Origin of the sequence: Streptomyces sp. NRRL S-455 (genome assembly GCF_000717875.1) — a bacterium.
Lineage (GTDB): Bacteria > Actinomycetota > Actinomycetes > Streptomycetales > Streptomycetaceae > Streptomyces.
Map to the genome: position 1 here is coordinate 1 of NZ_JOCT01000012.1, position 57365 is coordinate 57365.

Annotated in this window: 50 protein-coding genes and 1 pseudogene (1 of these 51 running past the window's edge); 26 read left to right on the forward strand and 25 right to left on the reverse strand. The window is 72.1% G+C overall.

Annotated elements, in window-relative coordinates; genetic code table 11:
* Nucleotides 1-384, forward strand: a pseudogene (locus IE97_RS0117170) (ATPase); the annotation flags it as partial.
* 80 nt (nt 385-464) lie between these two features.
* A complete protein-coding gene (locus tag IE97_RS0117175; RefSeq protein ID WP_106975377.1) occupies nt 465-2681 on the forward strand; it encodes a glycoside hydrolase family 3 N-terminal domain-containing protein in 2217 nt (738 codons plus the stop codon).
* On the opposite strand, the gene IE97_RS0117180 is transcribed toward IE97_RS0117175, so the two are convergent.
* From IE97_RS0117180 to IE97_RS0117205, 6 genes are all read right to left on the reverse strand, one after another.
* A complete protein-coding gene (locus IE97_RS0117180; RefSeq protein ID WP_030240149.1) occupies nt 2645-3523 on the reverse strand; it encodes a carbohydrate ABC transporter permease in 879 nt (292 codons plus the stop codon). The two genes, IE97_RS0117175 and IE97_RS0117180, sit on opposite strands and share 37 nt — an antisense overlap.
* A 304-nt stretch (nt 3524-3827) precedes the next feature.
* Complete coding sequence (locus IE97_RS0117185; RefSeq protein WP_030240154.1) at nt 3828-4868, reverse strand: carbohydrate ABC transporter permease; 1041 nt, start codon at nt 4866-4868, stop codon at nt 3828-3830.
* A 2-nt stretch (nt 4869-4870) separates the two neighbouring features.
* Nucleotides 4871-6244 (reverse strand): extracellular solute-binding protein, encoded by a 1374-nt coding sequence (locus tag IE97_RS0117190; RefSeq protein WP_030240158.1) that lies wholly within the window; start codon nt 6242-6244, stop codon nt 4871-4873.
* A gap of 128 nt (nt 6245-6372) precedes the next feature.
* Nucleotides 6373-7017 carry a hypothetical protein gene (locus IE97_RS0117195; RefSeq protein WP_030240161.1) on the reverse strand — a complete coding sequence of 215 codons (645 nt, stop codon included), beginning with the start codon at nt 7015-7017 and terminating at the stop codon, nt 6373-6375.
* The gene (locus IE97_RS0117200) at nt 7014-11228 is read right to left on the reverse strand and encodes an NEW3 domain-containing protein (RefSeq protein ID WP_030240164.1); all 4215 of its coding nucleotides are present in this window, start codon (nt 11226-11228) and stop codon (nt 7014-7016) included. The genes IE97_RS0117195 and IE97_RS0117200 overlap by 4 nt, the downstream gene beginning before the upstream one ends.
* A gap of 108 nt (nt 11229-11336) precedes the next feature.
* Nucleotides 11337-12221 (reverse strand): MurR/RpiR family transcriptional regulator, encoded by an 885-nt coding sequence (locus tag IE97_RS0117205; RefSeq protein WP_030240169.1) that lies wholly within the window; start codon nt 12219-12221, stop codon nt 11337-11339.
* 138 nt (nt 12222-12359) lie between these two features.
* Here IE97_RS0117205 and IE97_RS0117210 point away from each other — a divergent pair, with 138 nt between their 5' ends.
* The 3 genes from IE97_RS0117210 to IE97_RS0117220 all read left to right on the forward strand — a co-directional run bounded on the left by IE97_RS0117210 (nt 12360) and on the right by IE97_RS0117220 (nt 14704).
* The gene (locus tag IE97_RS0117210; protein WP_030240172.1) at nt 12360-13124 is read left to right on the forward strand and encodes a sugar isomerase domain-containing protein; all 765 of its coding nucleotides are present in this window, start codon (nt 12360-12362) and stop codon (nt 13122-13124) included.
* 126 nt (nt 13125-13250) lie between these two features.
* On the forward strand, nt 13251-13637 hold the full coding sequence (locus IE97_RS0117215) for a hypothetical protein (protein ID WP_030900373.1): 387 nt from the start codon (nt 13251-13253) through the stop codon (nt 13635-13637).
* Nucleotides 13638-13765: 128 nt separating this feature from the next.
* Nucleotides 13766-14704, forward strand: a complete 939-nt coding sequence (locus tag IE97_RS0117220) for a Dyp-type peroxidase (protein ID WP_030240181.1) — start codon at nt 13766-13768, stop codon at nt 14702-14704.
* Between the two features lie 8 nt (nt 14705-14712).
* On the opposite strand, the gene IE97_RS0117225 is transcribed toward IE97_RS0117220, so the two are convergent.
* Genes IE97_RS0117225 through IE97_RS0117240 form a run of 4 tightly spaced genes read right to left on the reverse strand, consistent with a single transcriptional unit; the run spans nt 14713 to nt 17813 of the window.
* On the reverse strand, nt 14713-15255 hold the full coding sequence (locus tag IE97_RS0117225) for an MOSC domain-containing protein (RefSeq protein ID WP_030240185.1): 543 nt from the start codon (nt 15253-15255) through the stop codon (nt 14713-14715).
* A 42-nt stretch (nt 15256-15297) separates the two neighbouring features.
* Nucleotides 15298-16041 carry an FAD:protein FMN transferase gene (locus IE97_RS0117230; RefSeq protein WP_030240189.1) on the reverse strand — a complete coding sequence of 248 codons (744 nt, stop codon included), beginning with the start codon at nt 16039-16041 and terminating at the stop codon, nt 15298-15300.
* Nucleotides 16042-16045: 4 nt separating this feature from the next.
* Nucleotides 16046-16459, reverse strand: coding sequence for an FMN-binding protein (locus IE97_RS0117235; RefSeq protein WP_030240192.1), 414 nt, complete (start codon nt 16457-16459; stop codon nt 16046-16048).
* 13 nt (nt 16460-16472) lie between these two features.
* On the reverse strand, nt 16473-17813 hold the full coding sequence (locus tag IE97_RS0117240; RefSeq protein WP_030240196.1) for a ferric reductase-like transmembrane domain-containing protein: 1341 nt from the start codon (nt 17811-17813) through the stop codon (nt 16473-16475).
* Between the two features lie 152 nt (nt 17814-17965).
* Here IE97_RS0117240 and IE97_RS0117245 point away from each other — a divergent pair, with 152 nt between their 5' ends.
* From IE97_RS0117245 to IE97_RS0117270, 6 genes are all read left to right on the forward strand, one after another.
* The gene (locus IE97_RS0117245) at nt 17966-18664 is read left to right on the forward strand and encodes a response regulator transcription factor (protein WP_030240200.1); all 699 of its coding nucleotides are present in this window, start codon (nt 17966-17968) and stop codon (nt 18662-18664) included.
* Nucleotides 18661-20145, forward strand: coding sequence for a sensor histidine kinase (locus tag IE97_RS0117250; protein WP_030240203.1), 1485 nt, complete (start codon nt 18661-18663; stop codon nt 20143-20145). Before IE97_RS0117245 ends, IE97_RS0117250 begins: the two co-directional genes overlap by 4 nt.
* Before the next feature lie 67 nt (nt 20146-20212).
* On the forward strand, nt 20213-21334 hold the full coding sequence (locus tag IE97_RS0117255; protein ID WP_030240206.1) for an ABC transporter ATP-binding protein: 1122 nt from the start codon (nt 20213-20215) through the stop codon (nt 21332-21334).
* A complete protein-coding gene (locus tag IE97_RS0117260) occupies nt 21331-22029 on the forward strand; it encodes an ABC transporter permease (protein ID WP_030240207.1) in 699 nt (232 codons plus the stop codon). Before IE97_RS0117255 ends, IE97_RS0117260 begins: the two co-directional genes overlap by 4 nt.
* Complete coding sequence (locus IE97_RS0117265) at nt 22026-22691, forward strand: ABC transporter permease (RefSeq protein ID WP_030240208.1); 666 nt, start codon at nt 22026-22028, stop codon at nt 22689-22691. Before IE97_RS0117260 ends, IE97_RS0117265 begins: the two co-directional genes overlap by 4 nt.
* Before the next feature lie 99 nt (nt 22692-22790).
* Complete coding sequence (locus IE97_RS0117270) at nt 22791-23750, forward strand: ABC transporter substrate-binding protein (RefSeq protein ID WP_030240211.1); 960 nt, start codon at nt 22791-22793, stop codon at nt 23748-23750.
* A 55-nt stretch (nt 23751-23805) separates the two neighbouring features.
* Here the strand turns inward: IE97_RS0117270 and IE97_RS0117275 are convergent, their stop codons facing one another.
* The 8 genes from IE97_RS0117275 to IE97_RS0117310 all read right to left on the reverse strand — a co-directional run bounded on the left by IE97_RS0117275 (nt 23806) and on the right by IE97_RS0117310 (nt 31771).
* Nucleotides 23806-24390: a GTP-binding protein gene (locus IE97_RS0117275; protein ID WP_030240213.1), complete on the reverse strand. Its 585-nt coding sequence runs from the start codon at nt 24388-24390 to the stop codon at nt 23806-23808.
* Nucleotides 24377-24736 carry a DUF742 domain-containing protein gene (locus tag IE97_RS0117280; RefSeq protein ID WP_030240217.1) on the reverse strand — a complete coding sequence of 120 codons (360 nt, stop codon included), beginning with the start codon at nt 24734-24736 and terminating at the stop codon, nt 24377-24379. Before IE97_RS0117280 ends, IE97_RS0117275 begins: the two co-directional genes overlap by 14 nt.
* Before the next feature lies 1 nt (nt 24737).
* Complete coding sequence (locus tag IE97_RS0117285; protein WP_030240220.1) at nt 24738-25169, reverse strand: roadblock/LC7 domain-containing protein; 432 nt, start codon at nt 25167-25169, stop codon at nt 24738-24740.
* A gap of 14 nt (nt 25170-25183) precedes the next feature.
* Nucleotides 25184-27694 carry a nitrate- and nitrite sensing domain-containing protein gene (locus IE97_RS0117290; protein ID WP_030240224.1) on the reverse strand — a complete coding sequence of 837 codons (2511 nt, stop codon included), beginning with the start codon at nt 27692-27694 and terminating at the stop codon, nt 25184-25186.
* Between the two features lie 190 nt (nt 27695-27884).
* Nucleotides 27885-28898 carry a substrate-binding domain-containing protein gene (locus IE97_RS0117295; protein WP_030240227.1) on the reverse strand — a complete coding sequence of 338 codons (1014 nt, stop codon included), beginning with the start codon at nt 28896-28898 and terminating at the stop codon, nt 27885-27887.
* Nucleotides 28899-29258: 360 nt separating this feature from the next.
* Complete coding sequence (locus IE97_RS0117300) at nt 29259-30515, reverse strand: cytochrome P450 family protein (RefSeq protein ID WP_030240232.1); 1257 nt, start codon at nt 30513-30515, stop codon at nt 29259-29261.
* Nucleotides 30516-30641: 126 nt separating this feature from the next.
* The gene (locus tag IE97_RS0117305) at nt 30642-31100 is read right to left on the reverse strand and encodes a DUF6114 domain-containing protein (RefSeq protein WP_037844429.1); all 459 of its coding nucleotides are present in this window, start codon (nt 31098-31100) and stop codon (nt 30642-30644) included.
* Nucleotides 31100-31771 carry a DUF6230 family protein gene (locus tag IE97_RS0117310; RefSeq protein WP_030240239.1) on the reverse strand — a complete coding sequence of 224 codons (672 nt, stop codon included), beginning with the start codon at nt 31769-31771 and terminating at the stop codon, nt 31100-31102. The genes IE97_RS0117305 and IE97_RS0117310 overlap by 1 nt, the downstream gene beginning before the upstream one ends.
* Nucleotides 31772-32418: 647 nt before the next feature.
* Here IE97_RS0117310 and IE97_RS0117315 point away from each other — a divergent pair.
* Nucleotides 32419-33060 carry a hypothetical protein gene (locus IE97_RS0117315; protein ID WP_030240243.1) on the forward strand — a complete coding sequence of 214 codons (642 nt, stop codon included), beginning with the start codon at nt 32419-32421 and terminating at the stop codon, nt 33058-33060.
* 18 nt (nt 33061-33078) lie between these two features.
* On the opposite strand, the gene IE97_RS0117320 is transcribed toward IE97_RS0117315, so the two are convergent.
* Nucleotides 33079-33954, reverse strand: a complete 876-nt coding sequence (locus IE97_RS0117320) for a lytic polysaccharide monooxygenase auxiliary activity family 9 protein (protein ID WP_030240247.1) — start codon at nt 33952-33954, stop codon at nt 33079-33081.
* Between the two features lie 352 nt (nt 33955-34306).
* On the opposite strand from IE97_RS0117320, the gene IE97_RS0117325 reads away from it, so the two are divergent.
* The 7 genes from IE97_RS0117325 to IE97_RS0117355 all read left to right on the forward strand — a co-directional run bounded on the left by IE97_RS0117325 (nt 34307) and on the right by IE97_RS0117355 (nt 43649).
* The gene (locus tag IE97_RS0117325) at nt 34307-36106 is read left to right on the forward strand and encodes a S8 family peptidase (RefSeq protein ID WP_030240250.1); all 1800 of its coding nucleotides are present in this window, start codon (nt 34307-34309) and stop codon (nt 36104-36106) included.
* A gap of 281 nt (nt 36107-36387) precedes the next feature.
* Entirely contained in the window at nt 36388-37035 is a 648-nt protein-coding gene (locus IE97_RS0117330; protein WP_030240254.1) for a ScbR family autoregulator-binding transcription factor, read from the forward strand.
* An 84-nt stretch (nt 37036-37119) separates the two neighbouring features.
* Nucleotides 37120-38310: a damage-control phosphatase ARMT1 family protein gene (locus IE97_RS0117335; RefSeq protein ID WP_030240269.1), complete on the forward strand. Its 1191-nt coding sequence runs from the start codon at nt 37120-37122 to the stop codon at nt 38308-38310.
* Nucleotides 38311-38423: 113 nt separating this feature from the next.
* Nucleotides 38424-40589 (forward strand): germacradienol/geosmin synthase Cyc2, encoded by a 2166-nt coding sequence (gene cyc2 / locus IE97_RS0117340; protein WP_030240273.1) that lies wholly within the window; start codon nt 38424-38426, stop codon nt 40587-40589.
* Between the two features lie 142 nt (nt 40590-40731).
* On the forward strand, nt 40732-41316 hold the full coding sequence (locus IE97_RS0117345) for a PDZ domain-containing protein (protein ID WP_030240277.1): 585 nt from the start codon (nt 40732-40734) through the stop codon (nt 41314-41316).
* Between the two features lie 204 nt (nt 41317-41520).
* Nucleotides 41521-42648 carry an aminopeptidase P family protein gene (locus IE97_RS0117350; RefSeq protein ID WP_030240280.1) on the forward strand — a complete coding sequence of 376 codons (1128 nt, stop codon included), beginning with the start codon at nt 41521-41523 and terminating at the stop codon, nt 42646-42648.
* 47 nt (nt 42649-42695) lie between these two features.
* Nucleotides 42696-43649, forward strand: coding sequence for an aminoglycoside phosphotransferase family protein (locus IE97_RS0117355; protein WP_030240283.1), 954 nt, complete (start codon nt 42696-42698; stop codon nt 43647-43649).
* A 35-nt stretch (nt 43650-43684) separates the two neighbouring features.
* On the opposite strand, the gene treZ is transcribed toward IE97_RS0117355, so the two are convergent.
* Nucleotides 43685-45430: a malto-oligosyltrehalose trehalohydrolase gene (gene treZ / locus IE97_RS0117360; protein ID WP_030240286.1), complete on the reverse strand. Its 1746-nt coding sequence runs from the start codon at nt 45428-45430 to the stop codon at nt 43685-43687.
* Between the two features lie 172 nt (nt 45431-45602).
* On the opposite strand from treZ, the gene IE97_RS0117365 reads away from it, so the two are divergent.
* The gene (locus tag IE97_RS0117365) at nt 45603-46154 is read left to right on the forward strand and encodes a DUF1707 and FHA domain-containing protein (RefSeq protein ID WP_030240288.1); all 552 of its coding nucleotides are present in this window, start codon (nt 45603-45605) and stop codon (nt 46152-46154) included.
* Between the two features lie 176 nt (nt 46155-46330).
* Nucleotides 46331-47671 carry a M14 family zinc carboxypeptidase gene (locus IE97_RS0117370; RefSeq protein ID WP_030240293.1) on the forward strand — a complete coding sequence of 447 codons (1341 nt, stop codon included), beginning with the start codon at nt 46331-46333 and terminating at the stop codon, nt 47669-47671.
* Nucleotides 47672-47688: 17 nt separating this feature from the next.
* Here the strand turns inward: IE97_RS0117370 and IE97_RS0117375 are convergent, their stop codons facing one another.
* Together IE97_RS0117375 and lpdA are read right to left on the reverse strand one after the other, a co-directional pair.
* On the reverse strand, nt 47689-48939 hold the full coding sequence (locus tag IE97_RS0117375) for a M14 family zinc carboxypeptidase (RefSeq protein WP_030240298.1): 1251 nt from the start codon (nt 48937-48939) through the stop codon (nt 47689-47691).
* 171 nt (nt 48940-49110) lie between these two features.
* Complete coding sequence (gene lpdA, locus IE97_RS0117380; RefSeq protein ID WP_030240302.1) at nt 49111-50532, reverse strand: dihydrolipoyl dehydrogenase; 1422 nt, start codon at nt 50530-50532, stop codon at nt 49111-49113.
* Nucleotides 50533-50622: 90 nt separating this feature from the next.
* Here lpdA and IE97_RS0117385 point away from each other — a divergent pair, with 90 nt between their 5' ends.
* Nucleotides 50623-51573: a LysR family transcriptional regulator gene (locus IE97_RS0117385; protein WP_030240305.1), complete on the forward strand. Its 951-nt coding sequence runs from the start codon at nt 50623-50625 to the stop codon at nt 51571-51573.
* Between the two features lie 516 nt (nt 51574-52089).
* Here the strand turns inward: IE97_RS0117385 and IE97_RS0117390 are convergent.
* On the reverse strand, nt 52090-53022 hold the full coding sequence (locus tag IE97_RS0117390) for a helix-turn-helix domain-containing protein (protein WP_030240309.1): 933 nt from the start codon (nt 53020-53022) through the stop codon (nt 52090-52092).
* 220 nt (nt 53023-53242) lie between these two features.
* Here IE97_RS0117390 and IE97_RS39310 point away from each other — a divergent pair, with 220 nt between their 5' ends.
* The 3 genes from IE97_RS39310 to IE97_RS0117405 all read left to right on the forward strand — a co-directional run bounded on the left by IE97_RS39310 (nt 53243) and on the right by IE97_RS0117405 (nt 54359).
* Nucleotides 53243-53638, forward strand: a complete 396-nt coding sequence (locus IE97_RS39310) for a hypothetical protein (RefSeq protein WP_051705018.1) — start codon at nt 53243-53245, stop codon at nt 53636-53638.
* A gap of 58 nt (nt 53639-53696) precedes the next feature.
* Nucleotides 53697-53876, forward strand: coding sequence for a hypothetical protein (locus tag IE97_RS0117400; protein ID WP_030240314.1), 180 nt, complete (start codon nt 53697-53699; stop codon nt 53874-53876).
* A gap of 258 nt (nt 53877-54134) precedes the next feature.
* Nucleotides 54135-54359 (forward strand): hypothetical protein, encoded by a 225-nt coding sequence (locus tag IE97_RS0117405; protein ID WP_030240319.1) that lies wholly within the window; start codon nt 54135-54137, stop codon nt 54357-54359.
* Here the strand turns inward: IE97_RS0117405 and IE97_RS43040 are convergent.
* Both IE97_RS43040 and treY read right to left on the reverse strand, forming a co-directional pair.
* A complete protein-coding gene (locus IE97_RS43040) occupies nt 54277-54624 on the reverse strand; it encodes a DUF6192 family protein (protein WP_234310790.1) in 348 nt (115 codons plus the stop codon). The two genes, IE97_RS0117405 and IE97_RS43040, sit on opposite strands and share 83 nt — an antisense overlap.
* Entirely contained in the window at nt 54527-56935 is a 2409-nt protein-coding gene (gene treY / locus IE97_RS0117410; RefSeq protein WP_030240323.1) for a malto-oligosyltrehalose synthase, read from the reverse strand. Before treY ends, IE97_RS43040 begins: the two co-directional genes overlap by 98 nt.
* Before the next feature lie 155 nt (nt 56936-57090).
* Here treY and IE97_RS0117415 point away from each other — a divergent pair, with 155 nt between their 5' ends.
* On the forward strand, nt 57091-57365 hold the 5' end (the start) of the coding sequence (locus IE97_RS0117415; protein WP_234331828.1) for an RNA-guided endonuclease InsQ/TnpB family protein. Its footprint extends 1003 nt past the window's final position; 275 of the gene's 1278 nt are visible here — the first part of the coding sequence; it begins with the start codon at nt 57091-57093; its stop codon lies off the right edge, out of view.

Consider the following 57365-nt stretch of genomic DNA (forward strand, 5'->3'; position numbering starts at 1 on the left):
CTCCCGCCCCACAAGGCCCCCTGGTCCCGCCACCACCGCGAGGCGTACCGCGGGCACCTGCTGCCCGCCGTCATGGCCGAGCCCCCCGTCCGCCTGGCACGGCTCGCGCCCCTGGTGGCAGCGGCGGCCCGGCACGCCGAGGACCCGGTCGCCCTGGCCATCCTCGACGAGGCCGCGGACCATCTCACCGAGACGGTACGGGCGCTGGACCCCGGCCCCGGCGAACGCCTCGTCGCCACCGGCGGGCTGCTCGGCCCCGACGGCCCCCTCACCACCCGCCTGGAAGCCCGTCTCCACACCCTCGGCCTCACCCTCGACTGGGTCCCCGACGGCCGCCGGGGCGCCGTGGCCCTGGCCCGCCTCGCTCTCGGCGGCCGCACGTGACCACCACCCGGCAGGACACGCCCCTGTACCGCGACCCCGCCGCTGCCGTCGACGCGCGCGTCCGCGACCTGCTCTCCCGGATGACCCTGCGCGAGAAGGCCGGCCAGCTGAACCAGCGGATGTACGGCTGGGACGCCTACCGCCGCACCCCCGGCGGCGGCTTCGAACTCACCGACGCCCTGTACGCCGAGACCGAGCGCTTCGCCGGACTCGGCGCGCTGTACGGGCTGCTGCGCGCCGACGCCTGGTCCGGCGTCGACCACGCCACCGGACCAGGCGCCCGGGACGGCGCCGAACTGGCCCACCTCGTCCAGCGCCACGTCGTCGAACGCAGCCGGCTCGGCATCCCGGCCCTGTTCGTCGAGGAGATGCCGCACGGGCACATGGCCCTCGACGGCACGGTCCTGCCCGTCAACCTGGCCGTCGGCGCCGGCTGGGACCCCGCCCTGTACGAGCGAGCCGCCGCCCACGCGGCAGCGGAACTGCGGGCCCGTGGCGGACACGTCGCCCTGGTCTCCGCCCTGGACATCGCCCGCGATCCGCGCTGGGGCCGGACCGAGGAGTGCTTCGGCGAGGACCCGTACCTGGCCGCCCGGCTCACCGAGGCGCTGGTGCGCGGTATGCAGGGCGAGCAGGAGCCGGGCGGGCTCTTCGCCCCGGACCGGGCCCCCGTCGTCCTCAAGCACTTCGCCGGGCAGGGCGCCACCGTCGGCGGCCGCAACTCCGCCGAGTCCGAACTCGGGCTCCGGGAACTGCACGAGATCCACCTCCCCGCCGCCCACGCCGGAGTCCGCGCCGGGGCCGCCGCCGTCATGGCCGCGTACAACGAAGTCGACGGCATGCCGTGCTGCGGCAACCGGGCCCTGCTCACCGGAGTGCTGCGCGACCGCTGGGGTTTCGACGGACTCGTCATGGCGGACGGGCTGGCCGTGGACCGGCTGGCCCGCGTCACCGGCGACGTCGTCTCGGCCGGTGCGCTCGCCCTGAACGCCGGGGTCGACATCAGCCTGTGGGACGAGGGCTTCACGCGGCTGGAGGAGGCGGTCGAGCGGGGGCTGGTGAGCGAGCGGGTCCTGGACGCGGCCGTCGCCCGGGTGCTGCGGCTCAAGTTCCGCCTCGGCCTGTTCGAACAGCCCTGCGGCGCGGTCCCGCCGCCGTCCCCGGCCGCCGGACGCGGTCTGAGCACCGCCCTGGCCCGGACCGCCGTCACCCTGCTCCACAACGACCACGGTGTGCTGCCCCTGCCGGCCCCGTCCCGGATCGCCGTCCTGGGGCCGCACGCCGGCACCGTCGCCCACCACCTGGGCGACTACACCGCCCCACAGCGCCCCGGCACCGGCACCAGCGTCCTCGACGCGCTGCGACGCACCGGCGTCGACGTACGCCACGTCCGGGGATGCGCCCTCACCGGCGACGACCTGTCCGGCATTCCCGAGGCGATCGCCGAGGCGGCCGCCTGTGACGTCGCCGTGCTGGTGCTCGGCGGCAGCAGCGCCCGCACGCCGGACACGGAGTTCGACGCCAACGGGGCCGCACGCACGGCCGTGTCCGAGATGACCTGCGGAGAGGGAGCCGACCTCGCGGGACTGCGGCTCGGCGGCGCCCAGCACGCCCTGCTCGACGCCGTCACCGCGACCGGCACACCCACGGTCGTCGTCCTGGTCCAGGGGCGTCCGCACGCCGTTCCCGAGGCCGCCGAGCGGGCCGCCGCGCTGCTCACCGCCTGGTACCCCGGCCCATGGGGTGGTGAGGCCATCGCGGACGTGCTGCTCGGCCGGGCCGAGCCGATGGGCCGGCTGCCCGTCTCCGTGCCGCGCTCGGCGGGTCAACTGCCCGTCCACTACAACCACAAGGAGACCGAGTACGGCGGCTATGCCGACGACAGCGCCGAACCGCTGTACTCCTTCGGGCACGGGCTGTCGTACACGAGCTTCGCCTACGGGACGCCACGGCTGTCGGGGCGGACCGTCGAGGCCGACGTCACCAACACCGGGGAGCGGCGTGGGCGTTCCGTCGCGCAGCTGTACATCCGCCGGCTCGTCACCCCCGTCTGGCCCCGCACCCTCGAACTCCGGGGCTTCCAGGCCCTCGACCTGGCCCCCGGAGAGCGCCGCACCGTCGTGTTTCCCCTCGGGGCCGAGCAACTCGCCCAGGTCGGAACGGACTTGGCGACGGCGGTCCTGCCCGGCACGGTCGAGATCCGCGTCGCGGAGTCGGCGCGCCGGGCACTGACCGCCGTACCGGTCGTGCTCCGGGTCGGTCAGAGCTTCACGGCACCGGACGAGACGCCCTTGTAGAACCACCGCTGGGTGATGACGAACAGCACCAGCACGGGAATCACGGAGATCACCGAACCCGCCATCACCATCCGCTGGTCGTAGCCGAAGGACGAGGTCTGCAGCCGCGCCAGACCCAGCGTCAGCGTGAAGTGGTCCTCGGTGCGCAGCACGATCAGCGGCCACAGGAAGTCGTCCCAGGCGCTGATGAAGGTGTTGATGGTGACGACGAGGATCGCACCGTAGGCGGACGGCAGGTACAGGTACCGGAAGCGTTTCCACTCGCCCGCCCCGTCCAGCATCGCAGCGTCCTCGATCTCGCGCGGCACGGCGAGGAACGCGGCCCGCATGATGAGGACGTTGATCGCGGCGACGAAGCCGGGCAGCCAGACGCCGACCAGGTGGTCGACCAGGCCCAGGTCCCGGATGCTGAGGAACAGCGACACCATGATCGACTCGAAGGGGAACATCATGGACGCCAGCAGCACCACCCAGACCAGCTTGCGGCCCTTCCAGCCGGGCTTGGACAGCATGTAGCCGGCGAGGGTGGAGAAGACCAGCTGGCTGGCGATGGACAGCACGGCGACGAACACGCTGTTCCTGATGTACGTCCACACCGGCACCTGGTCGAAGACCTCCCGGTACGCCCGCAGCGACGGGTGACGGGGGATCAGGGAGGCGCCCGCGCCGAAGACGTCCTCGCCCGCGCCCTTGAGGGAGGACAGCAGCTGCCACAGCAGCGGGCCGACGGTGATGAACAGGACGAACAGCAACAGCAGGTAGCGGACGACCAGTTCGCGCGGGCGGCCGTGGTCGCGCCAGCGGGGCATCACACGGCGGCGCTTGTCGACGGCGGTCGTCATCGGGTTCCTCCGTGGATACCCCGGCCTTCAGGCTGGGGAGGAAACGGACTCCTGCGAAGCAGGGCAAAAAACGGAATTCCGCCCTCAGGGCACAGGGCCGTAGGCTCGCTGTGCTGGTTCGGGGCGATAACCAAGTCCTGAACCGGTCTACCGCCGGGCTGGCGGGACGTCAGGTCTGTGGAGCCTGTGCAAGACCGATGGTTGGTACACCAACCCTGGCCGTTGATTCGGGTCGGCAACGGGCTGTGAAGCAGAAAGTTCAACCTGCGAGGGTTGAATCCCCCTGCTTCAGCTGGGGGAGAAGTCAAGCCTCGTCCTCCTTCGTCAGGCGCTGGGCGAGCAGCGTGAGGCCAAGGGTGAGTGCGAACAGGGCGACGCTGACGGCGGCGCCGTAACCGGCGTTGCCGGTGAGCGGGTCGAGACCGACGTCGCGGATGTAGAAGGGGAGCGTGCGGTCGGCGCCGCCGGGGCCGCCGGTGGCGCCGCCCAGCATGTAGATCTCCGTGAACACCCGCAGCGAGCCGATGCCGGTGAGGGTGCCGACCAGCATCATCGAGGTGCGCACGCCGGGCACGGTGACGTGCCAGAAGCGGCGGACGACACCCGCGCCGTCCACGGCCGCCGCCTCGTGCAGTTCCCGGGGGACGTTCCCGAGAGCCGCCAGATAGAAGATCATGTACCAGCCGAGGCCCTTCCACAGCGTCAGGCCCATCGCCGACAGCAGGATCAGCCACGAGTCCGACAGGAACGGGATGGCCTCCCGGATGATGTGGGCCTTCTGGAGCCAGGTGTTGACCAGCCCCTGGTCGCTCAGCAGCCACTGCCAGCTCAGGCCCACGACCACGCTGGAGGCGAGCACCGGCGTGTAGAAGGCGGAGCGGAAGAAGCCGATGCCCGGCAGGTTCTTCTCCACGAGAAGGGCGAGCAGCAGCGGCAGCAGCACCATCAGCGGGACGACGATCAGCGCGTACAGCAGGCTGTTGCGGGTGGCGAGCCAGAAGTCCGGATCGCCCAGCATCCGGCGGTAGTTGTCCAGGCCGACGACGTTGTAGGCCCCGCCGAGCGGCTTGGCGTCGGTGAAGGAGACGACGACCGTGTTGAGGAACGGGAAGACCCCGAACACGGTCGCGCCGATGATCGCGGGCGTCATCCACAGCCAGGGCAGCCACCAGCGGCGGTGGAGCGCGGCGCCCCCCGCGTCGGCGCTCGGACCGGGCGTGACGAAGCGGAGGGCGCGGCGCAGCGGCCCCGGCGGCCGGGAGGCGGGGGAAGCGCCGCCGGGGCGTCGGGCGCCCGCCCCCGGGGGAGCGGGGGCGGGCGCCGGGTGGACGGTCGGCTGGGTCATCCTCAGCTGCCCTGTTCGATCAGCCGGTTGGCCTTGGCCTGAGCGTCCTTCAGAGCGTCCTCGGCGCTCTTCTTGCCCTGCATGGCCAGCTGGATCTGGGCCGAGATGGCGTTGAGCTCACCGGGTGTCAGGGCGATCTCGTCGGCCGTGGCGGTCTTGCGGTCACTGGCGACGATCTTCCGGGCCTCGGCGAAGGGGTCGTCTCCCTTGACCGACTGGAAGAACGGGTCGTTCAGGGAGGCGGTGGTGGAGGGGAAGATGACGACGTTGGGGTCCTTGGCCCAGGCGAGCTGGTTCTCGGCGTTCGTCAGGAACCGCGCGAAGGCCAGCGCGGTGGCGGCGTTCTTGCTGGTGGACGCCACGCCGATGTACTGCGGTGCGCCGACGGTGTGGCCGAGGGCGTCCAGCATGAAGGGGGCGACACCGGTCTTCTTGTAGACGCTCGGGTTGTTCTGCTGGATGAAGCGCAGGAAGTTGGGGTTGGTGGGGCCGTAGACCAGCTTGCCCTGGCCGTAGACGTTGGCGGGGTCCTGAGTGGAGGACAGGGAGTCCCTCGGCATGCCACCGGCCTTGTAGAGCCTGGTCATGGCCTCGACCCACCGGGCCGTCTTCGGGTCGTCGGCGAAGGTGAACTTCTTGCCGTCGGGGGAGAGGATCTTGATGTCCATCTGCTGCCAGTCGGCGGGGATGCGCAGCTGCGGGTTGGCGAGGAACGCGTAGTACTTGCCGCCGGAGGCCTTGGCTATCTTCTCCGCGTCGTCGAAGAGGCCGAGCACGGTCGTCGGAGGTCTGTCCGGGTCCAGGCCCGCCTTCTTCATCAGGTCGGTGTTGAAGGTCTGCACGATGCCGCCGGAGTACCAGGGCAGCACGCTGTGCACCTTCTTTCCGTCCGCGTCGGTGTACACGCTGGACTTCCACATCGCCGGCGTGAACGGTTTGCCCGCGTCGGGCGCCTTGTCGTCCAGGTTGAGCAGATAGCCGTTCTTCGTCAGCGCCACCGCCGTGTTGACGTTGATGTTCACCACGTCGGGCAGCGTGCAGCCCTGCGCGTCGGCGACCAGGCGCTGGGTGAAGGTGGCGTCGCCCGGGTCGTCGATCCAGTTGACCTCGGTGCCCGGGTGGGCCTGCTCGAAGGCGCCGATGACGCCGTTGAAGTACTTCCCGAAGTCCTTCTTCAGGTTGGTCGTCTGGAAGGTGATCTTCCCCTTGACCTCGCCGGAGAGCTTGCCGGATCCGACGTTGCCCTGGTCGACCTTGCAGCCGCCGGCCGTGGCGTCGCCGCCGTCCGAACCGCCGCCGGAGAGGCCGCAGCCGGCGGCCGTCAGGGTCAGGACGACCAGACAGGTCAGGGATCCGGTGAGTCTTCTTGCGCGCATTGCTGCCCTCCTGGGACCAGTCGTCGCTGGATCAAATCACCAAGTTGGACTTCGATTGATGAAAATGTGGACCAGAATTCATCGGAGGTCAATGGTTTGCCGTGTTGCTGTTGGGTTGCGCCCGGCGATCAGTGACGGTGTTCGTGGTCCGGGTGGGAGGGGTCGCCGGGGTGCTCGTGGCCTGTGGCGTACTCGACGTCCTCGCGGGCCTGGTCGAGCCAGTTGAAGAACGCGCGTCGGGTGGCGGCCCGGCGCAGTTGCTGTTCGATGTCGTCGCGGACGTCGTCGTAGGGGGCGACGTCCGACGGTTCCGCTGCGGTGAACGGGTCGACGCCGCGTCGGAGCGCCTCCGGGGTGAGGAAGCGGTCCCGGTTGCGGTCGTAGTAGTCGCGTACGGCCGTTTCCCCGACCTCTTGTTCGCGTTCCAGGTCTTCGAGCAGGGCTCGGGCGGCCGGGGAGTGGGCGAGGGCTGCCGCGACGATGCTGCCCAGGTCGGCGACGTCGGTTTCGGGGATGGTGAGCAGTTGCATCGGCAGGACGTCGCTCGGTGGGGCGAGGCCCCGTTCCGCGCAGGTGCGGTGGGCCAGTTCGTGGATGAGGACGATCTGGGTCGCCCAGCGTCGTTGTTGGCGGTGTCGTCTTGCGGGTGCGGCGTCATGGTGGCTGGTCGCGCAGTTCCCCGCGCCCCTGGGGAGTCCGGTGCTCAGGAACTCGTCCACGTGCCGCTTCGGGATCGTGTTGCCGTGGACGCGCGCCGCGTAGTCCTCGGTCATGGCGTCACCTCCAGCTCCACGGCCCTCGTGTACGCCACGCAGCCGTGCCACGCGGACTTCGCCATCAGCCAGTACGACCCGGGGGGAATCGCGTCGCCGTCCACCTCGATCGCGCACTCCAGTTGCTCCCCGCCGGGGACGGTGAAGCCCTGGCAGCCGGGAACGACTCCTGGCCAGGTGCCCCAGGAGGAGACGGCCCAGAGCGTGCCGTTGACGCGGCCCCGCGTGGTGTTCCGCAGGGTCACGGGGATCCTGGCCCGTTCGCCCCGGCGGACGGTCACTCGCTCGACCGTCAGATCGGTGACCAGGGTCGGGCCCGTATGCCCGTCCGGCACGTCCAGCGCCACCGCGTCCTCGTACGTCTGGCCGCCGTACGACAGCCGTGCGGCGAGCCAGTGCCTGCCGGGGGGCGCGTCCGGGGGTGGTGTCACCGTGACGTCGGTGAGGGTGAAGCCGCCGGGGGCGAGTGCGTAAGGGAGTTCGGCGGGCTCGGTGGTCCAGCCCGGGGGGACCTCGAAGGTCACCGTGCCCGACACGGGCGCGTCGGTCAGCTCCGAGCCGACCCTGACCGTCGCGGTGACCGGGCCGTCGACGGTGAGCGTGGTGGGGGAGACGTACACCGCGACCGGCATGTTGCCGCGTGGGGCGGGGCCGGAGTTGTGCAGCCAGTAGCGGGTGGCGACCGGCTGGGAGGGCTCGTGGGCGTCGGTGCCCGGCCCGGACGCGAGGCCGGGCGCGTCGGCCGGTGTGGCCAGGAGGGTGGCGACCTCGAAGCCGGTCAGGTCGGCTTCGAGGCCGCCGGTCTCGTCCGGGGTGAGGGACACCCCCGGGGTCTCCAGGACGTCGGCGCGGGTGCCCGACGTCCAGGCCGACGGGCCGGACACCCGTGCTCGCACCGGCCGTCCGTTGACTTCGTGCACGCGGACCACGACGCCCTGCCCCGGGTCCACCCGCGCCTCGCTCCCCCGGGCCAGCGGGGAGCCGGCCGGCTTCAGCGCGTCCAGCAGGACCTCGCCGGCCGGTTCGAGGGACAGCAGGGAAGCCGAGCGAGGCAGCAGCCCGGCCTCGGAGCCGGTGCGTACCCGGGCCGTCAGCGGATGGTTGTACGCGTGTCCGGCCCGCGGCAGCCGCAGTGCGCGCCAGTCGCCCGTGCCCGCGACCACCGCGTACTCGAACGTGTGCGACCAGCGCTGGAGCTGGAACGCCGAGCCGTCGGGGGCGGTCCGGCGCGGTGGGTCCACCCAGATCCCGGACGGCCAGCCCGTGCAGGAGCGCATCAGGGACATGTAGAGGTCGCCCGAGGAGGTGACCACACAGCCGGGTGTGCCACGGTTCAGGACGGCGAAGCTGCGTCCGTCCCAGGCGTCACCGGGCGGCAGCGCCTCACCGCCGCCGGCGGCGGTGGCCGTCACCGTGAAGTCGGCCAGGCCGGCGACGACCGCGTCGACCGCCCTGGCGTCGTCCTCGGGGCGGGACCCCGCGACCACGAGCAGCGGCAGGCGTTCCAGATCGCGCAGATCGGCCCCGGGGATCCACTCCTCGCGCAGGCAGGCGCGCGGCGCGACCCAGACGGTGGCCACGCCCCGCTCGGCCAGTTGGCGCTTCAGCTCCCGGCCGGCCGCCGGGTCCCAGCCGAGTGCCTCGGCGACCACGGCGTTGCGGTCCGGGCCGCCGACGGCGATCCGCAGGTCCGGGAGGTTGGAGTCGACCTCCAGGTCGCCGTAGCGGGGGCCGCCCGCGATGGTCGAGGTCGCTGTGACCCCGGCACGGACCAGGGCCGCCGCGAGCGGAGTGCCGAGGTCGCCCGCGGTGTCCCAGTCGGGGTACACGAGTTCGGCGACGCCGATCGCGCGGTGTCCGAGGAGCGCGCCGGCCTCGTCGTGCACGGCGACCCGGGCGGTGGAGGAGAGGGCGAACCAGGTGTTCGCCGGGTTGTCCAGCGTCCACGGGAACCGTTCGCTGTCCACCTCCACGAAGCCGAAGCCGCGCCCGATCACCGCGTCCGCCACCTCGTGCACCGGCAGACCGCCCCGCACGTCCGAGGGCCAGCGCACCCGGATCAGCCGGTCGGCACCGTCGTACCCGTCGACGGTGGTGGTGACGTCGAGCCGGTCGACGCCCTTCCAGAGCGTCAACCGCTGGGTGTAGCGGAAGAGGCCGAGGTCGGCGGTGACGGTGACGCGGGAACCGGCGGGGGAGTGCTCGACGTTCACCTCGGCGGTCACGTCCCGGCCGCGGGCCGCGGTCGTGCCGGTCGGGGTGAGGTGCCAGGGGCCCTCGCCGAAGCGCGGGTGCCTCGGGTACTCCTCCTGGACGACGATCTCGTTGCCGATGTCACCGGGGCGCAGCAGCTCCCGGCCGCCCTCGGCGAGCGCGCGGAGACTGCTGACGCCGCCGCCGCGTGCCGGGTCGACGGTCACCTCGTAGAACTCGTTCCGGACGGTGAGGCCCTCGCCGCGCTCCCACCCGGGGGCGGAACCCTCGGCGAGCGGGAGCGCCTCCAGGCCCATGCCGGGCACCTCCGGGACGACGACGTGGAGCCGGCCGTCCTCGCGGACCGCGGGGAGACCTTCGGGGACGAGGCCCGGGTCGTCGACCGTCAGCACGTCCCGCCGCGCCCAGGTGGCCGAGTTGAACACGACCAGGTCGGGGCCGCCGCCCGGGGCCACCCGGCCGGCCAGGGCCTGGGTCGCGTCGGCGTGCACGCTCTCCGCCAGGTCGTGCAGTTCCCGCCAGCCGGTCATCAGGTCGATGTACACCTGGTCCGACTCCGAACCGGTGATGGCGTCGTGGTGGGCGCCGTAGACGAGTTGCCGCCACGCCTTGTCGAGGGCCGCGTCCGGGTACGGGTGGCCGGTGACGAGGGAGGCGAGCGTCGCCCAGGCCTCGGCGTCGGCGAGGCGGGTCTCGCCGTGGCGCTGGGCCTGCTTGGTGTCGATGTAGGAGACGTCCTTGCCGGTGTAGACCGGGTTCATGTCGCGCGTCTGCGGGGAGGCCGTGCGGCCCTCCGCCGCCAACTGCGCGCGGACCGCGGCGAAGAAGTCCCGTGGTACGGCGCTGATGAACCGGGGCCAGACGTACCGGGCGTTCCAGTCGCGGTGGATGTCCATGACCCAGCGGCAGGGCGGCGCGTAGTCACCGCCGACCGGCAGCAGCACGTTGCGGGTGAGCGCGACCTTCTTGAGCCCCTGGAACAGCTTGAGCGCGGCGGCCTCCGCCTCGGGCAGGGTGGGCGCGTTGTCGATCGCCCAGCCGGCGCCGTAGTGGTTGACCATGTACGCGGTCAGCAGCCCGCGTCCCGACGGGGCGATCCAGTTGAACTCGGCCGGGAACTGCATCCGCCCGGGGTCGCGTGGTTCCTCGCCGAACACCGACAGCGTGGGTCCCCACTGGTGGAACGGGCCGCGCGCCCATGAACTGGAGCTGACCCCGGCGTCCGCCATCAGTCCCGGGAACTGCGGGTCGTGCCCGAACGCGTCGAGCTGCCAGGCCGTCTCCGGCGCGGCCCCGATGATCCCGCGCTGGAAGCCGTCGCCGTACAGGGCGTTGCGGATCGTCGCCTCGGCGCCGGTGAGGTTGGTGTTGGGCTCGTTGTAGGTGCCGCCCATGATCTCGACGCGGCCGGTGCGGATCAGCTGCCGCAGGAAGGCGCGCTCCTCGGGGAAGGCGTCCCAGTAGGGCTTGAGGTAGTCGACCTCCGCGAGCACGAAGGTGTACGCCGGGTCGCGGCGGGCCAGATCGCAGTGGGCGCGGACCAGGCTCATGCCGGACCGGCCGCGCGAGTCGAAGGTGCGGGCGGGCAGTCCGCCGGCCGCCGGGTCGTCGGCGATGTCCCAGGTCTCGGTGTAGGCGCCCTGGGTGTTCCACCAGACGGGGTCGTAGTGGAAGTGGCTGACCATGAACATGGTCCAGCCGGGTTCGGCGGCCGTGAACTCGCCGGTGCGGGTGGTGCTCTCGTCCCCGTCCCGGGCGGTGACCGTGATCTCGCGGCGGTCGCCGGGGGCCAGGCTGTCGCCGGTGACGGGGATCTCGGCGCGGGCGGTGCCGTCCTCGCCGACGGCGGTCTCCGCGGTGCCGGTGAGGCCCGGACCCTCCAGGGTGAGCCGGACGGTCCGGCCCGGAGCGTGGCTCAGCTCGACGGCCACCACTTGGCGCGGCTGCTCGGTGGTCCCGGTGAAGAGCTCGGTCGACTCGACAGAGGTGACGCGCATGGGACTCCTACGAGGTGCTCTGGGGAGCCCCATCCTGCACGGCAGGAGTGATTCAAACAACCACCTTCGAACCAACTTGGTGGTTCATCCATACGACGCCGACAAGGTTCACCTGGCGCGCCGGGACTTCACCGCGTGCTGTCCGGCGATGTGGTCGGTCAGCGCCAGCGAGGCGCTCGCGCGCTGGTAGGACAGCTGGGCGACGCGGACGTAGAGGCAGTCGACGAGCATCAGGACGGAGTGCCGGCTGCTGATGCTCTCGGCGCGGAAGCTGGTCTCGGCGGATGACGAGATGAGCCGGATGTCGGCGGCCCTGGACAAGGGTGAACGTGGGTCCGTGGTGAGGGCGATGGTGGTGGCGCCGCGCTCCCTGGCCATCTCGAACGGCTCGAGGGTCTCCCGGGTCGCCCCGGAGTGGGAGATGCCGATGGCCACGTCCGCGGGCGTCAGCAGGGCGGCGGAGGTGGCCGCGGCGTGCACCTCGGTCCAGCCGCGGACCGAGCAGCCGATGCGGAACAGCCGCGTCTCGGTCTCATGGGCCACCGCGCCGCTGCCCCCGACGCCGTAGACGTCGATCCGCCTGGCCTTGGCCAGGGCCTGGGCGGCGCGTTCCAGCGCGTCGAGGTCGATCCGGTCGATGGTCTGCTGGATGGCCCGCAGGTCCGCCGCGCCGACGACCTGCACCACACGCTCCAGGCTGTCGTCGGGCGAGATGTCCGGGCCGATCTCGGCGGTCCCCCAGTCGGAGACCTCGCCCCGGCCCCGCTCCTGGGCCAGTTCGATCAGCAGATGCTGGTAGGAGTCCAGTCCGATGGCCCGGCAGAAACGGGTCACCGTCGCCTGCGAGGTCCCGGTGCGGCGGCCCAGCTCGGCGGCCGAGCAATGGGTGACGGCGGCCGGATCCTCCAGGATCAGCTCGCCGACCTTCCGCAGGGAGCCCGCCAGCCGGGGCAGCTCGGTGCGGATCAGTGTGGTGACGTCTGTGGGAGGCATGCTGAGAAGGTACCAGCCACCCTTACGGGCGCGGATTGAATACCAGGACCCGATTAGCAGCGGACAGCACCTGTGATGTATTGATTCACCGCTGGTGAAGTGTAGGGTGATTCAATCCATCAGTGGGGAGTGTGTCGCGTGTCCGTCGAGTCTGTGAGCGCCCAGGGGTTCGCGCGGGAGAGCCTCGCCGTCCTCCAGCACGTCATCGAGTCCGCCCGCGACGACGTGGCCGCCGCCGCGGACCTGGTCGCCGAGTGCGTACGCGCGGACGGTGTCGTCCAGGCCTTCGGCACCGGCCATTCACAGGCGCTCGTCCTCGAACTCGCAGGCCGCGCCGGCGGGCTGGTCCCCACCAACCGGCTGAGCATCGCCGACCTCGTCCTCTACGGCGGCGAGGACCCGTCCGTCCTCGACGACCCGCTCCTGGAACGCCGGGCCGGGGTCGCCGCCCGGATCTACGACCTCGCCGAACCGAACCCCCAGGACCTGTTCGTCGTCATCTCCAACTCGGGCGTCAACAACGTCATCGTGGAGATGGCCCTGCACGCCAAGGAACGCGGCCACCGCGTCCTCGCCCTCACCTCCCTCACCCACACCCGCGCCGTCCCCGCCGCCCACCCCAGCGGCCGGAAGCTGGCCGACATCGCCGACGTCGTCCTCGACAACGCGGCCCCACGCGGCGACTCCCTGCTCGAACTCCCCGGCGGCGGCTCGGTCTGCGCCCTGTCCACACTCACCGGCGTGATGCTGGTGCAGATGACGGTCGCCGAGACGGCCGGCCGCCTCCTCGCCGCCGGCGAGCGCCCCCCGGTCTACGTCTCGGCCAACGTACCGGGCGGCTTCGAGGGCAACCTGGAGCTGGAGAAGAAGTACGCGGGCCGGATCCGCCGCACGGCGAGCTGAGCCGGACCGTACGAACGGCCGGAGCCCTCGCAGGGTCCCGGCCGCTCCCGTCTCACCGGGCGGGTGCGGATCCGTCGGAAGTCGGTTCCGCCCGGGCCGTTGACGCCGCCCGCCGTTCCCCTCTTCATGCCCTGCGCAAGCAGCTCCTCGAAGGCCACGCCGGCGGCGTACGTGCACCCGCACTTGGGCCGCTGGCCCGCGATCACCACGCACCGCCACGGCGCCGGCCGCATCACCTACGGCGGCACCCTGCCCGACCCCGTCCTCGCTCGCGCCCTGTTCGACGGGTTCGCCCCGGACGACGCCTGGCGCCCCGCCCACCCGAGCGTCACCGCCACCTCGGCGACCGCCCGGGACGGCCGCCGCGTGCGCTTCCTGCACCACTGGTCGTGGGAGGAGGCCGTCCGTGCCGGTGCCCGCGGCCGTGCGGGACGTGCTGTCCGGCACCGTGTACGCCGAGGCGGTGCCGCTCGGCCCTGGGACGTGAAGGTGCTTCAGGAAGAGGCGCCGTAGCAACCACCCTTTCCGGCCGGGGAGTTCCGGCCGCCCCTTCGCTGGGCATCGTCTCAGGGGCGTGGGCCGCGCCGCACCGGTGGGGGAGCGGGCGGGCCGTGTCGGCAGGGCGAAGGGATGGGAGAGCCATGACGTCACCGCTGCCCCCGGGAGAGACGCTGCCACAGTCGGTCACGAACCCACCGGCGTCGGTCGCGGTGTTCCTGGTCGCCACGATCGACCCCGGCGGGGAAGCCGTCGTACGGGAGGTGCTGGGCTCCCTCGCGGGTCTGGTGCGGTCCGTCGGCTTCCCCAGCCCCGACGGCGGGCTCGGCTGCGTCGCCGGCATCGGATCCCGGGCCTGGAGCCGGCTCTTCGGCGGCCCCAGGCCCGCCGAACTGCACCCGTTCCGCGAACTGGCCGGCCCCCGGCACCACGCCCCGGCCACCCCGGGCGACCTGTTCCTGCACATCAAGGCCGCCCGCACCGACCTGTGCTTCGCCCTGGCCGCCGAACTCGTCCGGCGGCTGCGCGGCACCATCACCGTACGGGACGAGACACAGGCGTTCTCGTACTTCGACTCGCGCAACGTGCTCGGCTTCGTCGACGGCACCGAGAACCCCGTCGGGCAGGCCGCTGCCGACGCGGCCCTCGTCGGGGACGAGGATCCCGGGTTCCGGGGCGGCAGTTACGCGCTCGTGCAGAAGTACCTGCACGACGTGGACGCCTGGGAGGCCCTCGCCGTCGAGGCGCAGGAGAAGGTGATCGGCCGCACCAAGCTCACCAACCTCGAACTCGACGCGCCCGGCTCCCACAAGGACGTCAACACCGTCCTGGGCCCGGACGGCTCGGAACAGAAGATCCTGCGCTCCGCGATGCCGTTCGGCAGGCCCGGCCACGGCGAGTTCGGCACCTACTTCGTGGCCTACGCGCGCACGCCGGAGATACCCGAGACGATGCTGCGCAAGATGTTCCTCGGCGGGCCGGGCTCGGGGCCCGACCCGCTGCTGGACTACTCACGGGCCGTCACCGGCAGCGTGTTCTTCGTGCCGCCGGCGGGGTTCCTGGAGGCGCTGCCGGAGGTGTGACCGGCTCGTCAGACGCGCTCCAGCGGCCGGTGCGGTTCGGCCGGCAGCCGCACCTCGACGGTGTCGCCCGGCCGCACCACCCCGCCCTCCCGCACGACGCTCATGATGCCGGCCTTGTGCACCACCCGGCCGGCCTCGTCGCGGCCGACGACCTGCTTCAGCAGTCCGTCCTGGAAGGCGTCGATCTGGATACAGGGGTTGCGCAGGCCGGTCACCTCCACCACCGCGGTGTCACCGATCCGCAGCAGCGTGCCGACCGGCAGGCCCAGCAGGTCGATGCCGCGCGTGGTGATGTTCTCCCCGAGCTGGCCGGGCGTCACCCTGAACCCGGCCTCGGCGACCTCCGCGAACAGCTCCTCGTGGATGAGGTGCACCTGACGCAGATTCGGCTGGGTGGGGTCCTGCGCGACGCGTGAACGGTGCTTGACCGTCACGCCCGCGTGGACGTCGCCCTCCACACCGAGCCCTTCGAGCAGGGTGATGCTGTCCCTATTGGGCTTGGTGAACGAGTACTCGCCGTTGCTGCTGACCGCCGTTACCGTGGCGTTCATGCCGTCGGCCCCCTTCCGTTCGGCAGTGATCCGTTCAGGAGCCTAACCCGCCGCGGCCACGGCTGTCCGTTGTCCGGCCACCGGGAAGCCCGCCGACCGCAGGACCCGCCGCCCGGCGTCCACCGCGAAGACCTCACAGCCCTCCCGCGCCGCCGCCCACTCGACGCCCTCGGCGCCCAGCGCGAAGGCCGCCGTCGCGACCGTGTCGGCCTCGGTGAGGGTGGGGGCCACGACCGTGAGGCTGAGCAGCCCGGTCGCGGGGCGGCCCGTGCGGCCGTCGAGGATGTGGTCGCCGCGCTCGTAGCGGGCGGAGGTCGCGACGGCCCGGTCGGTGAGGTCCAGCACCGCGCACAGCCGGTCGGCGTGCTCGGGATGCCGCACCCCGACGCGCCAGGGGCCGCCGGCGGCGATCACGTCACCGCCCGCGTTGAGGCAGAACCGCCGCGCCCCGGCCGCTCTCAGCAGTTCGGCGCCCTTCTGCACCGACCAGCCCTTGACCACCGCGCAGGGATCGAGGCCGCGGCCGGGCAGGCGGACGTCGAAGGCGCCCGCGGTCGCGATCCGGTACTCCTCGCACAGGTCCAGGACCTCCCGCAGCCCGGGGCTGGGGTCGCGCACCTCGCCCCGGTCCAGCCGTGACACCTCGCTGTCCGGCCGGAACGGGCTGAACCGGGCGTCGACCTCGTGCAGCCAGTCGAAGAGGCCGTCCACCGCTGCCTCGGGGACGTCCTCGTCGTCGATCCGGACCGACACCGGGAACCCCATGACGTGCTCGACGCGCCGCATCCCCTCAGCCCTTCGCGTCGACGGCGGCCTGGAGGGACTCCTTGTAGCCGTCGCTGGTGATCGTGGCGCCGGAGACGGTGTCGATGTCGGCGCTCTGCGCCTGGAGCGTCTCCTCGATCAGCCGGGGCACCGCGGCCGTGGTCTGCGGGTGGTCCGGCTGCTGGAGCATCCGCACCGAGGAGATCTTCTCGCCCTCGAAGGTGACCTCGACCTGCACCGGGCCCTTCTCGGTCTTGATGACCGACCCCGACACGACCGTCGACGTGGTACCGCCCGACGCCGAGGACGAGGGTGTCGACGCCGGTGCCGCGGCCTCCGTGACGGTCGACGACGGACCGGTGTCGGGTGACGGCGCGTACCGCCAGACCGGGATCAGACCGGCGACACTCAGGACGAGGACGGGTATGGCTCGCTTCACGACAGTCTCCTCGTCATCCGGCCAGGCTGAAGCGTTCGAAGTGGATCTGCTGCTTGGGCACGCCCAGCTCGCGCAGACTGCCGAGCACGGCGTTCATCATCGGCGGCGGCCCGCAGAGATAGACGTCCCGCCCGGCGATGTCCGGCACGAGACGGGCCAGTTCCCCGGGCGCCAGCCGGTCCGGCACGGGCGGCCCCGTCACCAGGTGCAGTTCGGCGCCCCTGGCGAGCGCGAGGTCGCGCAGTTCGTCGTGGAGGACGGCGTCCCGGTCCGTGGCCACCCGGTAGATCACGACCGCGTGGCCGTGCAGTTCCTCCAGCAGGGCCCGGATGGGCGTCACACCGACGCCGCCGGCGATGAGTACGGCGTCCGGGCGGGTGCGGTGCAGGGTGGTGAAGGCGCCGTAGGGGCCCTCGGCGAACACGCGCGTGCCCACCTTCAGGTGCCGCAGGGCCGCGCTGCCGTCGCCCGCCCGCTTGGCGGTCAGGCGCAGGGTGCGGCCGTCCGGGGCGGCCGACAGCGAGAACGGGTTCGCCTGCCACCAGCGGTCCTTCGTCAGGAACCGCCACAGGAAGAACTGTCCGGCACGGGCGGGCAGGCGGTCCAGGTCGCGGCCCGTGACGTAGATGGAGACGACGTCGTCGTTCTCCGGGACGACGGCGGTCACGCGGAGCCGGTGGCGGAGGTTCCGCCACAGCGGCAGCACGAGCCGCCCGGCGAACACCGCGGCCAGGGCCGTGCCCCACACCGCCGACCAGTACGTCCGCGCCACGGACGACGTGGTGAACGTCGTCCCGGCCGCCACCTGGTGCGTGAACGCCAGCACCACCGCGACGTAGGTGTACAGGTGGATGAAGTGCCAGGTCTCGTAGGCCAGCCGGCGACGGGCGTAGCGGGCCGAGACCGCCCCCACCACGATGATGATCCCCAGGGCGACGATCGCCCGCAGCACGCCCTCGACGGTCCCGGCGAGGTCCACCAGCTGGCTCACCGGGTCCAGGGAGGAGGCCTGGGCGTAGCCGAACACGATGAACACGGCGTGCGCCAGGAGCAGCCACAGCACCGAGAAGCCGGTCCAGCGGTGCCAGGAGGTCAGCCGGTCCATGCCGATCCGCCGGTCGAACCACGGCAGCCGGGCCACCAGCAGCAGTTGGAACGCCATGAGCAGCGCCCCGTACAGCCCGGCCAGCCGGCCGAGCACGATGAGCGCGTTCGAGGCGAACCCGGCCTGGACGAAGAACACGGTCACCACGACCGCGTTGGCGAGCAGCACCGCGTAGAGGCCGGTGCGGCCCACGACTCTCGGGCGCACGCCCGGCCGTGGCGCTGTGGGGGGTCGTTGGAGGGTCGTCACGGTCGGCAGCTCCTTGATCGGATCCTGGGACACCGAGCTTGTCGCGGGGGAGCTGTCGGAATACTGTCGCTCAACTTTCAAGTCTTTATCGATCCCGCGGCGGAGGGGCGGACGGCTATGGAGGCGCGGGACAGGTGAAGCACTATGAGCGAGTGGAGAAAGTACGACTGCTCGTCGTCGACGACGACCCGCCCATCGCCGATCTCGTCGCGACCGTCGCCCGCTACGAGGGCTGGGAGGCGGCCACGGCGTACTCCGGCGAGGACGCGCTGCGGCGGGCCGCCGACTTCCACCCCGACATCGTGGTGCTGGACCTGATGCTGCCCGGCGTGGACGGCTTCGGCGTCCTGGACCGGCTGCGCGCCTCCGGCACGATGGTGCCGGTGGTGTTCCTCACCGCGCGCGACGGCGTCGCCGACCGGGTCGCGGGCCTGACCCGGGGCGGCGACGACTACCTGGTCAAGCCGTTCGCCGTGGAGGAGCTGATGGCCCGGCTGCGGACCGTGCTGCGGCGCAGCGCCGGTCCCTCCTTCCATCGGTCCGTGCTCCAGGTCGGCGACCTGACGATGGACGAGGACACCCGGGAGGTGCGGCGCGGCGAGCGGCTGCTGTCGCTCACCCCGACCGAGTACGAGGTGCTGCGCTACCTCATGCGCAAGTCGCCCACCGTGCTCACCAAGGCGCAGATCCTCGACCACGTGTGGGAGTACGGCTTCGGCGGCCGGTCCAACGTCGTCGAGCTCGTCGTCAGCCGGCTGCGCCGCAAGCTCGACGAGACGGAGGAGGGCGGCACGCCGCTGATCCACACCGTGCGCGGCTTCGGCTACGTCCTGCGACAGGCCCCCGAGTGATCGCCCGGCTGCGGCGGAGCTACCGCGGGATGCGCCTGGGCACCCGGCTGGCCCTGGGCCTCGGCGCCCTGGCGCTGGTCGTGTTCGCCGTCGTCGGCACGGCCCTGACCACCTACATGCGGGACTACCTGTCGGCCCAGCTCAACGACCAGCTCAAACTCGCCCAGATCGCCCAGTCCAAGAGCATCGAGGACCACGGCACGCTCCAGGGAAAGAAGTACTACCGCTGGTACTACGCCGTGTACGACGTGTCGGACGGCACCCCCGAACTGCGCGAGCCGGAAACCCCCGGCGACGTGCCGCGGGACGTCGACGACTTCACCGCTCTGGCCCGGGCCCAGGCCGCCACGCACGAGGAACTGCTGCGCACCGAGCACCTCAGGGGCGAGGGCACCTACCGGCTGCGCGCCTGCGAGGTCGAACCCGGGGTGGTGCTGGTGAGCGCCGCGCCGATGGACGACATCGAGGACACGGTCGAGCGGCTCATCACGATCCAGGTCGTCGCCTTCGGGCTGGCGCTGCTGGCACTGGTCGTCTTCGGCCGCCGGATGCTGCGCCGCGGCCTGAAACCGCTCAGCGACATGGCGTCCACCGCGCACGGCATCGCCTCGCACGACCTGACGGAGTCGGCGGCCCGGCTGCCGCTGCGCGCCGACGGGCGGGACGGCGGGCCGGAGGTGGACGAGCTGCGGACCGCCTTCAACACCATGCTGGAGCACATCGACGACTCCCTCGCGGTGCGCGCGGAAGCCGAGCAGCGGCTGCGCCGGTTCGTCGCCGACGCCTCGCACGAGCTGCGCACCCCGCTGATGTCGGTACGCGGCTACGCCGACCTGTTCCAGTACGCCGCCGCCAACGCCCCCGACGAACGCGACCGGCACCTCGCCCGGCTGCGTGCCGAGGCCGCCCGCATGGGTGTCCTCCTGGACGACCTGCTGCTGCTCGCCCGGCTGGACGCGGCGGAGGTGGAGGCGCCGCTGCGGCTGCGGGACGCCGACCTGGTGGAGCTGGTGCGCCAGGCCGCGGACGCCTTCCGCGCGGGCCGCCCCGACCATCCGCTGACCGGGCCTGCGGGGCCGGGCCCGGTCTGGCTGCGGATGGACCCGCTGCGCATCCGGCAGGTCGTCGACAACCTGCTGACCAACGCCGCCGTGCACACGCCCGCCGGTACCGAGGTGTCCGTGGAGGTGTGCGTCGCGTCCGACGCGGCCGAGATACGGGTAGGCGACACCGGCCCCGGCATCCCGCCCGACGACCGGGCCCGGGTCTTCGACCGCTTCTACCGCGTCGACAAGGCCCGCAGCCGCGACCGCGGCGGCAGCGGCCTGGGCCTCGCGGTCGCCCAGTCCCTGGTCCGCGCCCACGGTGGCCGTATCGAGTTGAACGGCGAGCCGGGGGCGACGGTGTTCACCGTGCGCCTGCCGCTGAACGCGGGGCACGGGCTTCCGGCCGCCCCGGGGCCGGAAACGACCGCCGTCTAGACTCGACCGGCGACAGCCCGTACGACCATGGCCAACAATCTCCGCCAACCCGAAGGGCCCCGGCGTCTTGATACGGATGGATTCAGTCACCAAGCGGTACCCGGACGGCACGGTGGCGGTCGACCGGCTCTCGCTGGAGATACCCGACCGCTCGATCACCGTCCTCGTCGGACCGTCGGGCTGCGGCAAGACGACCACCCTGCGGATGATCAACAGGATGGTCGAACCGAGCGAGGGAACGATCCTCCTCGACGGGGAGGACATCCAGCGACAGCCCGTCACCACCCTGCGCCGGTCCATGGGGTACGTCATCCAGAACGCCGGCCTCTTCCAGCACCGCACGATCGTCGACAACATCGCGACCGTGCCCCGGATGCTCGGCTGGGGCAAGCAGAAGGCCCGGGCCCGCGCCGCCGAGCTGATGGAACGCGTGGGCCTCGACGCCGCGCTCGCCAAGCGGTACCCGTACCAGCTCTCCGGCGGCCAGCAGCAGCGCGTCGGCGTGGCCCGGGCGCTCGCCGCGGACCCGCCGGTGCTGCTCATGGACGAGCCGTTCTCGGCGGTCGACCCCGTGGTGCGCAAGGGACTCCAGGACGAACTGCTGCGCATCCAGGAAGAGCTGGGCAAGACCATCGTCTTCGTCACCCACGACATCGACGAGGCCATCAAACTCGGCACCATGGTCGCCGTGCTGCGCACCGGCGGTCACCTCGCCCAGTACGCACCGCCCGCCGAACTGCTGGCCGGCCCCGCCGACGCCTTCGTCGAGGACTTCCTCGGCGGCGACCGCGGCATCCGGCGGCTGTCGTTCTTCCCCTCCGGGCGTCTCGAGTTGACGACCGGCCCGGTGATCCCGCTCGACGCGACCGCCGAGCAGATCGCCGCACCCGACGCCCCCTACCTCCTGGTCACCGACGCGGACGGCAGACCGCTCGGCTGGAGCGAGCCGCGCGACCTGACGGCCGGGGACATCAGGCCCGACCGGCTGCTGTCCCACGGGCGGCCGTTCGTGCCCGGCACCGACTCCCTGCGCGTCGCCCTCGACTGCGCGGTGCTCTCCCCGACCGGCTGGGCCGTCGCCGTGGACACCGACGGCAAGGTGACCGGAGTCGTCTCGCAGCAGACCATCGGCGAGGCGATCCGCAGCGCCCACGCGGCCGGACGCGACGACGAGAAGGTCGCCGGATGAGCGACTACCTCCACGACTTCTTCGACATCCCCAGCGACCTCCAGCACAGCTGGTTCGGGCTGATCGGGCTGCACCTGAGGGAGGCCCTGCTGCCGGTCGCCGCCGGACTGCTCCTCGCGCTGCCCGTCGCCCAGCTGTGCGTGCGCTTCCGCTGGCTGTACCCGCCCGTCCTCGGCGTCACGACCGTGCTGTACGCCATCCCGTCGCTGGCGTTCTTCGTCGTGCTCATCGACTACACCGGGCAGACCGAACTCACCGTGATGATCCCGCTGGCCGTGTACAGCCTGGTGGTGCTCGTCCCGGCGATCGTCGACGGGGTGCGGTCGGTGTCCGAGGAGACCCTGGCCGCCGCCACCGCCATGGGCTTCGGGCCCGTACGGCGCTACTTCCAGGTGCAGTTGCCGATCGCGGTGCCGGCGATCATCGCAGGCCTGCGGGTGGCGACCGTGTCGAGCATCTCCCTGGTCAGCGTCGGCATGCTCATCGGCAACCAGGGCGCCCTCGGCAACCTGCTGCACGACGCGCAGATCTACAACCGGCCCGAACTGACCTGGAACTCCGTGATCACCACGGCCCTGCTGGCGATCCTCGTCGACGCCCTGCTGGTCCTCGTCCGCGTGCTGCTGACGCCCTGGATGCCCAACGGCCCGGCCCGCCGCAAGCCGGCGCCCGTCCTCGAGGACGCGGCCCGGTGAACGTACTCAACTTCGTCAACGCCTTCTTCAGCGACAGCGCCCACTGGCACGGCTACGACGGCATCCCCGCCCGCCTCGGGGAACACGTGCGGTACACCCTGCAGGCGCTGCTCCTCGCCGCCGCGATCGGACTGCCGGTCGGCCTGGTCACCGGTCACTACGGCCGGGGCGGCAACGCCCTGTCCCTCGTCGCCACCGCCGGGCGGGCCCTGCCCAGCTTCGGGCTGCTGGTGCTGATGACCACCCTGCTGGGGTTCGGGATGCTGCCCGTGATGATCCCGCTGGTCGTCCTCGCCGTCCCGCCGATCCTGGTCACCACCTACGAGGCGATGCGCTCCGTCGACCCCTCACCGGTGGACGCGGCCCGCGGCATGGGCATGCACGAGTCACGCATCCTCTTCCAGGTGGAACTCCCGGCCGCGCTGCCGCTGATCCTGAGCGGACTGCGCTCGGCGGCCATCCAGATCGTCTCGACGGCGACCATCGCCGCGTACGTCAGCCTGGGCGGCCTCGGACGGTACATCGTCGACGGGCTGTACCAGCGCGACTACGAGAAGGTGGTGGGTGGCGCGACGCTGGTGGCCGTCCTGGCACTGGTCACCCTCACACTGTTCTGGGCGGTGGCGCGGGTCGCGGTGTCGCCGGGGGTGCGCAGGAGATGAGGAGATGAGACGCGGGTATCGCAATCCCACGCGAATCGACGCCGATTGGTGACCAGGCCGCTCTTGACTGACCGAATATCCGCTGGCTTGGATCAATGGGTGACTACTACGGCGAAGAGCAGCACCCGGTCCATCACCAGGCACCCCGGCGCGGCGGCGGTCGCGCTGGCCGCGGCAGTGGCGCTCCTCGCGGGCTGTTCCTCCGGCGGCACGTCCGACGACCCGCTGAAGGGCGGCGGGGCGGAGGCCGGCACCGTCGTCGTCGGCTCCAACAACTTCGCCGAGAGCATCCTGCTCGCCGACATCTACGGCGAAGCCCTCAAGGCCAAGGGCATCAAGGTCACCTACAAGCCCAACATCGGCAGCCGCGAGACCACGTACGGCCTGATGAAGAACGGCGGCATCACCGTGCTGCCGGAGTACAACGGCTCCCTGCTGGCGTACCTCGACGCCAAGGCCAAGCCGAAGACGGTCGAGGAGACCACCACCGCCATCAACGGCAAGCTGGACTCCAAGCTGGAGCTGCTGAAGCCGTCGGCCGCGCAGAACAAGGACTCCGTGACAATCAACGCGGAGACCGCGAAGAAGTACAAGCTGACCTCGGACTCCTCCATAGCCGACCTCAAGGACGTCGCCAAGGACCTGGTCTTCGGCGGCTCGCCGGAGTTCCAGACCCGGCACCAGGGCCTGGTGGGCCTGAAGTCCGTGTACGGGCTGGAGTTCAAGACCTTCAAGTCCCTCGACGCGGGCGGGCCGCTGACCCAGGCGGCGCTGAAGAAGAACACCGTGCAGGCCGCGGACGTCTTCACGACCGACCCGACCATCGCCCGGGAGGGGTTCGTCGTCCTGAAGGACCCGGAGAACCTCTTCGGCTTCCAGAACGTGCAGCCGCTGGTCCGCAAGGGCGAGCTGTCCAAGGAGGGCGCCGAGGCCCTGAACGCCGTCTCGGCCAAGCTCGACACGAAGGCACTCCTCGACCTGGACGCGCAGGTGCAGCTGGAGAAGAAGGACCCGCTGGACGTGGCCAAGGCCTGGCTGAAGTCGGCCGGACTGGACTGACCAGGGGGCTTCTGATGGATCTCCGCGGCGTCGCCGGAGATCCATCAGAAGCCCCCTAGCCCCGGACCGCCGACGCGATCAGCTGGTCGATCAGGGCGATCAGCACGTCGCGACAGGACTCACGGTCCCGGGCGTCGCACAGCAGCACCTTGACGTCCTCCGCCAGCGCGAGTGCGTCTCGGATGTCCTCGGCCGGGTACGGGTGATCCCCGTAGAAGCCGTTGACCCCGACGACGAACGGGATGCGCCGGCGTTCGAAGAAGTCGATGGCGGCGAAGCTGGACTCGGGTCTGCGCACGTCGACCAGGACCACGGCGCCGAGCGCGCCGAGGGCCAGGTCGTTCCACATGAACCAGAACCGCTGCTGTCCCGGCGTGCCGAACAGGTACAGCACCAGCTCCCGGCTGATGGTGATCCGGCCGAAGTCCAGGGCCACGGTGGTGGCCCGCTTCTCCTCGATGCCGTCGAGGTCGTCGATGTCCAGACCGGCCATGGTCAGGGGTTCCTCGGTGCGCAGCGGGGCGATCTCGCTGACCGACCCGACCATGGTGGTCTTGCCGACGCCGAAGCCCCCGGCGATGAGGATCTTGACCGTGTCGGGTGCCGAGGGCGCTTCTGTGGTGGAGTCAGAGCCGGCCAAGGCCGTCCCTCACTTTCTGCAGCAGGTCCAGGTCCGGAGTGGTGCGGGAAACGAGACGCGGCGGATGGACGGTGATCCGGCCCGCCTCCAGCAGGTCGCAGAGCAGGATCACGACCACGCTCACCGGAAGGTCGAGCCGGGCGGCCACTTCGGCCACGGCGACGGGCTCGGCGCACAGCCGGAGGATCCGGGTGTGCTCGGGCTGGCAGCGGGCCGCCGTGGCGGGCTGCGGATCGACCGCGGTCACCGTCGCGATGAGTGTGAAGTCGGCACGGCTGGGCCGGGTCCGGCCACCGGTGAGAGTGAACGGCCGGACGAGCCGGCCCGCCGAGTCGCCTCCGCCCACCTCACACGCCGGGGTCGACGACGGGTCCGGCCATGCCCCGCGGTGCCGCGCTGAGGTGCTCGCCGATCTTCTTCACCAGCATGTTCATCTGGTAGGCCACCACGCCGACGTCCGCGCCGGGCCCGGTGAGCACGACCAGATGAGCTCCGGGACCGGCGGAGGTCAGGATCAGGTAGCTGTTGGCCATCTCGATGAGCGCTTGGCGCACCGGACCGCCCCGGAAGTCCATGCTGACGCCCTTGCTGAGGCTCATCAGCCCGGACGCGGTGGCCGCGAGCCGCTCGGCGTCGTCGCGCAGGAAGCCGGTGGACTTGCTCACCACCAGGCCGTCCTCGGAGAGCACCACGGCCTGGTGCACGTCGGCGACCCGCTCCACGAGTCCGGTCAGCAGCTGGTCGAGCTGGGTGTGGGTGGCGGGGATGGGGCGTGTCATCGCGGTGTCCTTCGTCAGCGGTCGGCGGTCGGAGTCGAGGGGACGGGGCCGGCGGCGGCTTGCCGGTGTGCGGCCGGCTCCTCGCCGTACGGCGGCTCGGCGTCGTCGTCACGGGCCCGGAGCGTGCCGCGCTGGAAGCCCGCCAGGGAGGACGCGGCCGCTTCCGCGGTGAACTCGTCGAAGGAGGCGTCTTCTTCGGGGGCGGACTCCTCACGCAGTTCCTCCACCAGGCTGGTCTGCGGCACCCGGCGGGGGAGCGGGGCGAGGCCGTCCCGGCGGGGGAGCGTCTCGCGGGCGGCGGGGGCCGGGGCGGCGGCGGTCCGCGCGGAGCCGAGGGGGCGGGGCTCGCGGCGGGTTGCGGCGGTGCCGCCGGCTGCCTGCGGGGCGTCGCCTCCCTGCGGCGCCCCGGTGCCCTGGGACACCTCGTCCCGCTCGGAGTCCGTGGCATCCCGTCCGGCGGCCACCGGGACCCGCTCGTCCTCCGGAGCGTCGCCGTCCTTCGCACCGCCGCCCGCGCCTTCCGGGCCGGCCGGGGCCACCACGCCGTTCACGCCGGCTCCGCCGCCGTTCCTGGCGTCCGGCGTCCCGCCGCCCGCGGTCTCCCGCACCACGATCTCGTGCGGTACCAGCACGATCGCCGTGGTCCCGCCGTACGGCGACGCGCGCAGGGTGACGGCGATGCCGTGCCGGTGGGCCAGCCGGCCGATCACGAACATGCCGAGCCGCAGGTCGTCGGCGAGCGCCACCACGTCGAACTGCGGGGGAACCGCGAGCTGTTCGTTGAAGGACGTGTAGTCCTCCTCGGACATGCCGAGACCGCGGTCCTCGACCTCGACGGCCAGGCCCTTGGCCACCATCTGGGTACGCACCGTGACGGGGCTCGGGGCGGGGGAGTACGCCGTCGCGTTGTCGATGAGCTCCGCCAGCAGATGGATGACGTCGGCCACCGCGGGCGGGGCGACGTACACCTCCTCCTCGGTCTGCACCTCCACCCGCTGGTACTCGGCGACCTCGCCGACCGCGCTGCGCAGGATGTCGATCAGCGCCACCGGCTCGGACCAGCTGCGGCCGGGCCGTTCGCCGCTCACGATGACGAGGTTCTCCTCGTAGCGGCGCAACTGACTGGCGGAGGAGTCCAGTTCGTACAGGCCCTTGAGGACGTTCGGGTCGGTGTGCTCGCGTTCCAGCGCGTCGAGCTTGCTGAGCTGGAGGTTGACCAGGTTCTGGCTCTGCCGGGCGATGCCCAGGATGATCTTCTGGAAACCGCGCCGGGTGTCGGCGAGTTCGACCGCGGTGTGCACGGCCGTGCGCTGGGCGGTGTTGAACGCCTGAGCCACCTGGCCGAGTTCGTCGTGGCCGTAGTCCAGCGGTTGCGCCGCCGACTCCGGATCGACCTTCTCGCCCCGCTCCAGCCGCGCCACCACATCGGGCAGCCGCTCCTGCGCGAGGCTGACGGCGGCCCGGCGCAGGCCGCGCAGCCGCCGGGACAGCGAGCGGGTGATCCGCCACGACATGCCGACGCACACCAGCAGCGCGAGGAGCCCGCCGGCGCTCAGGGACGCCGCCTTGATGAGCAGCCCGTCCGCCTTGTCGGCGCTGCGCTCGAGCAGCCCCGTGGTCTGCTGCCGGATGAGGGCCGCGTAATGGTCGGACAGCTTGTCCATGGTGGCGTTCCACCGCTTCCGGGCGTCCGGCAGTGCGATCCGGTCCGCTTCCGCGCCGGAGTTGCGGGCCGCCAGCACCTGGTTCTCGATCGACTGCAGCGTCTGCCACTCCGGGCTCGCCAGGATCCGCTCGGTCTGCGTCTTGGCGGTGCCCGTCAGCTGGGGCACGACCTGGTCCTTGACCAGCCAGCGGCGGGTGTTCACCAGCTCCGTGAACTGCACCCGGTCCTCGTCGTTCAGATGCCCCGTCGGCCAGGCCAGGGTGAGCTGCGCGTCCTCCCGGGAGACCAGCTCCGCCGCGTGCTCCAGCGCGACCAGCGGACCGGCCTGCGAGGTGAGGTCGCCGTCGTCGAACTGGGAGAGCTCCTGGAAGGCGTGGATCTGGTCGTCGATGATCGAGGTGTACTGGGCGAGCGCCTGCTGCGCGGTGATGTCGGTGGGGTTGTCCACCTGGTCCCGGTAGTACTCCAGGCTGCCCACCGACCCCAGCACCGAGTACAGCCGGTCCGATATGCGGGAGGGCGCCTCCTCGATCGCGTCCGCCTGCCCGACCAGCTTCGCGACCGCCTTGTCGGTCTCCTCGCGCTGCGCGTCGAGAGCCGCCCTGGACCCGTGCGGCGAGGCGAGCCAGGCCGCCGACAGGCTCCGCTCCCGCTGCAGCGCGAGCGTCGCGTCGGTTCCCATGGCACCGGTCGACCGGCTCAGCTCCGTCTGGTCACGCAGCCGGAGCCCCTCCGAGAACATCTGGATCGTCGTCACGCCCCACATGGCGGCGAGGGTGACGCTGGGCACCAGGGCCAGAAGCACCAACGAGAGGCGTATGGAACCGAGACGGCGCCGGGCTCCTGTCCGTCGAGACATCGTCGTCCTAGGGCGATCAGCGGGGAGGGCGGAACGGGGAGGCGGAACGGTGGGGGAGGAGGGGGGACGGGCGCGGGAGTGGGGGCGTGCCGCGCACGGCACATGGGATGGGCTGGATGTTATCCGTACAAGTGACCGTACGAACCGGACCTGACCGAATCTTTGGCGACACCGTCACAGGAAGTGTCCGTCACCGGGTCCCGGCGGCGGCGAACCGGGCCACCGAGGAAACGTTCGACCTGGTCACGAACGCCGGACCGGTGAGCACCGGCGCTGCCCCGCCGCCGCTGACGTTGCCGTTGGTCCGGTACAGCCAGAGGGCGTCCACCGCGAGGTAGCCCTGCAGATAGGGCTGCTGGTCCACGGCGAACCGCACTTCGCCGCCCTGGACCGCCTTGACCAGGTCCTTGTTGAGGTCGAAGGTGGCGACCTCGGCTCCGCTGCCGGCCTGTCGCACGGCCTCGACGGCGGCCAGCGCGAACTGGGCGCCGTTGGTGACCACCTCGTCGATGCTCGCGTCCTGCCGGAGCCGCGAGGCGATCATGGCGGTCACCGCGTCCATGTCGGTGCCGTCCACGTACAGGTTGTCGGTGTCGCCGCGGAACGTCTTCCTCACCCCGGCGCAGCGGGCCTCCAGCGCGACGTTGCCCCGCTCGTGCACGACGCACAGGGCGTGCTCGGCCTTCAACGCGTTCAGCTTGTCGCCGACCGCCCGGCCCGCGACGGAGTCGTCCATGCCGAAGTACTCCAGCAGTCCGGAGGGCCGCCAGGCGCCGATGCCGGAGTTGAGTCCGACGACGGGAATGCCGGCCTCCTTGGCCTGGGCGATCGGCCCCCGCATGGCCGTCGGTTTGGCCAGCGTCACGGCGATGCCGTCGACCTTGTCGCGGACCGCCTTCCGTATCAGGTCGGCCTGCGCGGCCGGGTCGGCGTCGCTGGCGTAGGTCAACTCGACGCCGTCCTTGGCGGCGGCCGTCTCGGCTCCCCTGCGCACCAGGTCCCAGAAGGCGTCGCCCTTGCCGCCGTGCGTGACCAGGGCGACCCTCATCCCGGCGTCCGGCCCGCCCGCCGCGTTCGCGTCCGGCCCGTCCTCGGTCATGCCGAGGGCGGAGCAGCCGGCCACCAGCAGACACACGGCGGACGCCAGGGCCACGGCACGGGTGAGTCGTCTCGCTGCGGTGTGCGGTGGGGGAGGAGAGTTCATGGGGGGCGGACCTCGCTGTGCGGCCGAGCAAGAGCAGGGGGAGAGCGGGGCCGTGAACGTGCACGACCCGATGACTCTCGCTGGCCACGGAGCCAACCGTGTGTGACCACCGGTCGTCAAGTGAGCGGCCACATGCAGTGAGTTGATGCCGCCGCATCGTGATGATCTGTTCGACCCGTCGAACGATGGGCGGTCCTTTGTCCTGGTCGGTCATGGCTTGCGGCCCACTACTTCGCGTATCGCGATGCCCTCGCCCCGGATCGCGCGGGCGTTCGAAACGGTTCCGTTTTCCGTACCGTCCGTGCGGTTCGGGCGCCACACGTGTGGACCTGGACGAGGCGAGAGCGGCGCGACCCCCGGTCAGCCCGTCAGGACCGGCAGCGACCGATGGCCGTGGGAGATGAACGAGTCCACCGGCCGCAGCTCGTCCGACGGTACGGCGAGGGTGAGCCCGGGGAACCGCTCGAACAGGGCGGGCAGGGCGACCCGTGCCTCCAGCCGTCCGAGCGGGGCGCCCAGGCAGTGATGGACGCCGTACCCGAAGGCCAGATGGTCCTTCGAGGCGCGGGTGACGTCGAAGGCGGCGGCGTCCGGGCCGTGCTGCTCCGGGTCGCGTCCGGCGGCGGCGTAGGCGGCGAGGATCGCCTCACCCTTGCGGATCACCGCGCCGTCCGGGCCGCCCAGTTCGCCGAGCGGGAGGTCCTCGACGGCGTACCGCAGCGGCAGGCTGGCCACCGGCGCCTCGGCCCGCAGGGTCTCCTCGATCACGTCGTCCCAGGAGGCCCGCCCGGCGCGCACGTGCGCGAGCTGACCGGGGTGGGTGAGCAGCGCGTGGACGGCGTTGTCGAGCAGGTTGACCGTCGTCTCGTGGCCCGCGCTGATCACCAGCATCAGCGTGTCGAGCAGTTCCTGCTCGCTGAGTCTTGTGCCGCTCTCCTCCTCGTGGGCCGCGATCAGCGCGGAGGTCAGATCGTCGCCGGGTGACGCCTGTTTCGCCGCGACGAGTTCACCGAGGACGGCGTAGAACCGGGTGTAGATGTCGACGACTTCCGCCGCGTCGGCCGAGGTGTGGAAGACCCCGTCCACCACGGCCCGCAGTTCTGCCCCCAGCTCCTCGGGCAGTCCGAGCAGTTCACCGATGACCTGGATGGGCAGCGGATAGCAGAACTCCTCCCGCAGATCGACCGGGTGGCCGTCGGCGCCGCCGCCGGCCCCGGCCTTGGCGACCCGGTCGAGCAGCGTCGCGGTGATCTCCTCGATCCGGGGCCGCAGCGCGGCGGTGCGTCGGGCGGTGAACGCCTTGGAGACGAGGGTGCGCAGCCGTTTGTGCTCGGTGCCGTAGGCCGTGAACATGTTCTGCACCGCGACCCAGGTGTACAGCGGCCAGTCCGGTGAGACCTGGCCGTCGATCCAGCGTTGCCAGTGCCGGCGCGGGTCCTTCGACACCCGCGGGTCGGTGAGGAGCCGCTTCAGCAGCGGGGCGCTGCTGACCGCCCAGGCCGGGACACCGTGGGGGAGTTCGACGGGGGTGACGGGGCCGCGCCCGCGGATCCGGGTGGCCTCGCCGTGGATGTCGCGGCCGGTCGGGTCGATCACTGTCGGGTCGGTGAATTCCATCGGACTCTCCCTGGGCTGACGGCTGTTCGGGTGGCGCGCGTACGCCTCGTGGGCGAACGCGCGACACGTCCAGCCAAGTGGCCGCGGCGGTGCGGCACCAGGGGGCAGCGGATCAGTGGCTTGTTTTCAGACGGTCTGGCCGGCTTCCCGCTCCAGGGGCTGTGTCACCGCCTTCGCGGCCCGCGCCTCCTTCCTGCGCCGCCGCCGGCTGACGCGTGGTTCCTGGTCCGGGAGCCAGCCGAAGGTGAGGCAGCTGCCGACGACGCCCAGGAGCAGACCCACGAAGAAGCCGCCCAGGTTCGAGGTCACCCAGGTGCCCAGGGAGACCAGGACGCCGATGACCGAGTAGAACAGGCGCTGGGCGGGGCTGAAGAGGATCAGCACGCCGCAGAGCAGCATCACGACCGGGAGCAGGTAGCCCGCCAGGCCCTGCATACCGACGTGCAGGACGACGTCGAGCGACGCCTTCAGGGTGAGCAGGATCTCCGCCCCGCCCAGGGTGAGCAGCAGCCCGCCCCAGAACGGACGGCCGGCCCGCCACCGGCGGAAGGCGGGCCGGAACTTCCCCCTCGGACCGCCGGACATCAGCAACCCGATTCGCTGAAGCCCAGCTTCAGCCCCGGCAGCCTGAACACGGCTGCTGTGGTGGCGTAGTTGGTCTGCCGCAGTTCGGTGATGCGCACGGTGTCGGACTGCTGGCTGAACACGCCCTTCGGCCCCTTCCCCAGCGGGCCGGCCTTGTTGAGCTCGCTGGCGTCGTTGCCGATCTCGATGTTGGTGAAGCGGGCGTTGCCGGACAGCTCCGTCGAGTCGGTGGTCAGGTCGCTGGCGCGGACCTTGTCCTTTCCGCCGCCCGCCTTGATGACCAGGTTCGTGCCGCCCAGGTTCACGCTCTGGCAGAGCTTGGTGAGCGTCGCCTTCTTGATCACGGACGTGACGACGACCACCTGGCCGCCGGTGTCACCCTCGTTCGGGCTGTCCTCGGCCATCTCCCGCATGCCGCCGAACTGCGCGAAGCCGTCGCCCTTCAGCTCGGTGGCGGTGACCGTGAACGGCATGCCGGAGATGGCGAACTGCACGCCCAGTGCCCCCTCGGCGGTGAGCACCGCGAGTCCGGTGGCGACCAGTGTGGCGGGCACCGCCATCACCGCGGCCCGGCGTGCCCGGACCCGCCCGCGGCGCGCGGGGGCGTCATCGGCGTCCGGCGCGGTGGCGCCGTCCGGTCTTTCGGGGGTGTGCTCGGCGGAGGAGGTCATGTCTGCTCCAGGTGCGTGTCGGTGCGGATCGGACGTCGGTGGCACGTTGCCCTGGCGCGGACACCGATCGCGTACGCACGTCTCCTCGCAACTCCCGGCGGTTGCAAGGGCTTTCCCGTGACGCCGCAGTAGCCGACTCGGAAGTTACCGGCGGTTACATGAGGGGTCAAGAGAAGTGTGGACAAAGAGTGTGGAATGTGCGCCGCATGTGAGCCGCCACTCTCCGAGAGGTCTCACCGCACACACAACTCCCCTACGGAGCCTTGACGTTGACTGACGAGTAGGTCTACAACTCTCTCGTCTCACCGGATCCGTGGCGCCGGATCCACCCACGCGGCGCCGTCCGCGTGTCCCGGACCGCCCCATCCCGTACGGGCGTCCCGCCGCCCGGTGCGCCCGCACGGGCTTTCCATTCGCCCCAGTCCGACCCGCCACGGTCCCGGCACGGCCCCTTCCCCCGGCAGCCGTGCCACCAGCCACCCCCGCCCGGCCCGGCCGGTACCGCGCCCCCGCGCGTGCCTCCGGCCGGTCACCGGCCTGCCGTGGCCGGCCCGTCACGTACGGAGAACGCGTGACAGGCCGGCCACGGCGGGCGCCGACCCACGTCCCCCTCAACTCCCCCCGCTTCAGAGAAGAGGTACACCCGCATGCGTACACGCACCCTCCTCACCCTCACCGCCGCCGTCGCCGCCCTCGGTCTCACCGCTCCGGCCTCCGCGGCCGACACCCCGGTCCTGACCACCACCGACGGCGCGGCCGTCGCGGTCGGCGACGTCCTCGACGCGTCCCTGGCGAGCGGCACCGCCGCCACCTTCTACTCCAGCGCGACCGGCACCAGCGGCATCTCGTGCAAGTCGTCGGCGTTCTCGGCCACGGTCACCGACAACCCCGCCGCTCCGGGGACCGCCACCGAGTCCCTGACCTCGCACAGCTTCGACACCAGCGGCTGCACCACCAATGTCGTCGGTGTGCTCGGCGTCAGCGGCATCACCGTCGACAACCTGCCGTACACAACCAGCGTGTCCTCCGACGGCACCGTCTCCGTGGTCCCGGCCCCGGGCTCCACCGTCCAGTCCACGGTCAAGCTGCGCACCCTGCTCGGCAGCATCACCTGCGTCTACCAGGCGCCCGGCCTGACCGGCACGGCGAGCAACGCCGACCACGGCATCGCCTTCACCAACCAGCACTTCAAGAAGGTCTCCGGTTCGTCGCTCTGCTTCGCCGACGCCTTCTTCACCGCCAAGTACGCCCCGGTGACCAAGGGAGGCGTCCCCGTCAACGTGAACTGAGCTCTTGAGGGCGTCGGTTCAGCGCCGACGCAGCCGTACCGCCAGGGCGGCGCCGCCGGTGAGCACCAGCACCCCGGCGGCGCCGCCCGCCAGCATGGGCGTGGACGGGCCCGAGGAGGAGCCGGACGCGGAGGCCGACGGGGTGCGTTGACTCCGCGGCTGCGGGCCAGGGGTGCTCGGGGCGGCGGCGCTCTCCTCCTCCTCCATCACCTCCTTCGCCCTTTCCTTCTCCTTCGCCTTGTCCTTCGTCTTCTCCTCCGGGAACACCACGTCCGAGCACGTGTAGTACGTGTCCGGCGTGCTGCTGTTCTGCCAGACCGTGTACAGCACGTGCCGCCCGGTCCGGTCGGACGGCAGTGTCGCCTCGAGGCGGTACGCGCCGTCCGTCAGCGTCGGGTCGGTCACCTCCGCGAACGGCTCACCGGGCAGGTCGGACCAGGACAGCGGCTCGGCCGGATCGTAGCCGGGCTTCGTCAGGTACATCCGGAACGTGCCGGTGTGCGGGATCGTCGACACGTACCGCATGGTCAGCTTCGCGCCGGGTATCACCCGGGTGGCCGGCCAGTCGGCGCGGGCGAGGTCGAGACCCTTGTAGGCGGGCAGGCCCCCGCTGCACAGCTTCCCGTCCGGGACGACCTCGCGGTCCCGGCCGTTCACGTTCGCCACCCGCAGGTTGTCCCACGCCGTGAAGGGTGCGCCGTTCGCGCTGACAGCCGCCCGGCACGCCGCCGAGCCGGCGTCGTCACCTCCCTCGGGGGAGCAGGCCACCACCCGGCTCACCGGGTCCGTCGGCGCACCGTGCGCCGACGCCGTACCCGCCGCGCACAGCGGCAGCAGCAGCGGGGTCACCAGGGCGGCAGCGAGTGCGGCGCGGGGTGCGGTCACGGGAGGCATCCGTCTGCGTCTCCTCGGCAGGGGCGGGAGTGGTCGAAAGTGCAGTACGGCGGAGCGGCCCGGCGCGTTCACCCGCCGCGACCCGATCGAAAACGGGCCATTCGCATCCAACTGCCCAGCACAGAGGGTTGTTTCTCAGCCGGATCGAGGGTTTCCCCCGTATCCCGATGACCTTTCCTTTGCCTATCGTTCGACCACAGCTGACCCACAGGTAACCCCGAACGGGTCCGCTCCCCACACGCCCTGGCCGGCCATCGCGTCGCTTGTCGAACCACCCCCCTCCGCTTCGACGACGAAGCGCGTCCACCGCCGCTCCGTCCAGCCCGGAGTCCGGTAACGAAAGGCAACGACAGTGCGTACCTCCCCAGAGCTCAGACGGAAGCTGATATCCGTCGCCGTCGTCTCCGCCGCCCTGCTGACCGCCGCCCCCGCCTCGGTCGCCGTCGCCCAGGAGTCCGCCCCGCAGCCCGCCGCCGTCCCGGCAGCCCAGACCGAGGCCGCCCCCGGCGCCCCGGCCGAGCGGCTCATCGTCGGCTACAAGTCCGGCGCCTCCGAGGCCAAGTCGAACAGGGCCGCTGCCGAAGACGCCGCGGCCAAGGCCGAGAAGACCGGCGAGGAGATCGACTTCCAGCGCCGCCTCGGCACCGGCGCCGCCCTCGTCGAGCTCGGCACCAACCCCACCCGCGCGGACGTCGCCGACGTCGTCGCCCAGTACCAGGCCGACCCGCAGGTCGCCTACGTCGTGCCGGACCGCCTGAACAAGCCGACGGCCGTCACGCCGAACGACACCGAGTACAGCAAGCAGTGGGACCTGTTCGAGTCGACCGCGGGCATGAACGTCCCGGCCGCCTGGGACACCACGACCGGCACCGGCGTCACCGTCGCCGTGATCGACACCGGCTACGTCACCCACTCCGACCTGGCCGCGAACATCGTCGGCGGTTACGACTTCATCTCCGACACCGCCGTGTCCGTCGACGGCAACGGCCGCGACAGCAACCCGGCCGACCCGGGCGACTGGTACAACGCCAACGAGTGTGGTGCGGGCATCCCGGCCTCCAACTCCTCCTGGCACGGCACCCACGTGGCCGGCACCATCGCCGCCGCCACCAACAACGGCAAGGGTGTCGCCGGTGTCGCCTACGGCGCCAAGATCTCCCCGATCCGTGTCCTCGGCAAGTGCGGCGGCTACGACTCCGACATCATCGACGCCATCACCTGGGCCTCCGGCGGCACCGTCTCCGGTGTGCCCGCCAACACCAACGTCGCCAAGGTCATCAACATGAGCCTCGGCGGGAGCGGCGCCTGCTCCACCGCCACCCAGAGCGCCATCAACGGCGCCGTGAACCGCGGCACCGCGGTCGTCGTCGCGGCCGGCAACGAGAACCAGAACGTCTCCAATGCCTCGCCGGCGAACTGCGGCAACGTCATCACGGTCGCCGCGACCAACCGCGCCGGCGGCCGCGCCTCGTACTCCAACTACGGTTCCCTCGTGGACATCGCGGCCCCCGGCGGCGAGACCCGCACCGCCACGGCGAACGGCATCCTCTCCACGCTGAACTCCGGAACCAAGACGCCGTCGAGCGAGAACTACGCCTACTACCAGGGCACCAGCATGGCCACGCCGCACGTCGCGGGCCTCGCCGCCCTGATGAAGTCGGCCAACACCGCCCTCACCCCGGCGCAGATCGAGTCGGCCATCAAGGCCAACGCCCGTGCGCTGCCCGGCACCTGCTCCGGCGGCTGCGGCGCGGGCCTCGCGGACGCCGCCAAGACGGTCCAGGCCGTCAAGGGCGGTTCGTCCACCGGCACGACCTTCTCCAGCACCACCGCCGTCGCCATCCCGGACAACGGATCCGCGATCGAGTCGCCGATCAGCGTCACCGGCCGCAGCGGCAACGCCCCCTCGGCCCTCCAGGTCGGTGTCGACATCACCCACACCTACCGCGGCGACCTCGTCATCGACCTGGTCGCGCCGGACGGTTCGGCGTACCGCCTGAAGTCCGCCGCCTCGGACTCCGCCGACGACGTGAAGACCACCTACACGGTCAACGCCTCCGGCGAGAGCGCGAACGGCACCTGGAAGCTCCGTGTCCAGGACACCGCGGCGCAGGACACCGGGACGCTCAACAGCTGGAAGCTGACCTTCTGATCCCGTCACGGGAACTCTGAACGGGATCGGGCCACGAGCGGGCGGGCCGGCCGGTGCGGATGGGGCACCGGCCGGCCCGCCTTTACGCGTGGCCGCACAACCCCCACAGTTAGATACCGAACGCGCCGTTTTCTTTCACCAGTTGCGATTGTTTTGCCGGATGTGCACCCGCACTCCGGCACACTGGTGTGGTGAGCGCCCCCTAAGGGTGAGTTATCGTGTACGGGCGGTAAAAACAAACGGCATGACCCGTTCATTTCCGTCCCGGGAGAGTTCAGCCGATGGCGAGGCAGTTGCGAGCCGAGCAGACCCGCTCGACGATCATCACGGCCGCCGCTGACCTGTTCGACCGTCGCGGCTACGAATCGACCAGTCTCAGCGACATCGTGGAACACGCTCAGGTCACCAAGGGTGCCCTCTACTTCCATTTCGCCGCAAAGGAGGATCTCGCTCAGGCGATCCTCGAACTCCAGTCGCACACCGCCCGACGGCTGGCGGAGGAGACCGACAACCGAGGCCACACCTCCCTGGAGGCGCTGATGCGCCTCACGTTCGGCATCACCCGCATGTCCGTCGAGGATCCGGTCCTGCGGGCCGGCCTGCGGCTCGCCACCGGCGGGATCCGGCCCCGTCCGCCGCTGAGCCACCCCTTCACGGAGTGGCTGGACATCGTCACGGCCCGGCTCGTGGCCGCGGTCAAGGAGTCCGACGTCCACCCCGAGATCGACATCGACGTCGTGGCCCACTCCCTCGTCTGCTTCTTCGTCGGCACCCGGGTCGTGGGCCGTTCCCGCGAGCCCGTCGACCGCCAGCCGCGCAGGACGGCGGAGATGTGGACCATACTCATCCGCGGCCTGGTCCCGGTGACGAGACGCGCTCGCTACCTGAGCCTGGCGGCCCGCCTGGAGCGGGAGCTCGCGCCCGTCTGAGAGGCGCGGCCGGAACACGGACCGGGCCGGCCGGGACACCGGCCGCTCGCCGGCCCACGAGGTCCGCGCGCTACGGTGAGCCGCATGCCCGACACCGCATCCGCACCCGTGCTCCTCGGCAACCAGCCGGGCTCCTTCCCCCACAGCGTGCTGGCCGAGCGGCACCCCGCGATCATCCGGCAGGTGCGCGAGGCCTTCCCGTACGAGCCCGGGCAGCACCGCGCACTCGACGAGTTGCTCGCGAACTGCACCCAGGGCGAGATCGAACCCCTCCCGGCCGACGCGCACGACCGGGACCTCTGGGAGACCTGGGGAGCGTCCGACCACGCCGGCCGGTCCTGGTTCGACGTGCCGTGGCTCTGGTCCGAGAGCTGGTTCTACCGCCGACTGCTCCAGGCCGTCGGCTACTTCGGCCCCGGCCCCTGGCAGGGCATCGACCCCTTCCGCCCCTTCAAACTGGCCGAACTCGACTCCCCTGAGACCGACGAGGAACTGGCCGCCCTCGACGACCTCGCGGACCGGCCCGCCGACGACCAGGACCGGGCCCTGCTGCACGGTTCCCTCTGGGGCAACCGGGCCGACCTCGGCTTCCGTCTCTCCGCCGAGGGCGCGCGGGACGCGGACGCCGCGCCCGGCCTGGTGGCCGACGACAGCGACCGGCTGTGGGCCCTGCTCGACGCCACCGGCACGGGCGAGGGCACGCTGTGCCTGGTCGCCGACAACGCGGGCCGCGAACTCGTCCCCGATCTCCTCCTCATCGCCCACCTCCTGGCGAGCGGCCGCATCGGACGGGCCGTCCTGCACGTCAAGCCGTACCCCTACTACGTCTCCGACGCCACCACCGCCGACGTCGTCGACGCACTGCGCCGCCTCACCCGCGCCCAGGGAGCGGCCGCCGCACACGGACGGCACCTGTGGTCCGCCCTGGCAGACGGCCGGCTCGTCCTGCGCGCCCACCCCTTCTCCGGCGCCCCGCTGCCCTACGAGGAGATGCCCGAGGACCTGCGCGCCGAGTTCGCCTCGGCCACGCTCACCATCGTCAAGGGCGACCTCAACTACCGCCGTCTGGTGGGCGACCGGCTCTGGCCCCCCACGACTCCCTTCACCGACGTCACCGCGTACTTCCCCGGCCCGGTCGCCGCCCTGCGCACCCTGAAGTCCGACGTGATCACCGGCCTCGACAGCCGTATGGAGGCCGAGCTGGTCGCGGCGGAGGACCAGCGCTGGCGCACCAGCGGCACGCACGCCCTGATCCAGGTGAGGAGCCCCCGGTAGGTCAGGCCACCCGTCCCGGGAGAACTTCCCCGCATTCGGCCGCGTTTCACGCGATGGTGTGATCATGTCCCGCCCCGTGGATGCCGCCGCGGGGCGCCGGGTAGGGCCCGGCCATGACGCAGCCGTTCGAACTCCCGCACTTCTACCTGCCGCACCCCGCGCGGCTGAACCCCCATGTCGACGAGGCCCGGGCCCACTCGACGCGGTGGGCGCGCGAGATGGGCATGCTGGAGGGATCCGGCGTCTGGGAGCAGGCCGACCTCGACGCACACGACTACGGCCTGCTGTGCGCCTACACCCACCCCGACTGCGACAGCACGGCCCTCTCCCTCATCACCGACTGGTACGTGTGGGTCTTCTTCTTCGACGACCACTTCCTGGAGATGTACAAGCGCAGCCAGGACCGCGTCGCCGGCAAGGCCCATCTGGACCGGCTGCCGCTGTTCATGCCGCTGGACCTGTCGACTCCCCTGCCGGAACCGGAGAACCCGGTGGAGGCGGGCCTCGCCGACCTGTGGGCCCGTACGGTGCCGAAGATGTCCCAGGACTGGCGCCGCCGCTTCGCCGTGGCGACCGAGCATCTGCTCAACGAGTCACTGTGGGAGCTGTCCAACATCAACGAGGGGCGGATCGCCAACCCCGTCGAGTACATCGAGATGCGCCGCAAGGTGGGCGGCGCGCCCTGGTCCGCGGGGCTCGTGGAGTACGCGACCGCCGAAGTGCCCGCCTCCGTGGCGGAGTCCAGGCCGCTGCGGGTGCTGATGGAGACGTTCTCCGACGCCGTGCACCTGCGCAACGACCTGTTCTCCTACCAGCGGGAGGTCGAGGACGAGGGCGAGAACAGCAACGGCGTGCTCGTCCTGGAGACCTTCTTCGACTGCACCGCGCAGGAGGCCGCGGACACCGTCAACGACGTCCTCACCTCCCGGCTCCAGCAGTTCGAGCACACGGCGTTCACCGAAGTGCCCGCGGTGGCCCTGGAGCAGGGCCTCACCCCGGACGAGATCGCGGCCGTGGCCGCGTACGCCAAGGGGCTTCAGGACTGGCAGTCCGGCGGCCACGAGTGGCACATGCGCTCCAGCCGCTACATGAACCGGAACGCGGCGCGCGGCGGCAGCCCGTGGCCGGGCTGCAGCGGCCCGGGCACCTCGGCCGCCGACGTACGCGCCCTGCTCACCTCGGCCGGCGCCGAGCGTCTGCGGGCGTACACGCACGTGCCGTACCAGAAGGTCGGACCGGCCCGGATCCCCGACATCCGGATGCCGTTCCCGCTGACGCTCAGCCCGCACCTCGACGCCGCCCGCCGCAACCTGAAGGGGTGGGTCGCCCGCATGGGCATCCTCGCCGAGGGCGTCTGGGACGAGGACAAGCTCCGGGCCTACGACCTGCCGCTCTGCTCCGCGGGCCTCGACCCGGACGCCACTCCCGAGGCCCTCGATCTCAGCGCGCAGTGGCTCGCCTGGGGCACCTACGGCGACGACTACTACCCCCTGGTGTACGGCCACCGCCGCGACCTGGCCGCCGCCCGCCTGACCACGGCACGCCTGTCCGGTTGCATGCCGGTCGCCGGTGAGGAGCCACTGGCCCCGGCCAACGCCATGGAGCGCGGCCTGGCCGACCTGTGGCTGCGCACCACCGCCGACATGACGCCCGCGGCGCGGCAGACCCTCAAGGACGCGATCAACGCCATGACCGAGAGCTGGGTGTGGGAGCTGTCCAACCAGCTCCAGAACCGCGTCCCCGACCCCGTCGACTACCTGGAGATGCGCCGCGCGACCTTCGGCTCCGACCTCACCCTGAGCCTCTGCCGGATGGGCCACGGCCCGGCGGTGCCGCCCGAGGTCTACCGCAGCGGACCGGTCCGCTCCCTGGAGAACGCGGCGATGGACTTCGCCTGCCTGCTCAACGACGTCTTCTCGTACCAGAAGGAGATCGAGTACGAGGGCGAGATCCACAACGCCATCCTCGTCGTGCAGTCCTTCTTCGGCTGCGACTACCCGGCCGCCCTCGGCGTCGTGCACGACCTGATGAGCCAGCGCATGCGGCAGTTCGAGCATGTGGTCGAGCACGAGCTGCCCGTCCTCTACGACGACTTCCAGCTCACGGACGAGGCGCGCGCCGCCATGGGGGAGCACGTGACGGACCTGCGCAACTGGATGGCGGGCATCCTGAACTGGCACCGCGAGGTGGACCGCTACAAGGCCGAGTGGCTGGCCCGGCGCGCCCACGGCTTCCTCCCGGACCGGCCGCCCGCCAGGCCCGTGCCGGCCCTCGGCTGAGACGGCGCGGGGCACGAAACCCCGTCGGCGCCGGTCAGTCTCACTCGTTCGTGGCCCATCGTGCGCCGATGTCCGGGGTAGAGCACCAGCGGTGATCGTTCCGCGTCCACCGGCGGCGATCCGCACCATCCGGAGGGGAGCCATGGAACAGACCGCGCTGCGACCCAAACCGATGCCGGGTCAGGAGCCCGACGGGCCCGTGCCGGCCACCCGGGCCGGACGGGGGATGCGGCCGCGCCGGCACGTGTGCCGCCGGGCCGGACGGCGGCTCCTCAACGTGCTGTTCGCGGGGTTCGTCGGCGCGGCCCTGGTCCTGTCCGGGGTCGGCCTCGGGGCGATGGGCGCCACGGTGATCGGCAAGAGCGGAGTCATCGAGCCGAGATGGCGCTCCGCGCCGTCGCTCCCCGGCTCCACGCCGCCGCTCTCCGGCCCCTCACCGTCCGCCGCCGCGGTCGTGCCCGCCACCGCGACGCTGGGCGTGCAGGTCATGGACGCCCGGAAGCCGGGAGCCCGGGTCGTCGGCGTCCATGTCCCCGGACCGGGGCACACGGCCGGCCTGGTCCGGGGCGATGTCCTGCTCGCCTTCGGCACGACCCGCATCGACACGGCCGCCGACCTGGCCCGGGCCGTCGCCCGCGCCCGGCCCGGCTCCGAGGTCAGGCTGACCGTCCGGCACCGCAGCGGTGGCTATCAGCAGCTGACGGTCGTACCGGCCGTCGTCGCGTGACCCGGCCGTCCCGGGAACCACCCCAGCCGGCCGCGCACCCGCTCGGCGCGCTCCGTCGCCCGCACAGGCATGGGTTGTCATGCTTGAGCGATCCTCCGATCTCGGGAGCCGCGCCCGGACGAAGTTCGCAGACGGCTCGCGCCGCCCCCTCCGGCCGGGCAGGATGCTGCCCGTAGCCCCTTTGTCCGTCCTGGGAGGCCCGGAATGACCGGAAGCACGGCCGCGTCCTTCACCGCCGACGACTACCGGGCCCGCATGGAGCGCGCCACGCGGACAGCCGCCGACGCCGGTCTCGCGGGCCTGCTGGTGGCCCCGGGGCCGGACCTGGTGTGGCTCACCGGCTACACACCGCCGGCGGTCACCGAACGGCTCACCCTGCTGGTCCTCGCCGCCGGCCGGGACCCCGTCCTCGTCGTCCCGGCACTGGAGGCCCCGGACGCCCGGAGAGCGGCCGGCGCGCCCGCCCTGACCCTCTGCGACTGGACCGACGGCAAGGACCCCTACGCCGCCACCGCCGCCCTGCTGGACGCCAACGGGCGGTTCGGCATCAGCGACAACGCCTGGGCCCTGCACCTGCTGGCGCTGCGGCAGGCGATGCCCGGCAGCTCCTACACCTCGCTCACCGAGGCCCTGCCGATGCTGCGCGCCGTCAAGGACGCGGCCGAGCTGGACCTCATGACGGCCGCCGGAGCCGCCGCCGACGCGACGTTCGAACAGATCCGGAAGGTCCGCTTCGCCGGCCGCCGGGAGTCCGAGGTGGCCGCGGATCTCGACCGGCTGCTGCGCGGCCACGGGCACGAGACGGTCGACTTCACCATCGTCGCCTCCGGCCCGAACGGGGCCAACCCCCACCATGAGGCGGGCGACCGCGTCATCGGACACGGCGACATGGTCGTCCTCGACTTCGGCGGCCTCAAGGACGGCTACGGCTCCGACACCTCCCGCACCGTCCACGTCGGCGAGCCCACCGACGAGGAACGCCGCGTCCACGATGTGGTGCGCGAGGCGCAGGAAGCGGGCTTCCGCGCCGTGCGGCCGGGCGCCGCCTGCCAGGACGTCGACCGGGCCGCCCGGGCGGTCATCGCCGACGCCGGTTACGGTGAGTACTTCATCCACCGCACCGGACACGGCATCGGCGTCACCACCCACGAGCCGCCCTACATGATCGAGGGCGAGGAGCAGCCCCTCGTGCCCGGCATGTGCTTCTCCGTGGAACCCGGCATCTACCTGCCCGGCCGGTTCGGGGTGCGCATCGAGGACATCGTGACCGTCACCGAGGCCGGCGGGCGGCGGCTGAACAGCACCTCCCGTGAGCTCGTCATAGTGGAGTGACGCCAGCGATGTCCCCCGCACCCCTCCCGAACGACGACGGCGCGACCATGACCCAGGCACCGACACCCAGCGCGGACACCGTCCGCAGGCTGGTCCGCTCCCTGCTCGAGGACGGCAAGGGCGGCAAGGAGACCAAGCAGGGCGACGGCCCCGACGTCCGGCCCGCCACCACGGGCGCCGAACCCGCCACCTGGTGGGTCGGCACCCGCCATGTGCTGCGCCTCGCCCCCGACCGCGAGGCCACCCTGCGCCAGCGCCGCGAACTGCGCCTGCGCGACCTCGTCCGCCCGCACATCCCGGTGACGGTGCCGGCCAGCGTGGCGCACGGCGAGTGGGCACCCGGGCTGACCTACACGCTGGACACCAAGGTGCCGGGCGGCTCGGGGGAGGAACACGACGTGTCCGCCGTCGGCGAGGCCGATCTGGCCGGACTGCTGACGGGTCTGCGCGAGGTGCCGCTCCGGCAGGCCGAGAGCATCGGCGTACCGCGGACCGCTCCGCGCTCCCTGGAGGCGTTGCGCCGGTCCGCCGTGCGCGCCGCGGAGCGCCTCACCGACGCCGACGAGTTCGACGCCGCCCGCCTGAACCAGCTCACCGCGGCCGCCGCGGCCCAGCTCGCCGCCCAGCCCGGCTCGGTGGTCCTCACCCACCACTCCCTCACGGGCGGGCACCTCGTGGTCAGCGCCGACGGGCGGGTGCGCGGCGTCCTCGGCTGGGCCGGCGCGGTCGTCGGCGACCCGGCCGAGGACATCGCGGGCCTCGCCCTCGCCGTCGGCTCGCCCGCCGCCGTACGCGCCGCCACCCTCGCCGGCTACGGCGCCCGGCCCTGCCTGCGCGGCCTGTGGCTCGCCCGCTGCGACAGCGTCGCCCATCTCGCCGAGGCCCTCACCGGCAAGGACGCCACCCGGCTCACCGCACTGCGGACGCGGCTGCGCCACGCCTGGGAGCCGATCCTGCTGGAACGCGTGACGGATCTGCGGGACACGGACGACGCCCTGTAGCGGGTCGGGCGGCAGGGCGTCGTCACGTGGGGTGGTCACCCCTGCAACAGCACCACACCCGACTCCCCGGGCACATGCACCACCCCGTCCGCCCCCGGAGTCTCCACCGGCTCCCACGCGGCCAGGACGCGTGCGTGCGGGACGCCGAGTGCCAGTGCCGCCGGTTCCCGCGCCAGGTTCACCACCACGAGGACGTCCCCGCGCCGGAAGGCGATCCAGCGGCGCTCCTCGTCGTAGGCCACCTTGGTGTCGGCGAGGTCGGGATCGGTGAGGTCGGGCTGCTCGTGGCGCAGCGCGAGGAGCTGCCGGTACCAGGCCAGCACACGCGCGTGGGGCTCGCGTTCCGGCTCCGACCAGTCGAGGCAGGAGCGGTCCCGGGTAGCCGGGTCCTGCGGGTCGGGAACGTCCTCCTCCTTCCAGCCGTGCGCCGCGAACTCCCGCCGCCTGCCCCGCCGTACCGCGTCCGCGAGCTCCGGGTCGGTGTGGTCGGTGAAGAACTGCCAGGGTGTGCTCGCCGCCCACTCCTCGCCCATGAAGAGCATCGGCGTGAACGGCGCCGTCAGGGTCAGCGTGGCCGCACAGGCCAGCAGCCCGGGGGAGAGGAGCGCCGAAAGCCGGTCCCCCTGGGCGCGGTTGCCGACCTGGTCGTGGGTCTGGGCGTAGCCGAGCAGCCGGTGCCCGGCCACCCGCGTACGGTCCAGGGGGCGCCCGTGGTGCCGCTCCCGGAAGCTCGAGTACGAACCGTCGTGGAACCAGCCCCCCGTGAGCGTCCTGGCCAGGCCGCCGAGGCCGGCCCGCGCGAAGTCGGCGTAGTAGCCCTGCGACTCCCCGGTCAGGGTGGTGTGCAGGGCGTGGTGGAAGTCGTCGTTCCACTGCGCGTGCAGCCCGAGGCCGCCCTCGGCGCGGGAGGTGATGAGCCGCGGGTCGTTCAGGTCCGACTCGGCGACCAGGAACAGCGGCCGGTCCACCTCGGCGGCCAGGGCGTCCACGGCCGTCGACAGCTCCTCCAGGAAGTGCAGCGCACGCGTGTCCACCAGCGCGTGCACCGCGTCCAGGCGCAGCCCGTCGAGCCGGTAGTCGCGCAGCCACGCCAGCGCGCTGCCGATGAGGAACGCGCGTACCTCGTCCGAGCCGGGCGCGTCCAGGTTGACCGCGGCGCCCCAGGGCGTGTGGTGGGTGTCCGTCAGGTACGGCCCGAAGACGGGAAGGTAGTTGCCCGACGGCCCGAAGTGGTTGTGCACCACGTCCAGCACCACGCCCAGCCCGAGCTCATGGGCCCGGTCGACGAAGCGTTTCAGCGCCTCGGGCCCGCCGTACGGCTCGTGCACCGCCCACAGCGAGACGCCCTCGTAGCCCCAGCCGTGCGTGCCCGGAAAGGGGCACAGCGGCATCAGTTCCACGTGTGTGACGCCCAGTTCGGCGAGATGCCCGAGCCGCTCGGCGGCCGCGTCCAGGGTGCCCTCGGGCGTGTACGTCCCCACGTGCAGCTCGTACAGCACCGCCCCCGGCAGCGGGCCCCCCCGCCACGGAGCTCGCCACGCGTACCGCTCGTGGTCGACGACCGCGCTCAGCCCGTCCGGTCCGTCCGGCTGCCGGCGCGAACGCGGATCGGGCAGCACCGGACCGTCGTCCAGCGCGAAACCGTACCGGGACCCGTCCCGCGCGTCCGCCTCACCCCACCACCACCCGGACCGTTCCGGATCGCGCTCCAACGCCCGCGTGACGCCGTCGCACTGGAGCGTCACACGGCCGGCCTGCGGTGCCCACACCTCGAACTGCACGGACGGTTCCCCTTCGTCTGCTCACCGTGACGTAGCCCGTCCATGGTGCGTCAAAAAAGATCAATCCGCCGGTGCATCCGCCCATTTGCGGCGGGTGTCGCCGGGTACGCGCCCGTGGCGGCCGTTCTCCCGTTTTCTGGACAGCCCGGCCGCGCTGCCCGACAATCACCGGGTGACGTCGTCCTTCGAGTTCAACACGTACCCCGCGCGGCTCTCCGACGCGGAGCGCGACAGGGCGCTGAAGGTGCTCCGTGACGGCGCCGCCATGGGCCGCCTGTCCCACGACACGTTCGTCCGCCGCATGGAACTGGCGCTCGCCGCCCGCCGCCCGGACGAACTCGCCGTGCTCACCGCGGACCTGCCCACGGAGAGCCGGTTCTCGCGCGTCGTCTTCGGCACCGTCGAGGCGGTCTCCGGCTTCACCGTACGGCTGCGTAGGGCCTGGCGGGCCGAGCGGCTGCCGAAGCTGCTGCTGCCCCACCCGGCGCACGGCCATCCGCTGCGCATAGGCCGCGACCCCGCCAGCGGACTGCGCCTCAACCACGAGACGGTCTCCCGGGTGCACGCCGAACTCCGCCACCAGGGCGGCATGTGGGTGCTGCGCGACCTCGGCTCCACCAACGGCACCACGGTGAACGGCAGGCGCGTCGTCGGCGCGGCCGTCGTCCGCGAGGGCGACCAGGTGGGCTTCGGGCGGATGCTGTTCCGGCTCGCGGCCGACTGACCGGAAACGAAGCCCCGCCTCAGCTCTGGCCTGGGCATTACCAACTGTCGCCTCCGCGAAGATGGCCGAAAGTCCTTTGCCATCCTCGGTGTTGACGTACCCCTGAAGTCGTGACTCACTGTGCGTACGCCATGCACAGCTGGTGAAGCGACAGCACCGCACAGGGGAGGTGTGCCCTGCCGCCACTCCCGCGCTACCCGACCGTCGACGAACTGGGCGGCCGGGCCGCCGCCCTCGTCGCCCGCCACCCACGGGACAGCCGGCTGCGCCGGGTCGGCACCTCCCGCGCCGGCACACCCATGTGGCTGCTCTCCATCGGCCACGGCAGCCGCCAGGCCCTCGTCGTCGCCGGCCCCCACGCCAACGAACCGGTCGGCGGCGCCACCGTGCTGCGCCTGGCCGAGCGGGCCCTGGCCGACCCGGCGCTCACCGAGGGCGCCGACGCCACCTGGAACCTGCTGCTGTGCCTCGACCCGGACGGGCTGCGCCGCAACGAGGGCTGGCTGACCGGCCCGTACACCCTCGGCCGGTACTTCCGGAACTTCTTCCGGCCCGGCTTCCTGGAACAGCCCGAGTGGCTGCCCGACGGCGCGGCCGGCGCCGCACTGCCCGAGACCCGCGCACTCCTCGACGTCCAGGACGAACTGCGCCCGTTCCTCCAGTGCTCCCTGCACGGCGTCGACGTCGGAGGCGGCTTCGTCGAACTCACCCACGACCTGCCCGGCCTCGCCCAGCGCCTCGCCCACACCGCCGCCCGGCTCGGCATCCCCCGCGAACTCGGCGCCTACGACGCCCTGTACTGGCCCGGCCTCGGGCCCGCCGTGTACCGGATCCCGCCACCGCGCCGGGCCGGCCTGGCCGCGGCCATCACGGAAGCCGCCGTCGAGTCGACGTGGTTCCACCCGCACCGGCACGGCACCGTCACCGCAGTCGTCGAGGCGCCCATGTGGGCCGTGGCGGCCGTGGCGGACGGCTCCCCGCCCGCGGACCGGGACGCCGTACTGCGTGCCGTGAGCCGCACCCTGCGCCACGACACGACGATCCTGCGGCACCTGCTGGCCCGGATCCGGCCGCACCTCGCCGCCGTGCCCGACGCGGCGCGGCTGCTCGCCCCGGTCGACGACTACGCACTGGTCTGCCCCGGCCTCGCCGACGCCTGGGACCCGGACACCGGCGACGGCGCGGCCCACCCCCTCCCGCCCCTGAGCACCGCCCACCTGGCCGCCCTGCGCATCTCCGGGCGGCGGCTGGCGCTGCGCACCGCCGGACTGCTGCACCAGCTCGTGCGCGCCACCGGGCACGACCCGGCCGGGGCACTGCCGGAGCTGGACCTGCTGATCGACGAGTGGAGCGCCGACTACCGCGACGGCTGCGCGGCGCGCTGGATCCCGGTGGCCCGCCAGGCGGAGTACCAGGCACGCGTGGTGCTCTCCGCCTTCGAACTGGCTCTGCGGCACCCGCCCTCGCGCGCACCCGCCGGCGAGCCGGAGCAGGGGTCCGGAGCAGCCGTGCCGTAGCGGTCGGAGACGGTCGCCTACTGCGTCTCCTCACGTGCGTGCAGCGCCGCCGCCACCACCGTGCGGGACTGGTGCTCGACCTGGTTCTCCAAGGGCACCCAACGGGCACGGAAACGCTCTGCGAAGGCATCGCTCCACGTCGCGACGAGTTCCTCGAGCCGCTTCGCCGCCCGGTCGTCGGTACCCCGCAGCACCCGCAGCAGCATGGCCGCCGCCCGCAACGGCACCCGGCGCGCGAACGCGTCCACGCTGCCGACGTACGCCCTGGTGCGGTCGGCCGGCGGCGTGCGGACCAGGTCGTCGGCCAGCCCCGGCACCAGCTCAAGACCCCACCGGGCCGCCCGCAGCAACGGCCCGTCCAGGCCGTCGAGCCGGGGCAGCGCGCCGTCGAGCACCCCCGTCACCTCCAGCGCGTCCCGGCGCAGCCGGTGCGCGAGCCGCCCGATCGCCGCCGCGGGAGCCGGATGCGGAGCCGGGTCGTCCACCAGGTCGCTCGCCCACATCGGTACCTCGACCACCGCGGTCAGACCGCCGTACCGGTGGGCGTGGTACCAGGTGCTGTGCCGTACGTCGTCCGGCAGGCTCGGGTACGCCGGTCCGACGCCCGGCGCGGGCATCACGTGCACCCCCGGCCCGGAGGCGGGCCAGCCCGCGGCGTCCGAGGCGCCGGTCTCGACCGGGATGTGCAGCTCCGCCGCCGACTTGGCGAACGGCTCCGCCAGCCCCGGCACGTCCCTCGTCAGCTGCACCCAGCTGCCGCCGAGGTCCGTGCCGTGCAGGGTCACCTGGAGGTACGGACGCAGCTCGTCGATGACGCCGGTCAGGGCCCGGGTCTCGGGGGGCAGCCGGTCCGGCGGCAGCACGGACGGCGCCCACTCCGGCTGCTCCGGGCCCGCGGGCCGGAAGAAGCCGAGGTGGTAGTCGAACAGGCTGCGGGGTGCCGGTGTCACATGCAGGCTCGCCCCGTCGGGGTCCGCGCACAGCAGGAAGTGCCAGGAGACGCCGTCGCGCAACTCCCGCTGCTCCAGCACCCGCCGGGCGACCGCGAGGAGCGTGCAGGAGCCCGTCGGCTCGTTGGCGTGGGCGCCCGCGACCACCAGCACGGCACGGCGGGCGCGGCCCACCGACAGCAGGTGCAGGGGCCGGCCCGCGCGTGAGGTACCCACCTGCCGTAAGACGCAGACGCCGGGCCGGTGGGCGGTCAACGCCCGGGCAGCACGGACCAGTTCGGTCACCGTCGGGTAGCGCAGCTCCGGCAGGACACCCACCCCCGTTACGTCCGCCCAGTCGGCAGTCGCAGTACCCCACGGCCGTGGTGCGGTGTCAAGAGCCCGGCGGGGGAGGCTCCAGGGGGCGCCCGGAAGCATGGCGTGAACTGAGCGGCAGACCTGCGGGCATGGTGAGCAGACCTGCGTACACAGTGCAAGGACCCCTTGCGCCTACTGCTGGTGCAGCGCGCGTCCCGCCAGGGTCAGGAACGCCTCGCCGACCGCCTCCGACAGGGTCGGGTGCGGGTGGATGTGCCGGGCCACGTCGGACGGTTCCGCGTCCCAGCCGACGACCAGCTGGCCCTCGGCGATCATCTCCGACACGTGCGGGCCCACCAGGTGCACGCCCAGCACGCGTCCGCCGCCCGCCTCGGTGACGACCTTCACCATGCCGCCCTGCCCGTGCACCATGCCCTTCGCGACGGCGGTCAGCGGCATGCTGTCGGCCGACACCTCGTGCCCGCGCACGCGTGCCTCTGCCTCGCTCAGACCCACGGCCGCGGTCTGCGGCGACGAGTAGGTGACCCGGGGCACGGCCGCGTAGTCCACGGGGGCGGACGGCACACCCGCCAGCGTCTCGGCCACCAGCAGCCCTTCCGCGAACGAGGCGTGGGCCAGCCCGAGCGACGGCGGCGGCAGCAGGTCGCCCACCACGTGGACACCGGGCACGGCCGTCTCCAGCCGGTCCCAGTCGGCGGGTACGGCGAAGCCGCGCTGGTCCGTGGTGAGGCCCGCGGCGGCCAGGTCCAGTCCCTCGGTGACCGGGGCCCGCCCGACGGCCACCAGCAGCCGCTCGGCCTCCACGGTGAGGGTCTCGCCCCGGGCGTTGCGCACGCGGGCGCGCACCCCGTCGTCGAGGACCTCGGAGTCCAGCAGCCGCGCGCCGGCCCGCACGTCGATGCCGCGCTTCTTCAGACCCCGCGTCAGATGACGGCTCACATCGGCGTCCTCGAGCGGCACGATCCGGTCGGCGGCCTCCACGAGGGTGACCTCGGCGCCCAGGGAGCGGTGGAACGAGGCGTACTCCACGCCGATCGCGCCGCCCCCGAGCACCAGCACGGACGCCGGGAGCCCGGGCGCGAAGAGGGCGTCGTCGCTGGTCACCACACGTCGCCCGTCGGGCACGAGCCCCGGGAGTGTGCGCGGCCGGGAGCCGGTCGCGAGCACCAGGCCCCGGCGCGCGACCCACTCGGCGCGCACCTCGTCCACCCGTACCGACCGCGGGCCCGTCAGCCGCGCGCTTCCCCTCACCACCCGCACACCCGCGTGCGCGAGATGGGCCTGAACACCGCGGTGGTTACGGGCCACGATGTCGTCGCGCGTGGCCACCAGGGCCGGCCAGTCGACGGCGTCCAGCGTCGCCTTCACGCCCCACCGCTCACGTGCCTCGGCGATGCCGTCGACGAGTTCGGCCGCGTGCAGCATGGCCTTGCTCGGAATGCAGCCGCGGTGCAGACATGTCCCGCCGACCTTGTCCCGCTCGACGAGCACGACGTCCAGACCGAGGGCCGCGGCGCGCAGGGCGGTGCTGTAGCCGCCGGTCCCGCCGCCGATGACGATCACGTCCGCTGTGTTTCTGCCGTCTGCGTTCATGTCCTCAGACTCCGCCCGGACCTTGTCATGAGTCCAAGGCAATGTTCTTGTGGAATCCATGCAGGGTGTTTATGGGTTTGGGGGAGGGCCGTGAGCCTGCGGCAGATGGAGTACTTCCTGACGGTCGTCGAGGAGGCGTCGTTCACGCGCGCGGCCGAGCTCCTGCACGTCTCGCAGCCTGCGCTGTCCCACCAGATCAAGGCCCTCGAACGGTCGGTGGGGGGCGCGCTCCTGGAGCGCATGCCGCGCGGTGTGCGCCTGACGCCCATGGGACGCGCCTTCCGGCCGCACGCCGAACTCGCCGTGCGCAGCGCGGTCCAGGCCCGTCGCGCGGCCCGCGCCGCGGCCGGCGCCGAGGGCGGCGAACTGCATGTCGCCGCCGTTCACTCCGTCGCGGTCGGCGTCCTGCCGGACATCTTCGCCCGCTGGCGCGCCGCCCATCCACGCGTGCTGCTGCACCTCCACGAGTACGCGACGTCCGAGGCCCTGGAGGAGCAGGTCGAGCGCGGCACCGCCGACCTCGCCGTGGGCCCGGCGCCCACCGGCCGGCCGGGGACCGTCGTGCCGGTCGGCGAGGAGGAGATCGTTCTCGTGGTGCCCTTCGACGACCGTTTCGCCGGCCGGACGACGGTGACCCTGCCGGAGCTCGCCGACCGTCCCTGGGTGCGCTGTGCCATGGAACCCGTCGTCGGCGGCGAACGCTTCCTCGACCGGGCGTGCGGCCGGGCCGGCTTCACTCCGCGCACCGCCGTCTTCACCGAGCACACCTCGACGGCGGTACGGATGGCCGCCGCCGGTGTCGGCGTCTGCGCCGCCCCAGCCCACCTCGTCCGCGACGCGGTCGGCGAGGACTGCGTCGTCCTCAGCCCGGACCCGCCCTGGAAGCGCACGCTGACCGTCTTCTCGCGCGTACCGCCGACGGGCGCCGCGAAGGCCTTCGTTGACCTGTTGCGGTTGGCGTGGCCGCACTCGCGTGTGGTCTCCGATCCGCCCCTGCGCGCGTACCAGGACTGTCCGGAGGACGGTACGGCGGTCGCGTAGGCAGGCGGGTGGAGAGGGGGAAAGCGGACGGGCGCACAAGCAGCGCGGGGGCCGGGGGCGGCCGACGGTCGCGCAGGCGGGCCGTGGGGCGTTCACGCATGCGTGCCCAGCCACAGGCAGCGGACATGGCGATGGCGTTCTACGGGGACCTGTTGCGACCCGCTGGCCGATTGCTGGCCGTGGGGGAGCCGCGCTACACCTCGGATGACGTGGCGCAGGGCCGCGAGCAGGAACTGCTGCTTGCATGGGTGGCGGGCGGTCGCCGAGACAGATCCGAACGTTGTGCCCCCAAGGCGGACACGCTCGCCTCTGCGCCGCGGTCCATACAGGCCGCATTGCGAGCGCTGTCGGGTTCGCGATTCTTTGCAGGGCTAAGCTTGAGATTTAACCTTCGGATTTGAACACCTCTGACCGGCGCTTTCGCGCGCGATCAACGCGCCCACGCCGGGGCCCGAATCGGATGAAAACGCCCAGTCGGCACGGCAGAGGGTCGTTTTCGAACGGCGAGGTGAACTCTCAAGCTCGCGGCGCCGACCGGATGACGAAGACCTGGCTGTCCTTCGGCCGGCACGGCTCCACCACGGCCTCGGCTCCCTCCGTGGTGTCCGCCTCACCGATGGCCACGCAGCCCCGGCCGTCGATACGCAGCGAGTACCGTCGGCTTCCGTCCGGCCCGGCCGGCGCGATCCGGAACGGGGTCGTCTTCCCGCAGTCGTCCCACGGCTCCAGCAGCCCGGAACCCGGCCCCCCGGCCAGGGCCTTCAGACAGCCGGGGCCGTGATCGGGGTGGTACCAACGGATCCGGAAGGTGTTCCCGCCGAGCGGAACCAGCGTCGTCTCCTGGGGCGCGACCTCGTCGCACAGCCGCTGCACGGCGACCAGTGACTTGTACCGGTTGCTGTAACCGTCCGTCAGACAAAGGCCGTTCGCCAGGGCCGGACGGATCTGCACACGGCCCTTGGGTAGCTGGGACCGTGCGTCGGCCGCGGTGATGCCCCCGCCCCCGGCGCCCTTCGAGCCGCCGTCGTCCCGGGAGGGGACCAGAGCCCAGACGGCGGCGGCCAGGAGCGCCACCAGGACCACCGACGCCGGCAGGACGGGAACCCCGAACACCCGCGCACCGAGGCGGACGCCCCGCCTCGGATCCGCGCCTCTCTCTTCGGTGACCTCCCCTCGGGCGAGGCCGTCCCGGGCCGCCAGCCACTGCGCCGCCCGCTCACCGTCCCCGCAGGCTCGTACGAAGGCGGCCAGCAGTTCCGGACGCGGCAGGGTCCGGCCGCGCAGCACATCGGCAAGGGTGCTGCGCGGCAACACATCGCCGTGCTCGGCGGCATGCTCCTCCAACTGGCGGTACGTCAGCCCCGCCCGTTCTTTGAGCTCCCGCATGGCGGCGATGAACTCGGCGGCGTCACACGCCTGTTGGCGGCCCGCGTTCCCCCTGATCTCCATGTCGCACATCGTCGGCCCTGCTCGAACGGCCGCACAATCCCGTTTCCCGTCACGGTCCTCATGATCCGGACAAGACCCGGACAAGGCGCTGACCACGCCGGACAGTCAGTGGGCTGTCCGGGACAGCGACGGCTCTTGTCCATGTCCGGCCCACCCCCGCAGGCTCGGTGCTGCCCCGGCCGGAGCACCCACCCGACTCGTCGATCCAGGGGGATACCTCATGCCCATGCGTCAGCGCATCGCCGCGACAGCCATATCGGCCGTACTCGCGGGCGGCGCCCTCGGCCTCGCTCCGGCGGCCCAGGCACACGACATCGCGCCGGCTTCCTGCTACGGCAGCGCGAACAGCTACCTCAAGCCGGCCGGAACGTACTGGCTCCCGGCCGGTGATGTGTTCAGCACCTCAAGCGCGTGCGCCGACATCAACATCAAGCCCAACACGAACCGCTACGTGAAGGTCTGCTTCGAGACCAGCGGCCGCCTGGAGTGCCAGGCGAACTACACCCTTGCCCGCGCCGGGCAGTGGAACGTCATCGCGAGGAACGTGCAGGACGGCGCCCTGTTCGCCTTCGAGTTCCGCTCGGACGCGAAGTCCACCGGCAGCTGGGCCGCCTGACCCGCAGGCACCGACACCCACACCAGCACTGCCACCGACCACCAGGAAAACCGATGAGGTGGACGCGAACGGCCGCTACGGCCCGCTCGCGGTGGACGACACCTCCACCTCCGGTGGGGAGCCCATTTCCTGGGAGTCCAACGGGGCGGGCAGCGGGACGGTCCGTGTGTACGTCTGTCTGGGCAAGAAGTACCCGTGGGACAGCGGGTCCCGCTGCGCCTCGGACTCCATGAGCTAGATCCGTAGGAGAACAACGGGGGAACGGGGGAAACCGGGGGACGGGGGCCGGGCTGCCAGAGCAGCCCGGCCCCCGCGAGGAACTTGCCACCCACTCCACCTCTTCCGGCGACAGCGGCGCCTGAGCTTGGCGTTTAAGGTCCGCCCGTGGTCAGCTCGTTGAGCTGACCAGGGGCTTCGTCGTTCTGCAGACCGCAGGGCGGCCTTTGCGTGATCATGTCTTCTCGCTGAAGTCGACGTTCGACAAGGGCCGTGGGGCGTGAGTCTGCTGGACGGTGCGACCCACATCGAGTCCCTGACCGTGTTGTCCCGGTTCCGGACCGGCTTCCACGCCTGTCTGCCCGCCCGCACGGATGCGCTGCTCGAGTTGACCGACGCGCTGCCGTGCACGGAAGGCCCGGTCAAGACGCTCCTCCTGCCTGACCCGCGAGACCACCGCCGGGCCGCGCAGGAAGTCGCTGATGACGGTGGCGGCGACGTCTAGGTCCCTCGCGAGGGTGAATCGCGCTGACCTTCTCCTGCGGCTTGATGGGGTGCTCGACCTGGCGGCCGACCCGGCGTCTGGCTTCGTCAGCCGACCAGAGGGTCTTGCCCGGCAGGGTGAGGACCGCGGCGAACCGCTCCTGTTCCGTCAGTGTGGTCGACCCCGCCTCACGCACCCACCCGCTCCAGCAGAGCCACCGGCAACCGCCCGAACAGCTCCGCCACGCGCGCGTGCCCCGTGAACTCACGCCCCGGCTCCACGACATCCGCCCAGCGGCCAGCAGGCAGGGGCAGCCGGGTGTCGCGCCAGCCGCCCGCTTCCGCGAGCCGGAGCGACAGGCGCGTCACGGCCGTCAGGGCCTCGCCGGAGCGGACGAACGCCAGGCAGTGGCCCGCCGCCGGTCCCTCGGCCGCCAGCGGCGCGTACGTCGCCGTGTCGCCGAAGGCGTCCGGGCGCCGGGCCCGCAGCCCCAGCGCCGCGCGCGTCACCGCGAGCTTCTCCGCGGACGTCCCGCCGGACTCACCGGACTCACCGGACTCACCGGACTCACCGGGCTCGCCGGACTCCCCGGGCGGGAAGCCCACCACCCGCCGGTTGTCCGGGTCGACCAGCGCCCGGTACTCGGCCTCCGTGCCCTGGTACACGTCGGGAACGCCCGGCATCGTCAGCTGCACCAGGGCCGTGCCCAGCACGTTGGCCTGGATGTGGGGCGCCAGGGAGTCCCGGAACGCGGCGACCCGCTCGCCCGGCGCCCCGCACGGCCCGGCCGCCACGAACCGTGCCACCGCCTCCTCGTACGGCGGCTCCTGCTCGGTCCAGCTGGTGTACAGGCCCGCCTCGCGCACATGCTTCAGCAGCGCCCCCTGCACCCGGTCCTCGTCCGCTGTGCCGAGCCCGAACACCGTCTGCCAGGCCGCCCACGCGAGTTGCGCGTCCGGCACGCCCTCGCCGGTGCGCGTCACCTCGGCGAGGAGGTCCGCCCAGCGGTCGGGGCACTCGGTGAGCACGTTCAGCGCCGCCCGGACGTCGGCGCTGCGCTTGGTGTCGTGCGTGGAGACGACCGTCCCGGTCACCGGCCAGTCGCGCTGCACGCGCGCGCAGTACGCGTGGAACTCCTCCGGCGTCAGCGCCGGACCGCCCGGGTTCCCGCCCACCTCGGTCGCCGACAGCAGCGGCACGTAGCGGTAGAACGCCGTGTCCTCCACGGACTTCGCCCGCAGCGCCGACGAGGTCTGCGCGAACCGCGTCCGGAACTCGGTCTGCGCGGGCCCGTCGCCGTACCGCCCCAGCACCAGGTCGCGTACGACGTCCACCGCGCCGGCCTCCTCGGGCACGGTGAAGGCGAGCCGGGCCTCGGCGGCGGCCTCCTCGGTGACCACGGACGCGGCGTCGACCGATTCGTACGGCCGGTAGACCTCCATCCGGACCAGCAGCTCCTGCAGCGCGGTGCGCAGTGCCCAGGGCGCGCGGTCGCGCAGGGCCGGCTCCGGCGAGGTCGCGCACAGGCGGGCGGCCACCCGGGTCAGCCGGTCCGTCTCGGTGGCCAGCTCGTGCGTGAGGACCTTGTACGCCGCCCGCCGTACGGTCGCCTCCCACTGCCCGCCCCGGTCCGTCTGCGGGGCCGCGAACCGCCGGTACTGCCCCAGGAGATCCCCGAAACCGGCCGGGTCCGTGAACGCCCCGTCCACGTGCCGCAGGGCGTCGTAGCCGGTGGTGCCCGCGACGGGCCAGGAGGCCGGCAGGTGCTCGCCGTCGGCCAGGATCTTCTCCACGACCGTCCAGCGGCCGCCCGTCGCCTCGTGCAACCGCCGCAGGTAGCCGTCGGGGTCGGCGAGGCCGTCGGGGTGGTCGACGCGCAGTCCGTCGATCACGTCCTCGTGGAGCAGCTGGAGGATCTTGTCGTGGGTGGCCTCGAACACCCCGGGGTCCTCCACCCGCACCCCGATGAGCTCGGAGATGCTGAAGAACCGCCGGTAGTTGAGCTCGGTCCGGGCCAGCCGCCACCACACGGGGCGGTACCACTGCGCGTCCAGCAGGTGCGGCAGCGGCAGGTCCTCGGTGCCCTCGCGCAGCGGGAACACATGGTCGTGGTAGCGCAGCACGTCACCGTCGACGCGCAGCTCGTCGAGGACCTCGCCCAGCGGCCCGCCGAGGACCGGCAGCAGCACCTGACCGTCCTGCGCCTCCCAGTCGATGTCGAACCAGCGTGCGTACGCCGATTTCGGGCCCTCGCGCAGCACCTCCCACAGGGCGCGGTTGTGGCGAGGTGCCATGGCCATGTGGTTCGGGACGATGTCCACCACCAGGCCGAGCCCGTGCTCCCGCGCGGTGCGCGCCAGGGCCCGCAGCCCCTCCTCGCCGCCCAGCTCCTCGCGCACGCGACCGTGGTCGACGACGTCGTAGCCGTGCGCCGAACCCGGCACGGCCTCCAGGACGGGGGAGAGATGCAGGTGCGAGACGCCGAGCGAGGCCAGGTACGGCACCACGGCCGCCGCGGCCCCGAAGGGGAACTCGGGCTGCAGCTGCAGCCGGTACGTGGCCGTGGGCACCACCGGGTCAGGTCGCTCAGGTGTCATCTGGATTCCTCCGTGGATACCCCCGCCCTCAGGCGGGGGAGGAAACGGACTCCTGCGGAGCAGGGCAGGCATAGCCGATTCGCTCTCCGGGCGGATCGGTGTACATCACCAGACGTGAACATAAGGCCACAATTTGTGATGATAATTTGTGAGTCATGGCCACTCACGTGAAGCGGGCCTTCAAGTACCGCTTCTATCCGACCGATGCGCAGGCAGCCGAACTGTCGCGCACGTTCGGATGCGTGCGCAAGGTCTACAACATGGCCCTCGCCGCCCGTACCGAGGCGTGGGCGCGGCAGGAACGGGTCAGCTACAACCAGACCTCGGCCATCCTGACCGCATGGAAGAAGACCGAGGAACTGGCCTTCCTGAACGAGGTGTCCTGCGTTCCGCTGCAGCAGGCGCTGCGGCACCTGCAGAGCGCCTTCGC

What these genes read in the sequence shown, in the direction of transcription:
- IE97_RS0117175 (WP_106975377.1), top strand. Translation starts at nt 465, where the DNA reads ATGACCCTGCGCGAGAAGGCCGGCCAGCTGAACCAGCGGATGTACGGC.
- IE97_RS0117180 (WP_030240149.1), bottom strand. Translation starts at nt 3,523, where the DNA reads ATGACGACCGCCGTCGACAAGCGCCGCCGTGTGATGCCCCGCTGGCGC.
- IE97_RS0117185 (WP_030240154.1), bottom strand. Translation starts at nt 4,868, where the DNA reads ATGACCCAGCCGACCGTCCACCCGGCGCCCGCCCCCGCTCCCCCGGGG.
- IE97_RS0117190 (WP_030240158.1), bottom strand. Translation starts at nt 6,244, where the DNA reads ATGCGCGCAAGAAGACTCACCGGATCCCTGACCTGTCTGGTCGTCCTG.
- IE97_RS0117195 (WP_030240161.1), bottom strand. Translation starts at nt 7,017, where the DNA reads ATGACCGAGGACTACGCGGCGCGCGTCCACGGCAACACGATCCCGAAG.
- IE97_RS0117200 (WP_030240164.1), bottom strand. Translation starts at nt 11,228, where the DNA reads ATGCGCGTCACCTCTGTCGAGTCGACCGAGCTCTTCACCGGGACCACC.
- IE97_RS0117205 (WP_030240169.1), bottom strand. Translation starts at nt 12,221, where the DNA reads ATGCCTCCCACAGACGTCACCACACTGATCCGCACCGAGCTGCCCCGG.
- IE97_RS0117215 (WP_030900373.1), top strand. Translation starts at nt 13,251, where the DNA reads ATGCCCTGCGCAAGCAGCTCCTCGAAGGCCACGCCGGCGGCGTACGTG.
- IE97_RS0117220 (WP_030240181.1), top strand. Translation starts at nt 13,766, where the DNA reads ATGACGTCACCGCTGCCCCCGGGAGAGACGCTGCCACAGTCGGTCACG.
- IE97_RS0117225 (WP_030240185.1), bottom strand. Translation starts at nt 15,255, where the DNA reads ATGAACGCCACGGTAACGGCGGTCAGCAGCAACGGCGAGTACTCGTTC.
- IE97_RS0117230 (WP_030240189.1), bottom strand. Translation starts at nt 16,041, where the DNA reads ATGCGGCGCGTCGAGCACGTCATGGGGTTCCCGGTGTCGGTCCGGATC.
- IE97_RS0117260 (WP_030240207.1), top strand. Translation starts at nt 21,331, where the DNA reads ATGAGCGACTACCTCCACGACTTCTTCGACATCCCCAGCGACCTCCAG.
- IE97_RS0117285 (WP_030240220.1), bottom strand. Translation starts at nt 25,169, where the DNA reads ATGACACGCCCCATCCCCGCCACCCACACCCAGCTCGACCAGCTGCTG.
- IE97_RS0117290 (WP_030240224.1), bottom strand. Translation starts at nt 27,694, where the DNA reads ATGTCTCGACGGACAGGAGCCCGGCGCCGTCTCGGTTCCATACGCCTC.
- IE97_RS0117295 (WP_030240227.1), bottom strand. Translation starts at nt 28,898, where the DNA reads ATGAACTCTCCTCCCCCACCGCACACCGCAGCGAGACGACTCACCCGT.
- IE97_RS0117300 (WP_030240232.1), bottom strand. Translation starts at nt 30,515, where the DNA reads ATGGAATTCACCGACCCGACAGTGATCGACCCGACCGGCCGCGACATC.
- IE97_RS0117305 (WP_037844429.1), bottom strand. Translation starts at nt 31,100, where the DNA reads ATGTCCGGCGGTCCGAGGGGGAAGTTCCGGCCCGCCTTCCGCCGGTGG.
- IE97_RS0117310 (WP_030240239.1), bottom strand. Translation starts at nt 31,771, where the DNA reads ATGACCTCCTCCGCCGAGCACACCCCCGAAAGACCGGACGGCGCCACC.
- IE97_RS0117315 (WP_030240243.1), top strand. Translation starts at nt 32,419, where the DNA reads ATGCGTACACGCACCCTCCTCACCCTCACCGCCGCCGTCGCCGCCCTC.
- IE97_RS0117320 (WP_030240247.1), bottom strand. Translation starts at nt 33,954, where the DNA reads ATGCCTCCCGTGACCGCACCCCGCGCCGCACTCGCTGCCGCCCTGGTG.
- IE97_RS0117330 (WP_030240254.1), top strand. Translation starts at nt 36,388, where the DNA reads ATGGCGAGGCAGTTGCGAGCCGAGCAGACCCGCTCGACGATCATCACG.
- IE97_RS0117335 (WP_030240269.1), top strand. Translation starts at nt 37,120, where the DNA reads ATGCCCGACACCGCATCCGCACCCGTGCTCCTCGGCAACCAGCCGGGC.
- cyc2 (WP_030240273.1), top strand. Translation starts at nt 38,424, where the DNA reads ATGACGCAGCCGTTCGAACTCCCGCACTTCTACCTGCCGCACCCCGCG.
- IE97_RS0117345 (WP_030240277.1), top strand. Translation starts at nt 40,732, where the DNA reads ATGGAACAGACCGCGCTGCGACCCAAACCGATGCCGGGTCAGGAGCCC.
- IE97_RS0117350 (WP_030240280.1), top strand. Translation starts at nt 41,521, where the DNA reads ATGACCGGAAGCACGGCCGCGTCCTTCACCGCCGACGACTACCGGGCC.
- IE97_RS0117355 (WP_030240283.1), top strand. Translation starts at nt 42,696, where the DNA reads ATGACCCAGGCACCGACACCCAGCGCGGACACCGTCCGCAGGCTGGTC.
- lpdA (WP_030240302.1), bottom strand. Translation starts at nt 50,532, where the DNA reads ATGAACGCAGACGGCAGAAACACAGCGGACGTGATCGTCATCGGCGGC.
- IE97_RS0117390 (WP_030240309.1), bottom strand. Translation starts at nt 53,022, where the DNA reads ATGGAGATCAGGGGGAACGCGGGCCGCCAACAGGCGTGTGACGCCGCC.
- IE97_RS39310 (WP_051705018.1), top strand. Translation starts at nt 53,243, where the DNA reads ATGCCCATGCGTCAGCGCATCGCCGCGACAGCCATATCGGCCGTACTC.
- IE97_RS43040 (WP_234310790.1), bottom strand. Translation starts at nt 54,624, where the DNA reads ATGTCGTGGAGCCGGGGCGTGAGTTCACGGGGCACGCGCGCGTGGCGG.
- treY (WP_030240323.1), bottom strand. Translation starts at nt 56,935, where the DNA reads ATGACACCTGAGCGACCTGACCCGGTGGTGCCCACGGCCACGTACCGG.